The 57,671-nt window shown below is 50.8% G+C and carries 53 protein-coding genes, 1 tRNA gene, 1 other RNA gene, 1 riboswitch and 1 other annotated feature (1 of these 57 running past the window's edge); of the genes, 29 read left to right on the top strand and 26 right to left on the bottom strand.

Annotated features, from left to right (window positions below; all coding sequences use genetic code 11):
* On the bottom strand, positions 1 to 1,611 hold the 5' portion of the coding sequence (topA, locus tag Q3A88_RS10645; RefSeq protein WP_119874231.1) for a type I DNA topoisomerase. Its footprint begins 990 nt before the window's first position; only the first 1,611 of its 2,601 coding nucleotides appear in the window; it begins with the start codon at positions 1,609 to 1,611; its stop codon lies off the left edge, out of view.
* A 369-nt stretch (positions 1,612 to 1,980) separates the two neighbouring features.
* Here topA and Q3A88_RS10640 point away from each other — a divergent pair, with 369 nt between their 5' ends.
* Positions 1,981 to 2,250, top strand: a complete 270-nt coding sequence (locus Q3A88_RS10640) for a YciN family protein (RefSeq protein WP_039286554.1) — start codon at positions 1,981 to 1,983, stop codon at positions 2,248 to 2,250.
* 75 nt (positions 2,251 to 2,325) lie between these two features.
* On the opposite strand, the gene sohB is transcribed toward Q3A88_RS10640, so the two are convergent.
* Positions 2,326 to 3,372, bottom strand: a complete 1,047-nt coding sequence (sohB, locus tag Q3A88_RS10635) for a protease SohB (protein WP_317177868.1) — start codon at positions 3,370 to 3,372, stop codon at positions 2,326 to 2,328.
* A 356-nt stretch (positions 3,373 to 3,728) separates the two neighbouring features.
* Here sohB and Q3A88_RS10630 point away from each other — a divergent pair, with 356 nt between their 5' ends.
* Both Q3A88_RS10630 and cobO read left to right on the top strand, forming a co-directional pair.
* A complete protein-coding gene (locus Q3A88_RS10630; protein ID WP_040038192.1) occupies positions 3,729 to 4,490 on the top strand; it encodes a YciK family oxidoreductase in 762 nt (253 codons plus the stop codon).
* An 18-nt stretch (positions 4,491 to 4,508) separates the two neighbouring features.
* Positions 4,509 to 5,099, top strand: a complete 591-nt coding sequence (gene cobO / locus Q3A88_RS10625) for a cob(I)yrinic acid a,c-diamide adenosyltransferase (protein WP_317177867.1) — start codon at positions 4,509 to 4,511, stop codon at positions 5,097 to 5,099.
* A gap of 81 nt (positions 5,100 to 5,180) precedes the next feature.
* Here cobO and rluB read toward each other — a convergent pair whose 3' ends face one another.
* The 3 genes from rluB to rnm all read right to left on the bottom strand — a co-directional run bounded on the left by rluB (position 5,181) and on the right by rnm (position 7,927).
* Entirely contained in the window at positions 5,181 to 6,065 is an 885-nt protein-coding gene (gene rluB, locus Q3A88_RS10620; protein WP_039280467.1) for a 23S rRNA pseudouridine(2605) synthase RluB, read from the bottom strand.
* A gap of 194 nt (positions 6,066 to 6,259) precedes the next feature.
* The gene (locus Q3A88_RS10615) at positions 6,260 to 6,880 is read right to left on the bottom strand and encodes an L-threonylcarbamoyladenylate synthase (RefSeq protein ID WP_014915351.1); all 621 of its coding nucleotides are present in this window, start codon (positions 6,878 to 6,880) and stop codon (positions 6,260 to 6,262) included.
* Positions 6,881 to 7,030: 150 nt separating this feature from the next.
* Complete coding sequence (gene rnm, locus Q3A88_RS10610) at positions 7,031 to 7,927, bottom strand: RNase RNM (RefSeq protein WP_181393563.1); 897 nt, start codon at positions 7,925 to 7,927, stop codon at positions 7,031 to 7,033.
* 207 nt (positions 7,928 to 8,134) lie between these two features.
* Positions 8,135 to 8,239 (top strand) — a sequence feature (Trp leader region).
* A 31-nt stretch (positions 8,240 to 8,270) separates the two neighbouring features.
* Between rnm and Q3A88_RS10605 the strand changes: the two genes are divergently transcribed.
* The 7 genes from Q3A88_RS10605 (at position 8,271) to Q3A88_RS10575 (ending at position 15,987) form a co-directional block, all read left to right on the top strand.
* On the top strand, positions 8,271 to 9,833 hold the full coding sequence (locus Q3A88_RS10605; protein ID WP_014915349.1) for an anthranilate synthase component 1: 1,563 nt from the start codon (positions 8,271 to 8,273) through the stop codon (positions 9,831 to 9,833).
* A complete protein-coding gene (locus Q3A88_RS10600) occupies positions 9,833 to 10,411 on the top strand; it encodes a glutamine amidotransferase-related protein (RefSeq protein ID WP_010275261.1) in 579 nt (192 codons plus the stop codon). Before Q3A88_RS10605 ends, Q3A88_RS10600 begins: the two co-directional genes overlap by 1 nt.
* 83 nt (positions 10,412 to 10,494) lie before the next feature.
* Positions 10,495 to 11,493, top strand: coding sequence for an anthranilate phosphoribosyltransferase (trpD, locus tag Q3A88_RS10595; protein WP_014915348.1), 999 nt, complete (start codon positions 10,495 to 10,497; stop codon positions 11,491 to 11,493).
* Positions 11,494 to 11,500: 7 nt separating this feature from the next.
* The gene (gene trpCF, locus Q3A88_RS10590) at positions 11,501 to 12,868 is read left to right on the top strand and encodes a bifunctional indole-3-glycerol-phosphate synthase TrpC/phosphoribosylanthranilate isomerase TrpF (RefSeq protein ID WP_317177866.1); all 1,368 of its coding nucleotides are present in this window, start codon (positions 11,501 to 11,503) and stop codon (positions 12,866 to 12,868) included.
* A 13-nt stretch (positions 12,869 to 12,881) separates the two neighbouring features.
* Positions 12,882 to 14,075 (top strand): tryptophan synthase subunit beta, encoded by a 1,194-nt coding sequence (trpB, locus tag Q3A88_RS10585; protein ID WP_174435753.1) that lies wholly within the window; start codon positions 12,882 to 12,884, stop codon positions 14,073 to 14,075.
* Positions 14,075 to 14,881 (top strand): tryptophan synthase subunit alpha, encoded by an 807-nt coding sequence (gene trpA, locus Q3A88_RS10580; RefSeq protein ID WP_317177865.1) that lies wholly within the window; start codon positions 14,075 to 14,077, stop codon positions 14,879 to 14,881. The genes trpB and trpA overlap by 1 nt, the downstream gene beginning before the upstream one ends.
* A gap of 386 nt (positions 14,882 to 15,267) precedes the next feature.
* Positions 15,268 to 15,987 carry an oligogalacturonate-specific porin KdgM family protein gene (locus Q3A88_RS10575; RefSeq protein ID WP_317177864.1) on the top strand — a complete coding sequence of 240 codons (720 nt, stop codon included), beginning with the start codon at positions 15,268 to 15,270 and terminating at the stop codon, positions 15,985 to 15,987.
* A 211-nt stretch (positions 15,988 to 16,198) separates the two neighbouring features.
* Here the strand turns inward: Q3A88_RS10575 and ompW are convergent, their stop codons facing one another.
* On the bottom strand, positions 16,199 to 16,831 hold the full coding sequence (ompW, locus tag Q3A88_RS10570) for an outer membrane protein OmpW (RefSeq protein WP_110162911.1): 633 nt from the start codon (positions 16,829 to 16,831) through the stop codon (positions 16,199 to 16,201).
* A 350-nt stretch (positions 16,832 to 17,181) separates the two neighbouring features.
* On the opposite strand from ompW, the gene Q3A88_RS10565 reads away from it, so the two are divergent.
* From Q3A88_RS10565 to yciA, 3 genes are all read left to right on the top strand, one after another.
* Positions 17,182 to 17,934 carry a YciC family protein gene (locus Q3A88_RS10565; RefSeq protein ID WP_010275282.1) on the top strand — a complete coding sequence of 251 codons (753 nt, stop codon included), beginning with the start codon at positions 17,182 to 17,184 and terminating at the stop codon, positions 17,932 to 17,934.
* A 199-nt stretch (positions 17,935 to 18,133) separates the two neighbouring features.
* Positions 18,134 to 18,703, top strand: coding sequence for a septation protein A (locus Q3A88_RS10560; RefSeq protein WP_010275285.1), 570 nt, complete (start codon positions 18,134 to 18,136; stop codon positions 18,701 to 18,703).
* 19 nt (positions 18,704 to 18,722) lie between these two features.
* Positions 18,723 to 19,145: an acyl-CoA thioester hydrolase YciA gene (yciA, locus tag Q3A88_RS10555; RefSeq protein ID WP_010275288.1), complete on the top strand. Its 423-nt coding sequence runs from the start codon at positions 18,723 to 18,725 to the stop codon at positions 19,143 to 19,145.
* A gap of 102 nt (positions 19,146 to 19,247) precedes the next feature.
* Here the strand turns inward: yciA and tonB are convergent, their stop codons facing one another.
* Positions 19,248 to 20,006 (bottom strand): TonB system transport protein TonB, encoded by a 759-nt coding sequence (tonB, locus tag Q3A88_RS10550; RefSeq protein WP_010275290.1) that lies wholly within the window; start codon positions 20,004 to 20,006, stop codon positions 19,248 to 19,250.
* A gap of 265 nt (positions 20,007 to 20,271) precedes the next feature.
* Here tonB and Q3A88_RS10545 point away from each other — a divergent pair, with 265 nt between their 5' ends.
* Entirely contained in the window at positions 20,272 to 20,568 is a 297-nt protein-coding gene (locus Q3A88_RS10545) for a YciI family protein (RefSeq protein WP_317177863.1), read from the top strand.
* A 131-nt stretch (positions 20,569 to 20,699) separates the two neighbouring features.
* Positions 20,700 to 22,373, top strand: a complete 1,674-nt coding sequence (locus Q3A88_RS10540; protein ID WP_317177862.1) for a Tar ligand binding domain-containing protein — start codon at positions 20,700 to 20,702, stop codon at positions 22,371 to 22,373.
* 86 nt (positions 22,374 to 22,459) lie between these two features.
* Here the strand turns inward: Q3A88_RS10540 and Q3A88_RS10535 are convergent, their stop codons facing one another.
* Positions 22,460 to 22,636 carry a YciY family protein gene (locus Q3A88_RS10535; RefSeq protein WP_085996914.1) on the bottom strand — a complete coding sequence of 59 codons (177 nt, stop codon included), beginning with the start codon at positions 22,634 to 22,636 and terminating at the stop codon, positions 22,460 to 22,462.
* A gap of 250 nt (positions 22,637 to 22,886) precedes the next feature.
* On the opposite strand from Q3A88_RS10535, the gene cls reads away from it, so the two are divergent.
* Complete coding sequence (gene cls, locus Q3A88_RS10530; protein WP_317177861.1) at positions 22,887 to 24,347, top strand: cardiolipin synthase; 1,461 nt, start codon at positions 22,887 to 22,889, stop codon at positions 24,345 to 24,347.
* Positions 24,348 to 24,528: 181 nt separating this feature from the next.
* Positions 24,529 to 24,852 (top strand): HI1450 family dsDNA-mimic protein, encoded by a 324-nt coding sequence (locus Q3A88_RS10525; protein WP_039286579.1) that lies wholly within the window; start codon positions 24,529 to 24,531, stop codon positions 24,850 to 24,852.
* A gap of 71 nt (positions 24,853 to 24,923) precedes the next feature.
* Here the strand turns inward: Q3A88_RS10525 and oppF are convergent, their stop codons facing one another.
* From oppF to oppA (Q3A88_RS10495), 6 genes are all read right to left on the bottom strand, one after another.
* Complete coding sequence (oppF, locus tag Q3A88_RS10520) at positions 24,924 to 25,958, bottom strand: murein tripeptide/oligopeptide ABC transporter ATP binding protein OppF (RefSeq protein WP_317177860.1); 1,035 nt, start codon at positions 25,956 to 25,958, stop codon at positions 24,924 to 24,926.
* Complete coding sequence (locus Q3A88_RS10515) at positions 25,955 to 26,950, bottom strand: ABC transporter ATP-binding protein (RefSeq protein ID WP_205565983.1); 996 nt, start codon at positions 26,948 to 26,950, stop codon at positions 25,955 to 25,957. Before Q3A88_RS10515 ends, oppF begins: the two co-directional genes overlap by 4 nt.
* Positions 26,951 to 26,961: 11 nt before the next feature.
* Positions 26,962 to 27,870, bottom strand: a complete 909-nt coding sequence (oppC, locus tag Q3A88_RS10510) for an oligopeptide ABC transporter permease OppC (RefSeq protein WP_010275308.1) — start codon at positions 27,868 to 27,870, stop codon at positions 26,962 to 26,964.
* An 11-nt stretch (positions 27,871 to 27,881) separates the two neighbouring features.
* A complete protein-coding gene (gene oppB / locus Q3A88_RS10505; protein ID WP_317177859.1) occupies positions 27,882 to 28,802 on the bottom strand; it encodes an oligopeptide ABC transporter permease OppB in 921 nt (306 codons plus the stop codon).
* 53 nt (positions 28,803 to 28,855) lie between these two features.
* Positions 28,856 to 30,493 carry an oligopeptide ABC transporter substrate-binding protein OppA gene (gene oppA / locus Q3A88_RS10500; protein ID WP_317177858.1) on the bottom strand — a complete coding sequence of 546 codons (1,638 nt, stop codon included), beginning with the start codon at positions 30,491 to 30,493 and terminating at the stop codon, positions 28,856 to 28,858.
* Between the two features lie 196 nt (positions 30,494 to 30,689).
* A complete protein-coding gene (gene oppA / locus Q3A88_RS10495; protein ID WP_317177857.1) occupies positions 30,690 to 32,360 on the bottom strand; it encodes an oligopeptide ABC transporter substrate-binding protein OppA in 1,671 nt (556 codons plus the stop codon).
* Between the two features lie 1,009 nt (positions 32,361 to 33,369).
* Between oppA (Q3A88_RS10495) and adhE the strand changes: the two genes are divergently transcribed.
* A complete protein-coding gene (gene adhE, locus Q3A88_RS10490) occupies positions 33,370 to 36,045 on the top strand; it encodes a bifunctional acetaldehyde-CoA/alcohol dehydrogenase (RefSeq protein ID WP_233989293.1) in 2,676 nt (891 codons plus the stop codon).
* A 176-nt stretch (positions 36,046 to 36,221) separates the two neighbouring features.
* On the opposite strand, the gene Q3A88_RS10485 is transcribed toward adhE, so the two are convergent.
* Positions 36,222 to 36,818: a thymidine kinase gene (locus Q3A88_RS10485; protein ID WP_015840216.1), complete on the bottom strand. Its 597-nt coding sequence runs from the start codon at positions 36,816 to 36,818 to the stop codon at positions 36,222 to 36,224.
* Positions 36,819 to 37,480: 662 nt separating this feature from the next.
* Between Q3A88_RS10485 and hns the strand changes: the two genes are divergently transcribed.
* A complete protein-coding gene (gene hns / locus Q3A88_RS10480) occupies positions 37,481 to 37,888 on the top strand; it encodes a histone-like nucleoid-structuring protein H-NS (RefSeq protein WP_010275331.1) in 408 nt (135 codons plus the stop codon).
* Positions 37,889 to 38,034: 146 nt separating this feature from the next.
* On the opposite strand, the gene galU is transcribed toward hns, so the two are convergent.
* The 3 genes from galU to rssA form a co-directional block, all read right to left on the bottom strand.
* Positions 38,035 to 38,946 (bottom strand): UTP--glucose-1-phosphate uridylyltransferase GalU, encoded by a 912-nt coding sequence (galU, locus tag Q3A88_RS10475; RefSeq protein WP_014915333.1) that lies wholly within the window; start codon positions 38,944 to 38,946, stop codon positions 38,035 to 38,037.
* 206 nt (positions 38,947 to 39,152) lie between these two features.
* Positions 39,153 to 40,169: a two-component system response regulator RssB gene (gene rssB, locus Q3A88_RS10470; protein ID WP_110162917.1), complete on the bottom strand. Its 1,017-nt coding sequence runs from the start codon at positions 40,167 to 40,169 to the stop codon at positions 39,153 to 39,155.
* Positions 40,170 to 40,253: 84 nt separating this feature from the next.
* On the bottom strand, positions 40,254 to 41,159 hold the full coding sequence (gene rssA / locus Q3A88_RS10465) for a patatin-like phospholipase RssA (RefSeq protein WP_110162918.1): 906 nt from the start codon (positions 41,157 to 41,159) through the stop codon (positions 40,254 to 40,256).
* Positions 41,160 to 41,291: 132 nt separating this feature from the next.
* Between rssA and Q3A88_RS10460 the strand changes: the two genes are divergently transcribed.
* From Q3A88_RS10460 to Q3A88_RS10445, 4 genes are all read left to right on the top strand, one after another.
* Complete coding sequence (locus tag Q3A88_RS10460; protein ID WP_110162919.1) at positions 41,292 to 41,759, top strand: YchJ family protein; 468 nt, start codon at positions 41,292 to 41,294, stop codon at positions 41,757 to 41,759.
* An 83-nt stretch (positions 41,760 to 41,842) separates the two neighbouring features.
* Positions 41,843 to 42,691, top strand: a complete 849-nt coding sequence (gene purU, locus Q3A88_RS10455) for a formyltetrahydrofolate deformylase (protein WP_010295235.1) — start codon at positions 41,843 to 41,845, stop codon at positions 42,689 to 42,691.
* A 154-nt stretch (positions 42,692 to 42,845) separates the two neighbouring features.
* Positions 42,846 to 42,930: transfer RNA gene (locus tag Q3A88_RS10450), tRNA-Tyr, on the top strand.
* Between the two features lie 43 nt (positions 42,931 to 42,973).
* A non-coding RNA gene (locus Q3A88_RS10445) (RtT sRNA) lies at positions 42,974 to 43,103 on the top strand.
* 183 nt (positions 43,104 to 43,286) lie between these two features.
* Here the strand turns inward: Q3A88_RS10445 and Q3A88_RS10440 are convergent.
* Positions 43,287 to 43,913, bottom strand: a complete 627-nt coding sequence (locus tag Q3A88_RS10440; protein ID WP_317177856.1) for a trimeric intracellular cation channel family protein — start codon at positions 43,911 to 43,913, stop codon at positions 43,287 to 43,289.
* A gap of 21 nt (positions 43,914 to 43,934) precedes the next feature.
* Positions 43,935 to 44,030: riboswitch (glycine riboswitch) on the bottom strand.
* 301 nt (positions 44,031 to 44,331) lie between these two features.
* Here Q3A88_RS10440 and xthA point away from each other — a divergent pair.
* Entirely contained in the window at positions 44,332 to 45,138 is an 807-nt protein-coding gene (gene xthA / locus Q3A88_RS10435; RefSeq protein ID WP_014915329.1) for an exodeoxyribonuclease III, read from the top strand.
* A 118-nt stretch (positions 45,139 to 45,256) separates the two neighbouring features.
* Here xthA and Q3A88_RS10430 read toward each other — a convergent pair whose 3' ends face one another.
* From Q3A88_RS10430 to Q3A88_RS10420, 3 genes are all read right to left on the bottom strand, one after another.
* On the bottom strand, positions 45,257 to 45,547 hold the full coding sequence (locus Q3A88_RS10430; RefSeq protein ID WP_014915328.1) for a YnjH family protein: 291 nt from the start codon (positions 45,545 to 45,547) through the stop codon (positions 45,257 to 45,259).
* Entirely contained in the window at positions 45,544 to 47,469 is a 1,926-nt protein-coding gene (locus Q3A88_RS10425) for a DNA topoisomerase III (RefSeq protein ID WP_039464120.1), read from the bottom strand. The genes Q3A88_RS10430 and Q3A88_RS10425 overlap by 4 nt, the downstream gene beginning before the upstream one ends.
* 96 nt (positions 47,470 to 47,565) lie before the next feature.
* Complete coding sequence (locus tag Q3A88_RS10420; protein ID WP_110162922.1) at positions 47,566 to 48,117, bottom strand: NAD(P)H nitroreductase; 552 nt, start codon at positions 48,115 to 48,117, stop codon at positions 47,566 to 47,568.
* Positions 48,118 to 48,385: 268 nt separating this feature from the next.
* Between Q3A88_RS10420 and sppA the strand changes: the two genes are divergently transcribed.
* The 3 genes from sppA (at position 48,386) to pncA (ending at position 52,155) form a co-directional block, all read left to right on the top strand.
* Positions 48,386 to 50,236: a signal peptide peptidase SppA gene (sppA, locus tag Q3A88_RS10415; RefSeq protein ID WP_039286598.1), complete on the top strand. Its 1,851-nt coding sequence runs from the start codon at positions 48,386 to 48,388 to the stop codon at positions 50,234 to 50,236.
* Between the two features lie 233 nt (positions 50,237 to 50,469).
* Positions 50,470 to 51,489, top strand: coding sequence for an asparaginase (ansA, locus tag Q3A88_RS10410; protein ID WP_039500890.1), 1,020 nt, complete (start codon positions 50,470 to 50,472; stop codon positions 51,487 to 51,489).
* Positions 51,490 to 51,507: 18 nt separating this feature from the next.
* Positions 51,508 to 52,155: a bifunctional nicotinamidase/pyrazinamidase gene (gene pncA / locus Q3A88_RS10405; RefSeq protein ID WP_014915323.1), complete on the top strand. Its 648-nt coding sequence runs from the start codon at positions 51,508 to 51,510 to the stop codon at positions 52,153 to 52,155.
* A gap of 51 nt (positions 52,156 to 52,206) precedes the next feature.
* On the opposite strand, the gene Q3A88_RS10400 is transcribed toward pncA, so the two are convergent.
* Both Q3A88_RS10400 and msrB read right to left on the bottom strand, forming a co-directional pair.
* A complete protein-coding gene (locus Q3A88_RS10400; RefSeq protein WP_010275380.1) occupies positions 52,207 to 52,485 on the bottom strand; it encodes a YeaC family protein in 279 nt (92 codons plus the stop codon).
* A gap of 136 nt (positions 52,486 to 52,621) precedes the next feature.
* Positions 52,622 to 53,041 (bottom strand): peptide-methionine (R)-S-oxide reductase MsrB, encoded by a 420-nt coding sequence (msrB, locus tag Q3A88_RS10395; protein ID WP_029367374.1) that lies wholly within the window; start codon positions 53,039 to 53,041, stop codon positions 52,622 to 52,624.
* 344 nt (positions 53,042 to 53,385) lie between these two features.
* Between msrB and gapA the strand changes: the two genes are divergently transcribed.
* Together gapA and Q3A88_RS10385 are read left to right on the top strand one after the other, a co-directional pair.
* The gene (gene gapA, locus Q3A88_RS10390; RefSeq protein WP_010295247.1) at positions 53,386 to 54,381 is read left to right on the top strand and encodes a glyceraldehyde-3-phosphate dehydrogenase; all 996 of its coding nucleotides are present in this window, start codon (positions 53,386 to 53,388) and stop codon (positions 54,379 to 54,381) included.
* 107 nt (positions 54,382 to 54,488) lie between these two features.
* Positions 54,489 to 55,358, top strand: a complete 870-nt coding sequence (locus Q3A88_RS10385; protein ID WP_317177855.1) for a D-hexose-6-phosphate mutarotase — start codon at positions 54,489 to 54,491, stop codon at positions 55,356 to 55,358.
* 193 nt (positions 55,359 to 55,551) lie between these two features.
* On the opposite strand, the gene Q3A88_RS10380 is transcribed toward Q3A88_RS10385, so the two are convergent.
* Positions 55,552 to 56,403, bottom strand: coding sequence for an aldo/keto reductase (locus Q3A88_RS10380; protein WP_317177854.1), 852 nt, complete (start codon positions 56,401 to 56,403; stop codon positions 55,552 to 55,554).
* Between the two features lie 158 nt (positions 56,404 to 56,561).
* On the bottom strand, positions 56,562 to 57,311 hold the full coding sequence (locus tag Q3A88_RS10375) for a MipA/OmpV family protein (protein WP_039277523.1): 750 nt from the start codon (positions 57,309 to 57,311) through the stop codon (positions 56,562 to 56,564).
* Positions 57,312 to 57,671 lie beyond the last annotated feature (360 nt).

The following is a 57,671-nucleotide window of genomic DNA, read 5'->3' as shown; positions in this document are numbered from 1 at the left end:
TTCGCGGAAGTTTTCTTCCAGTCGATCGGTAACGATTTCACCCATTTTCTCGGCATAGAAACGGCGGTTCTCCACTCGAACATAGCCGCGATCCTGAATGGTGGAAATAATAGACGCATAGGTAGACGGACGGCCAATCCCACGTTTTTCCAGCTCTTTAACCAGAGAAGCATCGCTGTAACGAGCCGGTGGTTTAGTGAAGTGTTGCCCTGGCAGCAGCTTCTGCAGCGCCAGCGATTCGCCTACTGCCACAGTCGGCAACGTGCGATCTTCATCATTTTTACGCAGCGCAGGCATGACTTTCGTCCAGCCATCAAAACGCAGCGTACGGCCTTTGGCACGCAGTTGATAATCGGCAGCTTCGACGATTAACGTGGTGGAGTCGTATTGCGCAGGCGTCATTTGGCAGGCGACGAACTGACGCCAAATCAGCTGATACAACTTCTGCGCATCGGCTTCCATATCTTTCAGGTTGTCAGCCAGCACGCCAACATCAGAAGGACGAATCGCTTCGTGCGCTTCCTGCGAGTTTTCTTTGCTGCTGTAAAGGTTCGCTGACTCCGGCAGATAGCGCTTGCCGAACTCTTCACCAATATAGCCACGCACCATCGTCAAGGCATCCTGACTGAGGTTCGTTGAGTCGGTACGCATGTAGGTAATGTAACCTGCTTCGTACAGACGCTGCGCCATCATCATGGTCTTTTTCACGCCGAAGCCAAGGCGCGTACTGGCAGCCTGTTGCAGCGTGGAGGTGATGAACGGCGCGCCCGGTTTGCTGCTGGTCGGCTTATCTTCACGATCGGCAACCACATAACGCGCGTGCTCAAGCAGACTGACCGCCGCATGCGTTTGTTCTTTATTAACCGGTTTAAACGGCTTGCCGTTGTGGTGTGTCACCTGCATTTGCAGTTGAATATCGCTGCCTGCCAACAAATCAGCGTGCAGTTCCCAATATTCTTCCGGCACGAACGCTTTGATTTCGCGCTCGCGATCGACAATCAGGCGCACGGCAACCGACTGTACGCGCCCAGCGGACAGGCCACGGGCAATTTTTTTCCACAGCAGCGGGGAAACCATATAACCCACCACGCGATCCATAAACCGACGCGCCTGCTGGGCATTCACGCGGTCAATATTCAACGTGTCGGGTTTTTCAAACGCCTGTTTAATGGCATTTTTCGTGATTTCGTTAAACACCACGCGGCTGAAACGCTGATCGTCACCACCAATGATTTCCCGCAGGTGCCAGGCAATGGCTTCCCCTTCGCGGTCAAGGTCGGTTGCGAGATAGATGTGGTCGGCATTTTCCGCCAGCGTTTTTAATTCGGAGACAACCTTCTCCTTACCCGGCAGTATTTCGTAGTTGGCTTTCCAACCATGATAAGGGTCGACGCCCATACGATTAACTAGCGCGGATTTCTCATCCTTTTTGACTTTCTTTTTCGTTTTATCTTTAGTCGTTGAGTCCGCGCTCTTTTTACTGACTGAGCCACTCGTCGGCAGATCGCGCACATGACCGACGCTGGATTTCACCACGTAGTCATTGCCTAAATACTTATTGATCGTTTTGGCTTTTGCCGGGGACTCGACGATAACGAGAGCTTTACCCATATGTACTATTACCTGCTGAATTCTTCTGAAAATCAGATATTTTTCGGGGCATCCAGAGCGGATTCTACTGACTGCGCAAAATCCCACACTCTACCTGATAAATATTGCCACGCAACCTAATTAGCATGGAAACCCTGTTTTATCCGCTTCCCGCCACACTGAATATCGGCAGGTAAGCGCCTAAAATGTAGTCCATTTGTACCATAATCTACACTTTACGCTGAAACCGTATCGCAGTACCCTTCCTCTTGATGCGACTTTTGAAATAACCGCATTGCATGTTGAAATCGCGGTATTGATTTTAGAAATAGCCTTGTTGATATAGTGCAACGCCCCCCTTTTTCAAGGGTGAGTACAGGAGTAACAATCATGTCACCTGAACATCAGGTTAACGAAGAAAAGCGTCCTATTGACCGCCAGAGCTTATTAATTGAAGCCAATGACATCATTAAACATCACGATGATTATTTGCATGGCATGGTCGCTGATAGCGTAGAACAAAAAAACGACGTACTGGTTTTTCGCGGCGAATTTTTTCTCGATGAGAATGGAATACCGACCTTAAAAAGCACCGCGGTATTTAACATGTTCAAACATCTTGCGCATGTTTTATCCGAAAAATATTATTTGATCGATTAAATACCTTGATGGATTAAATGCAAATGCCCGCAAATTCGCGGGCATTTGATTGTGTACGGCTTACTATTTTATTAATTACAGTAGAGGCTTTGAACCACGTTGCCACCAGCGCAACATCAGTCGTTCTGCGGTATCGCCAGCGCTGCCCGTCAGACGATCCAGCAGGCGTTTACGCCGCGTATAGCGAACGCTTAACACTTCATGGTTAGCCATTTCAGCAATCAGCAGATCGTCACTGGTACCGATAGCATCAATCAACCCCAGATCTTTCGCCTGAGTACCAAACCAGTGCTCTCCCGTCGCCACCGAATCAATATCCAGCGAAGGACGCATCTGTTGTACAAAATCCTTAAACAGCGTGTGCGTGACATTCAGATCTTCACGGAATTTCTCACGACCTTGTTCGGTGTTCTCACCAAACAGCGTCAGCGTACGCTTGAATTCACCCGCGGTGTGCAGCTCAACATCAATGTCTTTGTTTTTCAGCAAACGGTGGAAGTTGGGGATTTGTGCCACAACGCCAATAGACCCTACAATCGCAAACGGTGCCGCTACGATGCAGTCAGCCACGCAGGCCATCATATATCCGCCGCTGGCAGCCACTTTATCCACGGAGACCGTCAAACGCACGCCGCCCTGGCGTAAACGCTGCAATTGCGAAGCCGCCAAGCCATAACCGTGCACCACACCACCTGGGCTTTCCAGACGCAGCAAGACCTCATCTTTTGGTTTCGCCACAGCGAGCACGGCGGAGATCTCTTCACGCAGCGAACTGACTTCGCCCGCATCCATACTGCCGTTGAAATCGAGCACGTACAGACACGGTTTAACACTCTTCTCTTCGCCACGTTTGGCACGCTGTTTATCTTGCTTCGCGGTTTCTTTTTCTTTCTTCTTTTCTTGCTTAGATAACAGCTTACGCTCGGTGTCACTCATACAGGCGGTCTGCATTTCACGCTGCATTTCCTGATATTGTTCACCCAGATTCGTGACCTGCAACTCACCTTTATGCGGGCGCTTACGCTGCGTCATCCCGAATGCCAGAACGACTAACGCACCAATCGCCACCACGATGGTGAGTACCTTAGCCAGGAATAAACCGTACAGAGAAAGTAATTCCACAAACACCGTCCTCATTGACTGCGTATTAATTAATGTTGGTTTACTCACCAACCATGGCGTTGACGTCGTGCGCCATTCCCTTCCTATAACCTAACTGATGGCACGCAATATGGCGATGTTATTCCTGCGGTTTTTACGCCTGTTGCTGCTTTTTACAACAGCACAGGGATAAATAGAGGCAGTCTCATTGAAAACAGTCGACATTTGAGGCATAACACCCCCATTCATCCTGCCCGGATGCGCCGTTATCTGACGTTCCGAGCGGCACGACCGACGCATCTCGCCGTGCCGATACGCGATGGCAGGTCTATTATCTGAAGCGTGGCTGTTTTGCGCCACGGCAAGAGGAATTCATTGTGCATTACCAGCCTAAAATCGATTTACTGCAAAACCGCATCATTCTGGTCACCGGTGCTGGCGACGGCATTGGCCGGGAAGCCGCGCTGACCTACGCTCGCTACGGTGCGCACGTCATCTTATTAGGGCGGACAGAAAGTAAACTTCAGTCGGTTAAACAGCAGATCGAGCAAGAACACGGTACGCCAGCGCACGTGGTTGTCTGCGATATGCTGGCCTTATCCTCCGCGCAGTGCTTTCAACTGGCTGACGAACTGGCACAGGTTGTGCCGCACCTGGATGGGGTTCTTCACAACGCCGGATTGCTCGGGGAAATCACCCCTATCACACAGCAAACGCCTGATATCTGGCATCAGGTTATGCAGGTCAACGTCAACGCGACCTTTATGCTGACACAGGCGCTGCTGCCTCTATTATTGAAATCGCCTTGCGCTTCTCTGGTTTTCACCAGTTCCAGCGTGGGCCGCGAAGGTCGTGCCGGCTGGGGAGCCTATTCCGTATCCAAATTTGCGACAGAAGGCCTGATGCAAGTGCTGGCCGAAGAGTATCGTTCGCACAATCTGCGCGTGAACTGCATCAATCCTGGCGGAACGCGAACAGGAATGCGTGCGTCAGCCTTCCCCAACGAAGATCCAATGAGACTGAAAACGCCAGCAGATATTATGCCGCTGTATCTCTACCTGATGGGCGATGACAGCCGACGTAAGACGGGGATGAGTTTTGACGCACAGCCGGGCAGAAAAGCCGGTCCAGCCGAATAATAGAGAAGAGCACGCACGATGAGCGATGAACGCCACCAGCAACGCCAACAGCGCCTGAAAGAAAAGGTCGACGCCCGTATTGCCGCCGCGAATGAAACACGCGGTATCCTGATCGTCTTCACCGGTAACGGGAAAGGAAAAACCACGGCGGCCTTTGGTACTGTCACGCGAGCGATAGGCCACGGGTTACGGGCGGGTGTGATCCAGTTTATTAAAGGTGAATGGCCTAACGGTGAGAAGAATCTGCTGCAACAGCACGGCGTGGAATTTCAGGTCATGGCGACTGGCTTTACCTGGGATACGCAGAATCGCCAGACGGATACCGAAGCGGCACAGCACGTCTGGCAGCATGGCAAACGCATGCTGGCCGATCCACAGCTCGACCTCGTCGTGTTGGACGAACTGACGTATATGCTTAGCTATGATTATTTAGATTTAAGTGACGTTGTCACTGCACTGAAGCAGCGCCCTGCCGGGCAGACGGTCATTATTACCGGCCGCGGTTGCCATCGTGGCTTACTGGAAATGGCTGATACCGTGACGGAAATGCGCCCGGTAAAACATGCGTTCGATAGCGGAATTCAGGCTCAGCAAGGCATTGACTGGTAGCCGTTAGTTTTTATTAGTGATAAGCCGAGCGCAATGAAAACGGGCAGCGAAAGCTGCCCGTGAAGCGTAGGGATAACGATATTACCCGTTGCGCTTAGGTTTTGGCGAGGTACGGCGCGCCGGAGCTGTGTTGATCTGGCTGTGACGTTTTACCGCACGGCGGATCTGGTTCGCCTTCACTCGGCGGCGCTCGCGCTCAACCGGCAGTTTTGATACCGTTTCTGCCGGAAGCTGCACTAATTCACGCAGATAGTTCAGCTGTTCCAGTGGCATTTCTGTCCAGCCACCGCGTGGAATACCTTTCGGCAGCGTAATGTCACCGTAGCGCACGCGAATCAGGCGGCTAACCTGAACGCCAACCGCTTCCCACAGACGGCGAACTTCACGGTTGCGCCCTTCGGTCAGCGTCACGTTATACCACTGGTTCAAACCTTCACCGCCCTGATAGCGGATGGTACGGAATGACGCCGGGCCATCATCCAGCTGTACGCCTTTGCTCAGCTGTTTGATCTTTTCGTCGTCAACCTCACCGAAAACACGCACGGCGTATTCACGCTCAACCTCACGGCTGGGGTGCATCAGGCGGTTGGCTAACTCACCGTCGGTCGTGAACAGCAGCAGGCCGGAGGTGTTAACGTCCAGACGCCCTACTGCAACCCAGCGAGAACCCTGAATTTTTGGCAGACGGTCAAATACTGTCGGGCGGCCATCAGGATCGTTACGGGTGCACAACTCACCTTCCGGTTTGTAGTACATCAGTACGCGGCACACGGACTCTTCGGTTTCCTTAACGGTAACCACATGACCATCGATACGGATTTTGGTGGCTTTTGTCACTTCAACGCGATCGCCCAAAGTGGCAATCTTACCGTCAACGCTGACACGTCCAGCCTGAATGATAACTTCAATTTCGCGGCGTGAGCCATGTCCGGCGCGCGCCAGAACTTTTTGTAACTTTTCGCTCATTGAGCAACCTCTAGTGTCGCCTTCCCAGGCGTCGGGGGGAGTCATAACTGCTGATAAAATTCAGCCGTTACGTAAAAATTGAATGTACGTAAAAATAGTGTGTACGTAAAAATCGTTTGTCATATTAAAAACTGGCGCGATTATACCGATCTTCGCGCCATTTGTATTCCCATTGTTACCGCTCGTCGCCGCGTTTATAGGAACGGCGTGACATCACCGGTGCCCTCACGCGCGACGCGTGGCACGGACTCGGTTAAATCGATAACCGTCGTCGGTTGTTGACCCAGCGAACCGCCATGAATAATTAAATCCACCTGTTTTCCCAATCTGTCCTGAATTTCTTCTGGATCGGATTCGGCGAAATCATTTCCCGGCAGCATCAGCGTCGTCGACATCAGCGGCTCATTCAGCGCAGCCAGCAGCTCCAGTGCGATAGGATTGGACGGCACGCGCAGGCCGATGGTTTTACGCTTTTCATTCATTAAGCGGCGAGGAACCTCTTTCGTCGCTTTCAGAATAAACGTGTAATTACCGGGTGTGTTATTTTTAATCAACCGAAAAGCCGAGTTATCAACATGGGCATACGTCGACAGTTCGGACAGATCGCGACACATCAGCGTGAAGTTATGATCGCTACCCAGATCGCGAATCCGGCAGATGCGTTCCAGCGCGTTCTTTTCGCCCAACATACAGCCCAACGCGTAACCGGAATCCGTTGGATAAACAATCACCCCACCTTTATGCAAAAATTCCACCGACTGATTGATCAATCGCGGCTGCGGATTCTGCGGGTGAATATAGAAAAACTGGCTCATGACCCTACCTCGTACGTCTGACATTTCGCGGCGCTGTTCATTCCAACCCGCTTCATCGTGCAATAAGGATGATTATAGAACGTGTTGGCGGTAAAAGATTGTTATTCCATGATTTGTTATTTCAAAAAGAGAGTCATGGTATCAACGCGGCTATGCGCTGCCCGCCTCCACCAATAGCGGATGGTGCCAAACGGGTTCGACATCGGCAGGTAGCCACAGCTTGCGGCCCAGCTCAATCCAGGCACACGGCAGGTGGAAATCCGATCCTTGCGACGCCATCAGGTTGAAATCCCGCGCATAACGTCCCAACTGCGTCCGTTCATCCGGTGCCTGTTGGCATTGCGCTACTTCCATCGCGATCCCGCCGTTTTCTGCGAAGGTAGCTAACAGACGCTTTAGCCACTTGGCCGTCAAATCGTAGCGCCCCGGATGCGCCAACACCGATACACCGCCGGATTGATGAATCGCCTCGATCGCTTGCGGGATGGTGCACCACTGCGGTGGCACATAACCGATTTTGCCTTTCGCCAGATATTTTTTGAACACCTGATTCATATTCGCTGCGATGCCCAGTTCGATCAGATAACGTGCAAAATGGGCGCGCGTAATCTGTCCGCCCGTCGCCAGACGCTGTGCGCCAGTCAGCGCATCAGGAATGCGGTTTTTTTCCAGACGAGCCGCGATCTGTTCCGCCCGACTCTGCCGGCACTCCGCCTGCTGTTGCAGCAACCTCGTCAACGCTGGGTGTGCACTATCCATCCCCAGTCCGACAATATGGATCTCATGGTTTTCCCACAGCGTGGAGATCTCTACGCCGGGAATCAATCTCAGCGGCAGCCCCTGTTGTGCAATCGCATTCTGCGCTTCGTAAAGCCCAGCCGTCGTGTCGTGATCGGTAATCGCCAGCACGCTCACCCGCATGTCTACCGCGCGACTGACCAGCGCCGTCGGCGTTAAAAGGCCATCAGATGCCGTGGTATGGCTATGCAAATCATAAAGTGGGAACGACGATATCGGTTGAGAATCTTCTGGCACAAGCCTATCCATTAACAAGAATAATGCGAAGACCGCATGATGCCATCAATAGGGCGTAAATGGTAATGCCGCCATTTCCCTGAGTAATAAAATAATCCTATTGAAGGTGTTGACATTTTATCGCCGAACCAGTTAACTAGTACGCAAGCGCAGTACGCAGACAGTAATCAGTATACAAACAGTGAGATGATGATAATGGCAACGCAGAAAATGATGAAGCATGGTTGGTGGCGCTCTTCCCTCTCGCGGGTGGACTAATCACGCATCGCTGTTATCACACATGCAGATATTCCCAGGCCCGCTTAACCAAGCGGGCTTTTTATTTGATGGGCACAACATTAAACGGGTAGCAAGAATGCAAACAACACAACCTAAACTGGAACTGCTGCGTATTGAGGCCGTTTACCGTAACGACCCCAGCGCTATCTTCCATCAGCTTTGCGGTGCCAGACCGGCAACGCTGCTGTTAGAGTCGGCTGAAATCGACAGCAAGGAAAACCTGAAAAGCCTGTTGATCGTAGATAGCGCACTGCGCATCACCGCACTGGGCCAGCACGTTTCCATTCAGGCACTGACGGCAAACGGCGCCAGCCTCCTGCCGCTTCTGGATGCCGCGCTGCCAGTGGAGATTATCAATCAACCGCGTCCGAACGGCCGTGAACTCACGTTCCCACTGGCAGACGCCATGCAGGACGAAGATGCTCGCCTGCGTTCGCTGTCCGTGTTTGATGCCTTACGTCAGATTCTGACGCTGGTTGCCTGCCCGGCAGACGAGCGTGAAGCCATGTTTCTCGGCGGCTTGTTCGCCTACGATCTGGTCGCCGGGTTTGAAGAATTACCCGCGCTGAGCCAGCAGCAGCGTTGCCCGGATTTTTGCTTCTATCTGGCAGAAACGCTGCTGGTGCTTGACCACCAAAAACGTGTAACTGCGCTACAAGCCAGCCTGTTTACACCGCACCATAGCGAAAAGCAGCGTCTGCAACAGCGTCTGGAACAGCTGCAACTTCAGCTCACCCAACCAGCACCTGCGCTGCCACGTCAGTCCATTGAAGACATGACGCTGAGCTGCAACCAGAGCGATGAAGCCTTCGGGGAAGTCGTCAGCCAGATGCAGGAAGCTATCCGCATCGGTGAAATTTTCCAGGTCGTGCCGTCACGTCGTTTCTCTCTGCCGTGTCCTTCGCCGCTGGCCGCCTACCAAACGCTGAAGGATAACAATCCCAGCCCTTACATGTTTTACATGCAGGATCAGGACTTCACGTTGTTCGGTGCCTCGCCGGAAAGCTCGCTGAAATACGATGCCGACAGCCGTCAAATCGAAATCTATCCCATTGCCGGTACTCGCCCACGCGGTCGCCGTGCGGATGGCTCGCTGGATCGCGATCTCGATAGCCGTATTGAGTTAGAAATGCGTACCGACCATAAAGAGCTGGCTGAGCATTTGATGCTGGTAGATTTAGCCCGTAACGATCTGGCGCGCATCTGTCAGCCGGGTAGCCGTTACGTTGCTGATTTGACCAAAGTTGACCGCTATTCCTTTGTCATGCATCTGGTCTCCCGTGTCGTTGGTACGTTGCGTGAAGATCTGGATGTGCTGCACGCCTATCGCGCCTGCATGAATATGGGCACGCTGAGCGGCGCGCCGAAAGTCCGGGCCATGCAGCTGATTGCCGAAAGTGAGAAAACCCGACGCGGCAGCTACGGCGGCGCAGTGGGCTACTTCACCGCTCACGGCGATCTGGACACCTGCATCGTTATCCGCTCCGCCTATGTCGAAGACGGTATTGCCACCGTTCAGGCTGGTGCGGGTGTGGTGCTGGATTCTAACCCTCAGGCCGAAGCCGACGAAACACGCAATAAAGCCCGGGCCGTACTGCGAGCCATTGCCAGCGCGCACCATGCAAAGGAGATTTTCTGATGGCTGACATCTTACTGCTCGATAACATCGATTCATTCACCTATAACCTGGTGGATCAGCTGCGTGCCAGCGGTCATCAGGTCGTGATTTACCGTAACCATCTGCCTGCCGACGTCATCATCGCGCGGTTACAGCAAATGGAAAAACCGATCCTGATGCTCTCCCCCGGCCCCGGCACGCCAGCCGAAGCGGGCTGTATGCCGGAACTGCTGCAGCGTCTGCGCGGTCAGTTGCCGATTATCGGCATTTGCCTCGGCCATCAGGCCATCGTGGAAGCCTATGGCGGCCATGTTGGTCAAGCGGGTGAAATCCTGCACGGCAAAGCGTCGGCCATCGACCACGATGCCAGCGGCATGTTTAGCGGTTTACCGCATCCATTGCCCGTCGCTCGCTACCACTCGCTGGTCGGCAGCAACATTCCGTCGACGCTGACCGTCAACGCACACTTCAACACGATGGTCATGGCCGTGCGGAACGATGCCGATCGCGTCTGCGGTTTTCAATTCCACCCTGAGTCGATCCTGACCACGCACGGCGCTCGACTGCTGGAACAAACGCTGGACTGGGCGCTGGCTTAACGAGGGATACAATTATGCAACTGTCTTCTATACAACAGTCTTCTAAGACCCGGGAACCGTCTACTGCTCAGGATGTCATTACCATGCAACACATACTGGAAAAATTATACGGCGCGACTCCTATCAGCCGTCAGGAAAGTCAGGCGCTGTTTGGTGCCATTATTCGCGGTGAATTGGAAGCCAGCCAATTGGCAGCGGCGTTGATTAGTATGAAAGTGCGCGGCGAACATCCCGATGAGATCGCCGGTGCTGCCACGGCTCTGCTGGCCGATGCACAGCCGTTCCCGCGCCCTGACTATTTATTTGCCGATATTGTCGGCACAGGCGGTGACGGCACCAACAGCATCAACATTTCGACGGCCAGTGCCTTCGTTGCCGCCAGCTGTGGTCTGAAAATCGCCAAGCACGGCAACCGCAGCGTATCCAGCCGTTCCGGCTCCTCTGACTTACTCTCCGCTTTCGGCATTAAGCTGGATATGAGCGCACAGGATTCCCGTCAGGCGCTGGACGACCTGGGCGTGTGTTTCCTGTTTGCTCCGCAATACCATCTGGGCTTCCGTCATGCCATGCCAGTGCGTCAGCAGCTCAAAACCCGCACCGTCTTCAACGTGCTGGGGCCGTTGGTTAACCCCGCTCGTCCACCGCTGGCGCTGATTGGCGTGTATAGCCCCGAATTGGTTCGCCCTATCGCCGAAACGCTGAAAGTACTGGGCTACCAGCGTGCCGCCGTTGTACACGGTGGAGGAATGGATGAAGTCGCGATTCATGCACCGACGCAGGTTGCCGAGTTGAACCATGGCGAGATCGCAACCTACGAACTGACGCACCGCGATTTCGGGCTGGATGCGTATCCGCTATCGGCATTACAAGGCGGTACGCCAGAAGAAAATCGTGACATTCTCGCGTCACTGCTACAAGGTAAAGGTGAACGTGCGCACGCCGCCGCGGTTGCCGCCAACGTTGCGCTGCTCCTGAGATTATTTGGACAAGAAGATCTGCGCCAAAATGCGCAACAGGCGCTTGAAGTCATTCATAGTGGACAGGCTTATCAGCGCGTTATCGCCCTGTCCGCCAGAGGATAATGGAACCATGCAGGAAACCGTATTACATAAAATTGTGCGCGATAAAGCGCTCTGGGTTGCGGAACGCGAAAAAGCACAGCCGCTGGCCTCTTTTCAGCATGAGATCGTTCCCAGCCAGCGTGATTTTTATCAGGCGCTGAAACAAGACAAGCCCGCCTTTATTCTTGAATGCAAAAAGGCGTCCCCGTCGAAGGGATTGATTCGCGATGATTTCGACCCGGTAGCGATAGCTCAGGTCTATAAAGATTACGCGTCTGCTATTTCCGTTTTGACTGACGAAAAGTATTTTCAGGGCGATTTTGCCTTCCTGCCGCAGGTTAGCGCGGCAGTGCATCAACCGGTGTTGTGCAAAGACTTTATTATTTCGCCCTACCAGATCTATCTGGCACGCTACTATCAGGCCGATGCGATTCTGCTGATGCTATCCGTGCTGGACGACGAGCAGTATCAGCAACTGGCCGAAGTCGCGCACAGTCTGAAGCTGGGCGTGTTGACAGAAGTCAGTAATGAAGAAGAGCTGCTGCGGGCCATTCAGCTCGAAGCACGCGTCGTTGGGATCAACAACCGCGACCTGCGCGATCTCTCCATTGACCTCAACCGTACCCGGACGCTCGCACCGCGTCTGCCTGCTGGCGTCACCGTGATCAGTGAATCCGGTATCAACTGCCAGGCACAGATTCGTGAACTCAGCGCCTTTGCTCAGGGCTTCCTGATCGGCAGTTCACTAATGTCTGAGCCGGATCTGAACGGCGCGGTACGTCGCGTTATTCTGGGTGAGAACAAAGTCTGCGGCCTGACGCGCGCAGCTGATGCACAGACCGCCTATCAAGCGGGTGCACTCTACGGCGGTTTAATCTTCGTCGCTAGTTCTCCACGCTATATTGACGCCAAGCAAGCCGCCGACGTAATGACGGGGGCTCCACTGCGCTATGTTGGTATTTTTCGCAATGCGCCCGTTGAACACATCGTTGCGATCACAACGCAGTTGGGATTAGCAGCCGTTCAACTGCACGGTGATGAAGATCAACAGACGATCGACAAGCTACGCCAGCAGTTACCCGCAACCTGCCAGATTTGGAAAGCGCTGAGCATCACGGACACCCTGCCAGAACGTAATCTCACCCACGTCGATCGCTACGTGTTTGATAACAGCCAGGGTGGCAGCGGGAAAACCTTCAACTGGTCGCTGCTAGCGAATCAATCATTGGATAACGTGCTGTTAGCCGGCGGCCTGAATAGCGATAACTGTGCACTGGCGGCACAGCAAGGTTGCGCAGGACTGGATTTCAATTCCGGGGTAGAAAGCGAACCGGGAAAAAAAGACTCACATAAAATTGCTGCGGTTTTTGCGACATTACGTCAACCGCAGCACTAAAACAGACGGGAAAATTATGACATTACTCAACCCTTACTTCGGTGAATTCGGCGGGCAGTTTGTTCCGCAGATCCTCATCCCGGCGTTACGCCAGCTGGAAGAGGCTTTCGTCAGTGCACAAAAAGATCCTGAATTTCAGGCCGAATTTACCGACCTGCTGAAAAACTACGCGGGTCGTCCGACCGCGTTAACCCTGTGTCAAAACCTGACTGCTGGGACAAAAACCAAACTGTACCTGAAACGCGAAGATCTGCTGCATGGCGGTGCGCACAAAACCAATCAGGTACTCGGACAGGCTCTGCTGGCTAAGCGCATGGGTAAAAGTGAAATCATCGCTGAAACCGGTGCAGGCCAACACGGTGTCGCGACGGCGCTGGCTTGCGCCCTGCTCGGCCTGAAATGCCGCGTTTATATGGGAGCAAAAGACGTTGAGCGCCAGTCGCCGAACGTGTTCCGTATGCGTTTGATGGGGGCAGAAGTGATTCCGGTTCACAGCGGTTCTTCCACGCTGAAAGATGCCTGCAACGAAGCGCTACGTGACTGGTCTGGCAGCTATGAAACGGCACACTATCTGCTGGGAACAGCTGCTGGCCCGCATCCTTATCCGACTATCGTGCGCGAGTTCCAACGCATGATTGGTGAGGAAACCAAAGCGCAGATTCTGGAAAAAGAAGGTCGCTTGCCGGATGCGGTACTGGCCTGTGTCGGCGGTGGCTCTAACGCGATTGGGATGTTCGCTGATTTCATCGATGATACTACCGTCCGTCTGATCGGCGTTGAACCTGGTGGCTTGGGCATTGAATCCGGGCAGCACGGCGCACCGTTAAAACACGGCCGCGTGGGTATTTATTTCGGCATGAAGTCCCCGATGATGCAAACGTCCGACGGGCAAATTGAAGAGTCTTACTCTATTTCCGCCGGGCTGGATTTCCCGTCCGTAGGGCCGCAGCACGCCTATCTGAACAGCATTGGCCGTGCCGACTATGTCTCGATTACCGATGATGAAGCGTTGGATGCTTTCAAAGCACTCTGCCGCGGTGAAGGGATTATTCCCGCGCTGGAATCCTCCCACGCGCTGGCACATGCCTTGAAGATGATCAAAGCGGAGCCAGAGAAGGAGCAACTGCTGGTGGTCAACCTGTCCGGCCGTGGTGATAAAGACATCTTTACCGTGCACGATATTTTGAAAGATCGGGGAGAAATCTAATGGAACGCTATCAACAGTTATTTAACCGCCTGTCAGAGAAAAAGGAAGGCGCGTTCGTTCCGTTTGTTACGCTGGGCGATCCCTCTCCCGAGCAGTCCCTGAAAATTATCGACACGCTGATTGCAGCCGGTGCCGATGCGTTGGAGCTGGGCGTACCCTTCTCTGACCCGTTGGCGGATGGCCCGACCATTCAGGATGCCAACCTGCGTGCGTTTGCCGCAGGCGTCACGCCGGACCAATGCTTCGAAATGCTGGCAACCATACGCCAGAAATACCCGGAAATCCCGATTGGCCTGCTGATGTATGCCAATCTGGTTTTCAGCAACGGCATTGATGAATTCTATCAGCGTTGCGCGCAGGTTGGCGTCGATTCGGTGTTAGTGGCGGATGTCCCGGTAGTAGAATCTGCGCCTTTCCGTGCAGCTGCGCTGCGACACGGCATCGCCCCCATTTTTATCTGTCCGCCTAATGCTGACGATGAACTGCTGCGCGAGATCGCCTCTTATGGTCGCGGCTATACCTATTTAGTGTCGCGTGCGGGCGTGACTGGGGCAGAAAAGCGCGCGCAACTGCCGCTGAATCATCTGGTTGCCAAACTGAACGCGTATCATGCTGCCCCGCCGTTACAAGGGTTTGGCATTTCCGATCCCGCTCAAGTGCGGGAAACGTTAGCCTCAGGCGCAGCGGGTGCTATTTCTGGCTCTGCGATCGTACGGATTATCGAAAAAAATCTGAACCAGCCTGACGTTATGCTGTCCGAGTTACACGCCTTTGTGAGTGAAATGAAAGCCGCTACGCATTCATAACACGTTTCAGGCGCGCGATTTGTGCTTCACACAAGTCCTATCGTGCGCCGAATAATGTTTCAAATTATTTCTTATTCAATTAACCCGAAACATCTCCAATTAGTATTTAGTTTCCACCTTGCTATAATTGTAAGAAATGTTTTCAAATTGAAATAATTATTTAATTCCATGCCAAAAAAATAAGTTAACTACCTCTTAATTTTGAAACCGCATAAATCCCACGAATAAAATACGAAGAAAATCACAGAATTGAGATCATTTAAAATTATCTCTTTTTAACGATCTTGTTCACATTACTGTAAGAAATAATAAATAGAATGGAACTGCTGAACAAAAGTGGCAGCGCGTTTTTTAAATAATAATTCTCTTCAACATGGGATAATAAAATGAAAGTTAAAATATTGACGATGGTGGTAACCTCCTTAATCAGCTTAAGCTCTATGGCCGTCACGATTGACTATCGCCATGAGATGAAAGATACGGCAAAGAACGATCATAAAGATCGCCTGCTGATGTCCCACCGTTTTGACAACGGCTTTGGTCTGTCCATGGAAGCCAAATGGGGCCAATCTGATAGTGACAAAACCCCTAATAAACCGTATAACGAAACCGTCAGCACCGGTACCGAAGTGACCGCCAGCTACCTGTACAAGTTTGATAAAACCTTTGGCCTTGAAGCAGGGCTAAACATGGTTTCCTCTTCAAAAGACAACAACTATCGTCCTTATATCAAAGGTACAGCCAACATCACCGATTCTCTGTACTATGGCCTGCGCTACCGTGCATCCTACCTGCGTAAAAGTGACAGCATTGGTACTACAGCCCCTTCAGATATGAAAGGCTACACCATCACCAGTACACTGGGTTACAAACTGCCAGCGAATTTTGTCATTGAATACGAATTTGAATACGACAAGAAAACTAAAGCTGGTTCTGTTGGCTACCTCGCTGACAACGAAAACTATGACATGACCCACGATGTTAAATTAGCTTATAAATTCGACAAAAACTGGACACCTTACGTTCAAGTCGGTAACGTTTCTGGTAGCAAAACCACTGACGAGCGTCAAACTCGCTACCGTGTTGGTGTACAGTACAATTTCTAATGGCTAACGCCATCTAGATAATTGCTGTAATAAAAATAGCGTTCTCTTTATTGGTTTGTTATTTCCTGTCTATAAAAACGGCGACGTTATTTACGTCGCCGTTTTTTATGGCGTGCCATCCTTGGCCGCCACCCTTCCGGGCCGTTGCTGACGCAACGTTAAAAATTTCTCCCGGAAGTTTTTTATTCTTCACATCAAACTACATTAACAATCAGAAGCGATAGCCTACGCCAAACATAAAGGCCCAGGGATCAAGTTTGGTATGGATGCTTTGCTGATTGTTACCGGCTTTAAATTTCACGTCGGTATCAATATCCATCCACCATACAGACATATTAAGCAGCCAGTTTTTATCCAGGTTGTAATCCAATCCAGCCTGCGCAGCAAGGCCCCAGGAATTCTTCAGACTCAGATCGCTCAGACCCGCACCGGTTCCCTTGTCATTAAACTTCTCATCGAAGAACATCGTGTAATTCAGACCAACGCCCAAATAAGGACGTAATTTATCTTGAGTATCACCAAAATAGTACTGCGCGACCAGTGAAGGCGGCAGGTGTTTAACTTCCGCAATAGTCCCCGTTCCCGGTGTGCCGACTTTATGTTTAAACGGCGTGGCGGCGAGCAATTCAATCCCAATGTTGTCCGTCACCATGTAGCTAAAAGTCAAACCCAGTTGCGTATTGTTACTAACCTGAAACTCGCCTAAACCCAGTACGTTGTCCGAACTTTCAGCAGGTCGCACGGTTGCTGAACCTGCCCGAACAATGAAATCACCCGCTTGATGAGCCTGTGCCAATGCAGGCATGAGCGCCGCTGCCAACAATAATAAAGATGTCTTTTTCATTACCCACTCCATTTATAGGGTTTAAATTTCGAGCGAAATATACCCCTAAGTAGGTATTCTTGTTTTAAGCCAGATCACATCTCTTAAAGATTTTACGCCCGAATTGAACTGAATCATTTATCGCTAACTCATTAGAATTCATGAAATTGATCCAGATCAATAGTGGTGTAAAGATATCGAATACGCCGCAGGTGGCGATAAGCGCCACGATGAGTAGCCATACCACACCGACCTCATAGTGAGGCGAAAAGCAGCATTGCATCGTTGACGGGGTGCCACAGCGCGAATTAACAGGTTACAATTGGGAGTTAAGTTCTCTCTGTCGATTTATCTTTTTTCAAGGAGCCTGCATGCCTATCACGGCTAACACGTTGTACCGTGACACGATGAATTTCACCCGCAACCAGTTCATCAGCATCTTAATGATGTCACTGTTGACGGCATTCATTACTGTCATACTGAATCATGCGCTATCGCCTTCTGGAGACGAGTTACAGATTCTGAGCAGTTCCAGCAGCGATCTGTCATCTTCTGTCGAAGCTGGCTTGATGGATATGATTCAGCAAATGACGCCGGAACAACAAACCGTGTTGCTGAAAATGTCGGCAGCAGGCACCTTTGCTGCGTTAGTGGGCAATGCGCTGCTGACGGGCGGGGTTCTGATGCTGATCCAGCTGGTTTCTGACGGACAGCGCACCAGTGCACTGCGCGCAATTGGCGCCTCTGCACCTTTTTTACTGCGTCTGCTTATCCTGATCCTGCTGTGCACCCTGCTCATTCAACTTGGCATGATGCTTCTGGTCATTCCTGGCGTGCTGCTCGCTATTGCACTGAGTTTGTCACCCGTGATTGTCGTCACGGAAAAAAGCGGGATTTTCAACGCCATTAAAGTGAGTACCAAACTGGCTTACGGTAACCTGCGTGCAACCGCGCCTGCCATCGTGATGTGGCTACTGGCTAAAATCGCTATTTTACTGATCGTGTCGAAGTTACCGATTTCCTCACCGACCGTGCTCGGCGTGGTTCTGAATGGCTTGGGCAACCTGATCTCCGCGATCCTGCTCATTTATCTGTTCCGCCTTTATATGCTGCTGCGCGCTTAACTGCCGCTCTCTGCCTATGCCATCGCTCTGGTGGCATAGGTTCTGCCAAATCTCCGTTCGCTATCTACCCAATCGTAATTTTCTGCAAATTATTACAATATCTCGGGAATGGTGTTCCACAATAAAGGATAATGGCATGAGCTATCGGATAACTCTCGCGGGTTATGATTACGACACTGTTGAGTGATGGATTGACATAATGAAGCAACTTCTTGATTTTATACCGTTGGTCGTTTTTTTTGCGGCCTATAAACTTTATGACATCTATATCGCATCGGGTGCACTGATTGCCGCAACGGCGCTGTCACTCGTGGTCACCTGGGTGATGTATCGTAAAATAGAGAAAATGACGCTGGTCACTTTTGCCATGGTCGTCGTTTTCGGTTCGCTAACGCTGGTGTTCCATAACGATCTGTTTATCAAGTGGAAAGTCACCATTATCTATGCGTTATTTGCCGCAGCCCTGCTGGTTAGCCAGTTTGTGATGAAACAGACCCTGATTCAGAAAATGTTGGGTAAAGAGTTAACCCTTCCGCAGCCAGTCTGGGGGAAACTGAATTTCGCCTGGGCCATGTTCTTTCTGGTGTGTGGGCTGGTTAACATCTATATTGCTTTCTGGTTACCGCAAAACGTTTGGGTTAATTTCAAAGTCTTTGGTCTGACCGGTGTGACGCTGCTGTTTACGCTGATTTGTGGCGTTTATATCTATCGTCACTTGCCTAACGATCAGGAAAAGTCAGAAGAAGAAAAAAGCGAGCAACAGCAATAGCCAAAGCGAGATAGACACAATGAGCACACAAAACGTGTTACCACAGGGCGAACTGGTTCTCCGCACGCTGGCAATGCCAGCCGATACCAATGCGAACGGAGATATTTTTGGCGGTTGGTTGATGTCGCAAATGGACATCGGCGGCGCGATTCTGGCGAAAGAAATTGCCGAAGGACGTGTCGTTACCGTACGGGTTGATGGGATGTCATTCTTAAAACCTGTCGCCGTCGGCGATGTGGTTTGCTGCTATGCGCGTTGTTTACGTACTGGCCGTAGCTCTATCAACGTCAACGTTGAAGTGTGGGTGAAGAAAGTCTCCTCTGAGCCGATTGGTCAGCGCTATCGGGCTACCGAAGCGTTATTCACCTACGTCGCAGTCGATGAAGAAGGCCATCCGCGCGAACTGCCTGCGGGTAAAAGCAACTTCACGCCAAGCGAGTAACGTTTAGCGTTCATCGGCGTAAGCTGCTTTGAATAGCGATCGATACGAACACGGGACGTCATCTGCTAAAGATGACGTCCCGTTTCTTTGTACTGGCATGAATTATTCGACTGCCGCCCCGCCGTCAATTTTAAAGACGATGGTCACAACCAAATCTTTGCCCGGTTTACCCGCTTCATAACGCCATTTACGCATGGCTTGTTTGATATCACGTTCGAACATATTGCGCGGTTCAGCAGAAAGCACGCGCACGTTGTCAACACGTCCGGACTCGTCCACATCAAACTGCATCTTCACCCGCCCTTCAACGCGCAGAGAAAACGCGCGAGCCGGATACTGAGGCTGTGCGCGGCTCAACGGACGTGGCCCGCTTGACTGCGTGCTTGCTGCGGGTGCCGGTGCCTGCTTCACTGGCGCATTAGTTACATTGCGCGTTGGCTCTGTACTGGTAAACGGCGAAGGCGGCTGTTTTTCAACCGTCGGTTCACGTTTAACCGGCTTCGGTTGCTCAACCTTCTTCACCGGCTTAGGCTCCGGTTTAGGTTTCGGCGGCTTGGGCTTTGGTTCAGGTAATGGCATAGGAACCGGCTGCGGCAATGGCTCCGGTTCAGGAATGGGTTCCGGCTCTGGTTCAGGCTGCTTAACCGGCTCTGGCTCTGGGGCCGATTTCGCAGCAGGTGCCGCTTCATAAGCCGCAGGGTTCACCATCACCACGCTGATGGGCTTAGATTCCTGCGGTAATTCGATTGAATTATTAAATGATGCGTACAGCAAACCTGCAATCAGTGAACCGTGAAAACCGACTGAAAGTATGAATGGCCATGAGTAACGGCGGGTCAAAAAAAACTTTTTTTGCGGCATAGTCTGTCTTTATCCTCTTATGCCGCCCAAGTTTAAATGCAAATAGCAATCATATTCAATAACAACCCGTGGAATTGTTAAAAAAACCGAAATCGCGGGGGGATTACTCTGGCAAATCAACCTATTGTCCTCACACTATTGTCTTCAAACAACATCACGTATGATGATAGAAACTCGTTTCTCTTACCCGATAGCGTTTGACCGCAGGGGTCTCAAACCCGGCCCCCCAAACGATGAAGGGTACCTTCCCACCTATGAGGTCGCTATGCTCTACGTCATTTATGCTGAAGATAATGTTGATTCATTAGCAAAACGCCTGTCGGTCAGACCAGACCATCTTGCCCGTTTACAGGCATTGCGCGATCAAGGGCGACTGATTACCGCTGGCCCTTTGCCTGCAATCGACAGCGAGGATCCCAGTCAGGCTGGCTTTAGCGGCTCCGTGATTATCGCCGAATTCACATCGCTGGATGAGGCAACAGCATGGGCCAATGCCGACCCTTACCTCGCGGCAGGCGTTTATAAACACGTCAGCGTGAAGCCATTCAAAAAAGTGTTTTAAACATCCAATTGATGCAGGTCATGGTTGCATGAAAAAGCCATGGCCCTTTTCGCCCCCGTCAAAAGCTGAAATATTTTAGTCATTTAACAGTGATAGTTTGACCGCTATTCATCTATAGAGGGTCAACAATCATGTTAATGCCTGCGATTTTGCGAAACGGAGTTGCATCTATCCGCCGCCGTCATCGCCTCAGTATTCTCTCCGGATTGTTATTGATCATTGGGTTATTTTCTTTACTGCAATTGGTGTCCGTCGGCGTCATTTCTCAAACGATGACTCAGGTTCGGCAGGATATTTCCGCTAACGAGAGCCTTCGTCAGCAACAAGCGTTAATGGACAAAGCACGGATGGAAGTGATGAATGCCAGCGACAAGCTCAACCGCGCGGGCATTTATTTGTTGGTAGACAAAGAAACGGGGTCTGAAGGTAGCTGGCACAGCCTGATGGATGAAGCGGAAGTGTCTCTCAAACAGGCGCAGGCGCACTACCAATTACTGGGGACGGTCACGACGGCTGAAGCGGACACCGCGGCGTTTATCGATTTGAAAAAGAGCTATAGCCAGCTTTATTCCGGGCTTGTCGAACTGGCCGAAGGAATAAAGACCACTAATCAGATCGATATTTTCTTTGCCGTTCCGGTACAGGCTTACCAAAGCGATTTTACCCAGAAATATTCACACTATCTGCAAGATACCGATGCGCTGCAAAAGCAGCATGGCCAACAATTTTTATCCTCTCTCGATAACGCCAAAACGATTTTCATTACGGTTCTTGGCCTCTTGCTGGCAATCGCCATCGCCGTGTGGATTGGCGTGAGTCGGATCATTATTCGTCCGCTGACGCACATTATTGCCCATTTAAAACTGATCGCAGCGGGCGACCTTTCGCATGCGGTCAATACAAAGACGCGCGGTACACGCGAAGTTGAACAGCTTAATACCAGCGTCATTCAAATGCAGGAAGGTCTGGTGAATCTGGTCAATCAGGTTCGTCAGGGTGTCGACCATATGGTGACGCAGGTCGATCGGGTCGCGGCAGATAACCATCGGCTTTCCGAACAGGCAAACCGCCAATCCCACGAGCTCAAAGTCACCACAGAACATATTATTCAGCTTAGCCAGCATCTGGAACAAAATACCCAGCATACCCAACAGGCTAATTTGCACGCGGAAGATACCAGCAAGATCGCCGCACAGGGTGAGACGATGATGAATGACGTCAAGGTGGCGATGTCAGACATTGCAGGCAGAACGCGTGAGATGACGGAAGCCATTGGGATGATAGAGAACGTGGCGTTTCAGACGCATATTTTGTCGTTGAACGCCGCCATTGAAGCCGCACGAGCTGGAACGATGGGACGAGGTTTTGCCGTTGTCGCGCGGGAAGTCGGCACGCTGGCTTCGCAAAGCAGCCATTCTGCACAAAATATTAATGTGCTGATTCGTGATTCAGATAACAGCGTAACCACAGGAACACGCCTGGTGAACAAACTGAATGACAGCCTGCAACACATCATTCAGACCGCGAAAGACACGGGCACGTTTCTGAGCGAGATTTCGGAGATATCGCACCAGCAGAACGAGAGCATCCATGAAGTCACCGCCCGTCTCAGCACGCTGAACGACACCGTCAGGGAAAATGCGGGACAGGTTGAAGCCTCCGCACACACTTTCGCCTCACTGCTGGAGCAAACGGAACGCTTAAATACGTCGGTATCGCTGTTTATCCTGCCCTCAACAGAGGATGACATTAACCCGATGATCGATCAGAGGGCAATGGCGCAGCGCATTCCAGTCATGGGATGAGCCGATGAGGGAATAAACCCCGCGAGTAGTAAACCGTGTGATAAAAAATAGCGACCAGACCTCGGGTCGCTATTTTCCTCACTGGCTTACCAGTCGTAGGTTACCGCATAGAGCAATGCTCGTCGTTGCTGCTTTTGTTGCAGATAACGGGCAGAGCGAATATGACGATACGTACGTGATTGAGCCTCCAACCAGCGACTTCTTCTGCGCTGGACCTGACGTAACATCCGCCAGCGACCCACTTCATTCCGACTGCGTTTCATTATGCGACTCTTGTTAATACACTCGCGCTGGGCATTATACCCCCCTCATTCACGGCGACAATCAGTGAATGCCCCTCTCCACCATTCTCTTCTTACCCATAGCTTCCGTTCCCTAAATAATTCGAGTCGCGCAGCCAACGCACATGCACTTGAAGTATGACGGGGATATTCAGAGGAAAGGCATTTCCCCTTTTATAAATCTATGCGTACACTTTGTTAATTCTTTGCAGAAGGGAACTGTGCTGCTTTTATGTCGACATTTTATACCGTAATAAGTTGGTTACTGGTTTTTAGCTACTGGTTGCTGATTGCAGGTGTGACCCTGCGTATTCTGATGAAACGTCGGGCGGTGCCTTCTGCGATGGCTTGGCTGCTGGTAATTTATATTCTGCCACTTGTCGGTATTGTCGCTTATCTTTCGTTCGGCGAGCTCCATCTCGGCAAACGCCGAGCCGAACGTGCCAGCAAAATGTGGCCATCAACGGCAAAATGGCTACGCGAATTAAAAGAATATCGCCGTATTTTCGCGACGGAAAACAGTGAGGTCGCCAGCGCGTTATTTCAACTGTGTGAGAGACGGCAAGGGGTTGGCGGCGTAAAAGGCAACCAGTTGCAGTTGATGACCACGTTTGATGACACCATTAAAGCGCTATTGCGTGATATTGAACTCGCACGCAACAACATCGAAATGGTGTTCTACATCTGGCAACCCGGCGGCCTGGTTGAGCAAGTTTCCTCTTCTCTTATCGCCGCAGCACGACGCGGGGTACACTGCCGCATTCTGCTGGACTCTGCCGGCAGCGTACAATTTTTCCGCCAGCATCACCCCGAGTTGATGCGCACCGCCGGGATCGAAGTGGTCGAAGCCCTGAAAGTTAATCTATTCCGAGCTTTCCTTCGCCGTATGGATTTGCGACAGCACCGTAAAATCATCCTGATCGACAACCGTATCGCCTATACCGGCAGCATGAATATGGTCGATCCCCGTTTATTCAAACAAGATGCCGGCGTTGGGCAATGGATCGACCTGATGGCGCGTATTGAAGGCCCTGTGGCAACCACGCTGGGGATTATTTACTGCTGCGACTGGGAAATGGAGACAGGCAAGCGTCTGCTTCCGCCGCCGCCGGATGTTAATGTTATGCCGTTCGAACAGGAGAGCGGCCATACCATTCAGGTTATTGCCTCCGGCCCTGGTTACCCGGAAGAAATGATCCATCAGGCGCTGCTGACGTCCGTCTATTCGGCACGTAAGCAATTGATCATGACGACCCCCTACTTCGTACCCAGTGACGATTTACTACACGCCATCTGTACCGCCGCTCAGCGCGGGGTCGATGTCAGCATTATTGTTCCACACAAAAATGACTCCGTGCTGGTCGGCTGGGCCAGTCGCGCGTTCTTCACGGAACTGCTGGACGCTGGCGTAAAAATTTATCAGTTCAAGGACGGATTGCTGCACACCAAAAGCGTACTGGTTGATGGACAGCTCAGTCTGGTTGGCACGGTGAATCTGGATATGCGCAGTCTGTGGCTGAATTTTGAAATTACGCTGGTGATTGACGATGCCGGATTCGGCAGCGATTTAGCCTGCGTACAGGAAGATTATATCGCCCGCTCACGCCTGTTAAACGCGACACAGTGGCAAAACCGCCCTTACTGGCAACGTATTGTCGAGCGGCTGTTCTACTTTTTCAGCCCCCTGCTATAAATATCCCCGTCATACTTCAAGCTGCATGTGCGTTGGCTTTCCTCGCTCACCCCAGTCACTTACTGATGTAAGCTCCTGGGGACTCACTGTGTCGCCGCCTGCCTGCAACTCGAATTATTTAGGGCATACTCCGTTTTCCCGTGTTCTAATAAGGCTATTGGGAATTAACAGGAATGACGTTATGGATTTGAATAATCGCCTGACCGAAGACGAAGCATTGGAACAGGCCTACGACATCTTTTTGGAACTTGCGGCTGATAACCTCGATCCAGCAGATATTCTGCTGTTCAACCTACAATTCGAAGAGCGTGGTGGCGCAGAGTTATTCGACCCTGCTGAAGACTGGGCCGATCACGTAGATTTCGACCTGAATCCTGACTTTTTTGCCGAAGTCGTCATTGGGCTGGCCGAAGAAGATGGTGAAGAGATCACCGATATTTTTGCCCGCGTGCTAATTTGCCGGGAAAAAGACCACAAACTTTGCCACATTTTGTGGAAAGAGTAATTCCTCTTCCTTAAACGTAAGGCGTCTCCCGCAGGAGACGCCTTTTTTACATCAGTAGCCGATAAAACGGATTACTGTGATTCAGCTTCTACCACCGGTAACAGCGCCTGCGGATCGACCTTCAAACACGAAACCGCGTGCGTAAAGCTCCCTTCCAGCAATGGTCGGGTTTTCGAACACTCAGGGCCGACAACCGGACAGCGCGTGCAGAACACGCAGCCCGATGGTGGATTGATCGGTGAAGGCAAATCCCCTTCCAGCAACTGTATCTTCTTGTTCCGTTCCTGATCGGGATCGGGAATCGGCACGGCAGACATCAGCGCACGCGTATACGGGTGCTGCGGGTTTTGGTAGACCTGATCGTACGTTCCCAGCTCTACAGCATGACCCAGATACATCACCAGCACACGATCGGAAATGTGCTTCACGACCGACAGGTCATGGGCGATAAAAATCAGCGACAGGCGCATTTCGCGCTGCAACTGACGCAGCAGGTTAACCACCTGTGCCTGAATTGACACGTCCAGCGCGGAAACCGGTTCGTCACAGATAATCAGCTTCGGCTCCAGAATCAGCGCACGCGCGATGCCGATACGCTGACACTGCCCGCCTGAGAACTCATGCGGATAGCGGTTGATCAGGTTCGGCAGCAGCCCAACCTTCAGCATCATCGCTTTCACACGATCTTTCACCGTCTGTCGATCCAGCTCTGGATGATAAACCTTTAACGGCTCGGCAATAATCTCACCGATGGTCATACGCGGGTTCAGCGATGCCAGTGGATCCTGGAATATCATCTGAATGTCACTCCGCGCGGCGCGCCATTCATCGGCGCTCATACCCAGCAGATCTTTTCCCAGCCAGGTAACGCGTCCGTCCGTCGCTTTTACCAGCCCGATAATGGCACGCGCCAGCGTAGACTTGCCGCAGCCGGATTCCCCCACCACGCCCAGCGTTTCGCCTTCATATAAACGCAGCGTCACACCATCGACCGCTTTCAATTTTTTCGGTGGCTGCCAGAACCACTGCTTATCATCTCTGACATCAAAGTGGACTTTCAGATCGTCCACTTCTAACAACACCTTCTTCTCGTCCGCGTTGTTCATACCACCTCCTCAATCGCTCTAAAGCAGGCACGCAAGCGGCCATCACCAAAAGATTCCAGCGCGGGTGCGCTATGGCAGACATCCATCGCATACGGGCAGCGTGGTTGGAACGGACACCCTTTCGGCAAACGTAATAAGTTAGGCGGGTTACCCGGAATCGTCGCCAGCACGTCATCTTCCGCATCCAGACGCGGCACGGCATTGAGCAGACCGACGGAGTACGGGTGGCTCGGATGATAAAAGACATCGCGTGCAACGCCGTATTCCATCGTGCGCCCGGCGTACATCACCAGCACTTTGTCACAAATACCGGCAACAACCCCCAGGTCATGGGTAATCATGATGATGGCGGTATTAAACTCGCGCTTCAGCTCGTTCAGCAACGTCATAATCTGCGCCTGAACCGTCACATCCAGTGCCGTTGTCGGTTCATCGGCAATCAGCAGCTTCGGACGACACAGTAGCGCCATTGCGATCATCACGCGCTGACGCATTCCGCCGGAAAACTCATGCGGATACATCTTCATACGCTTGCGCGCTTCAGGCATTTTAACCGCATCCAGCATTTTGACGGATTCTTCAAACGCTTCACTTTTGCTCAGGCGTTTGTGCAACATCAGCACTTCCATCAGTTGTTCGCCGACGCGCATGTAAGGGTTCAGCGACGTCATCGGGTCCTGGAAGATCATACTGATTTCTTCAGCACGCAGCTTATTCAGCTGGTTTTCAGGCAAATTGAGAATTTCTTTGCCACGAAAACGTGCCGAGCCGCCGATACGCCCATTGCGCGCCAGCAGCCCCATCAACGCAAACGCGGTTTGTGATTTACCGGAGCCGGATTCACCAACAATCCCCAGCGTTTCACCGGCGTTAAGCGTGAAGTTCAGGTCGTTAACCGCCGTCACGTCGCCATCCTGCGTGTTGAACGTTACCCGGAGATCCTGAACATGTAGCAGCGCGTCGTGCGCGCCAGTTAACTCAATCTTGCTCATGTTGATGCTCCTCAGCGATCTTTCGGGTCGAGGGCATCACGCAGGCCATCGCCGATAAAGTTAAAACAAAACAGCGTGACAACCAGAAACGCCGCCGGATAGAACAGTAACCACGGCGACACTTCCATTGAGTTCGCACCATCATTCAGCAAGGCACCCCAACTGCTTAACGGTTCCTGCGTTCCCAGCCCCAGGAAGCTCAGGAAGGATTCGAACAGGATCATACTTGGCACCAGCAGAGAGGCGTAAACGACCACCACGCCCAGCACGTTAGGCACAACGTGGCGTAATACGATACCGCGCGTGGATACACCGGAAACCATCGCTGCTTCAATGAACTCTTTACGTTTCAGGCTAAGCGTCTGGCCGCGCACGATACGCGCCATATCCAGCCAGGACACCATGCCAATAGCCACGAAGATCAGCAGCATGTTCTGCCCGAAGAACGTCACCAGCAGAATAACGAAGAACATGAACGGGAATGAGTTGAGGATTTCCAGCAGGCGCATCATCACCGAATCCACTTTCCCGCCCAGATAGCCGGACATCGCGCCATACAGCGTTCCGACGATCACCGCAACCAGCGCCGCCGCAACGCCAACCATCAGCGAGACGCGGCCCCCGATAGCAACACGGACCAGCAGATCACGACCGGAGGAATCCGTACCAAAATAGTGTCCAGACGTCATATCCGGTGCCGCTGACATCATTCCCCAGTCCGTATCCGCGTAGTCAAATGCAGACAGCATCGGGGCGAAGATCACGAACAGGGTAATCACGGCCAAAACAAGCAGACTGGCCAGTGCAGCACGGTTGTGGATAAAGCGCAGACGCGCATCCTGCCACAAACTACGCCCTTCAATCTCAGCCTGCTCGGTGAAGTTCTCTAACGCTTCAACGTTTTTTCGATTCCAAAACATAACGCCCCCAATTAATAGCGAATTTTCGGATCGATAACAGCGTAGAGCACGTCAATGATCGCATTAAATAAAATGGTTAAGCCGCCGACCAGAATCGTCAGGCTCAGTACGAGTGAGTAGTCGCGGTTCAGTGCACCGTTTACGAACAGTTGTCCAATACCCGGTAAACCAAAAATGGTTTCAATGACCATCGAACCGGTAATAATCCCCACAAACGCCGGCCCCATATAAGAGAGCACAGGCAGCAGCGCAGGCTTTAACGCATGGCGCAGGACGATGCGGCGCATCGGCAGCCCTTTGGCGCGCGCGGTGCGAATAAAGTTAGAGTGTAAAACCTCGATCATCGATCCTCGGGTAATACGCGCGATGCTGGCGATATAAGACAAAGACAGTGCCACCATCGGTAAAATCATGTATTTGGGTGTCCCACCATTCCACCCACCGCCGGGCAGCCACCGCAGCGTAATGGCGAAAATCAGCACCAGCAACGGCGCAACGACAAAGCTGGGTATCACCACCCCCGTCATGGCAAAGCCCATCACGGTATAGTCCCATTTCGTATTCTGATTCAGCGCGGCGATCACGCCGGCACTCACACCAAAAACGACGGCCAGAACGAATGCCGCAGCCCCCAATTTTGCAGAAACAGGGAAAGACGTCGCGACCAGATCGTTCACGGAATAGTCTTTGTATTTAAACGAAGGACCGAAATCACCCTGCACCAATTGCAGCAAGTAGTTGCCGTACTGCGTCATAATGGGGTCGTTCAGATGGTATTTGGCTTCAATATTCGCCATCACTTCCGGCGGTAAATTACGTTCACCGGTAAAAGGGCTGCCAGGTGCCAATCGCATCATGAAAAACGAGATGGTGATCAGGATGAATAGTGTCGGAATCGCCTCTAAACAGCGGCGAAGAATAAATTTTAACATTGCTCGTACCTATAAAAGGCTGGCAGCACAGTTACATGCGCCAGCCATTATTATTAGTGCTTGATGATATAAAGATCTTTCACGTAAACATTATCCTGCGGATCTTTGCCTGTTAATCCACCAACATAAGGTTTCACCAATCGGGTATTCGCATAGTAATAAACCGGGGCAATTACCGCGTCTTTATTCAGTAATGCTTCGGCCTGCTGATAAACGTCTGCACGTTCCTCATCGGTTTTCACCTGTAAGGACTTCGCCACCAGCGCATCAAACTCTTTGCTCTTATAATGTGCAGTGTTACTGCTGCTGTCTGACAGCATGCTGTTTAGGAAGGTGGACGGTTCATTATAGTCCGCACACCATCCGCCACGCGCGATGTCATAACTGCCCTGATGGCGGGAACTGAGGAACGTTTTCCATTCCTGATTTTCCAGCTTAACATCCACACCGATATTCTGTTTCCAGATAGAAGCCGCTGCGATCGCCATTTTCTTGTGCAGATCGGAGGTGTTGTACAGCAGGTTTAGCGTCAGCGGTTTGTCTGCGGTATAGCCCGCTTCCGCCAGCAGTTTCTTCGCTTCTGCGTTACGTTTTTCTTGTGACCAGGTGAACCACTCTGGCGTCTGAGCCTTGAAGCCATCGATATACGGCGGCACAAAACCATAGGCAGGAATATCGCCCTGATTCTTCACCTTGTTGGTCAGAATATCCTGGCTCAGGCCCAGACGCAGCGCCGTACGCACTCGGACATCGTTAAACGGTGGTTTCTGATTATTGATTTCGTAATAGTAGGTGCACAGGTACGGATAGACCTTCACTTCATTCGGAATTTCTTTCTTCAGCTTTTGAAACAATTCAATCGGCAGGTAATTGTATGTCATATCAATTTCACCGCTGCGATAGCGGTTCACGTCCGTCACTTCAGATGCGATCGGCAAATATGTCACCTGATTAATCACGGTGTGGGCGTTATCCCAATATTGCGGGTGGCGCTCCAGCACTATTTTTTCGTTCACCACCCAGTCTTTCAGTTTGTAGGCACCGTTGCCCACCCAATTTTGCGGCTGCGTCCATTTTTCACCGAATTTTTCGATTGCCGCTTTATTCACCGGTGACATGGCGACGTAAACAGGCAGCTTATAGAAGTAAGGTACTGCTTCAGAAAGCGTCACCTCAAAAGTATGATCGTCGATCGCTTTCACACCCAGCGTATCCGGGGATTTCTTGCCAGCGATGATGTCATCGATATTCAGCAGATGACCATATTGCAGATAGCTGGCGTAAGGCGAGGCTGTCTTTGGATCGGCCAGACGCTGCCAGCTATAGACGAAATCTTGTGCGGTAACCGGCTCACCGTTGGACCATTTGGCATCTTTACGCAGGTGGAATGTCCACACTTTAAAATCTTTGTTATCCCAGCTTTCTGCTACGCCGGGGCTGGTTTTGCCGTTAACGTCGGAAATAACCAATCCTTCCAACAGATCGCGTGATACGTTGGATTCCGGCACACCTTCGATTTTATGCGGGTCAAGGGAGGAAACTTCAGCACCATTGTTACGGACCAACTCCTGTTTTTCTGCTAACTGAACGCCTGCGGGAACGGTCGCGGCGAAGGCAGAAACAGCCATCGTGCTACTTAATGCCGCGATAATAGCGGCAGCTACTCTTTTTTTAGTTGTGATGTGTGTCATTATTTTCTCCTGTAATGTTGTCGTGCTAGTTATCTCAGCACGATTCCTGAATTAGAGCCCGGTGAGAAAACGATTAATCGATTCGACTCACGACCCATTCCCACATGGCAGGAATGGGTAACCGGAGATTAAACACCAAATTAATCACTGCTTGCTCACTTCATTTGCATCAAACCGTAAATGGCATCGCTACGGATTAATGCTTAATAATATAGAGATCCTTAACACGTAGATTATCCAACGGATCCTTACCGGTAATGCCACCAACATAAGATTTTACCAGTCGCGTGTTAACGTAGTAATAGACTGGCACAATCGTCGCATCTTTATCCAACTGGGACTCTGCCTGTTGATAAATTTGTGCGCGTTCATCGTCCGTTTTCGCTTGAATAGCCTTCGCCATCAGCGTGTCGAACGCCGCGCTCTTATAATGTGAGGTGTTGTTGCTGCTGTCTGACAGCATGCTATTCAGGAACGAGGTAGGTTCGTTATAGTCCGCACACCATCCGGCACGTGCGACATCGTAGTTCCCCTGATGACGCGTACTGAGATAGGTTTTCCACTCCTGGTTTTCCAGCTTCACGTCAACGCCCAGATTCTGTTTCCAGACTGATGCCGCGGCAATCGCCAGCTTTTTGTGCAGATCGGACGAGTTATAGAGCAAATTAAATGTCAGCGGTTTCTCTGCGGTATAGCCCGCTTCTGCCAACAGTTTTTTTGCTTCTTCATTACGTTTCGCCTGTGGCCAGGTAAACCACTCTGGCGTATGCGCTTTCAGGCCGTCCGTAAACGGAGGAATATAACCATAGGCAGGAATGTCGCCCTGGTTTTTCACTTTGTTGGTCAAGATGTTCTGATCAAGCCCCATACGCAACGCCGTACGTACCCGTACATCGCTAAACGGCGGTTTCTGGTTGTTGATTTCGTAATAATACGTACAGAGGAAGGGATTGACGTTAACTTCTTGTGGAATTTCTTTTTTCAGTTTCTGAAATAGTTCGATGGGTAATTTATTATTGGTAACATCAACTTCACCCGCACGGTAGCGGTTAACATCCGTCACTTCAGACGCAATCGGCAGATAAGTGACCTGATTAATCACAGTCTTGGCGTTATCCCAATATTGGGTATTGCGCTCCAGCACAAGCCGCTCATTCACGACCCAGGATTTAAGACGGTAAGCACCATTTCCTACCCAGTTTTCAGGCTGAGTCCATTTATCACCAAATTTCTCCACCGCTGCTTTATTGACCGGAGACATCGATGAGTGATTCAGTAATTTATAAAAGTACGGGATTGGCTCGCTTAATGTCACTTCCAGCGTATGGTCGTCGAGCGCTTTTACGCCTAACGTATCAGGAGATTTCTTGCTGGCGATAATGTCATCGATATTCAGCAGATGACCATACTGTAAATAGCTGGCGTAAGGAGAAACGGTTTTCGGATCGGCCAGACGCTGCCAGCTATAAACGAAATCTTGCGCAGTAACCGGTTCGCCATTTGACCACTTGGCGTCTTTGCGTAAATGGAATGTCCAGACTTTAAAATCGCTGCTTTCCCACCGCTCAGCGACGCCAGGAATCGGGTGTCCATCAGGATCGGAAATCACCAACCCTTCATATAAATCGCGCGCGACGTTGGATTCCGGCACACCTTCTATTTTATGCGGATCCAGTGATGACACCTCAGCACCATTGTTTCTCACCAGAACCTGCTCTTTCGCCAGCTCAACACCGGAAGGTACAGTCGCAGCCTGAACATTCACGCATGACGCCATCACTGCTGCGGCAATCATACTGGTAACAAAGCATCGTTTTGTTTTGCGAGTTTTCACTTTATAAACGCCCCTGTCTTGATACAACGCCATACCGGACTCCATGCGTAAAAATCGCCGTCACATAGAGCAGAAAAGATCGCCCATTATCCAAATAAATCATAAAATTAATTTATGGGTGAATAACGAATAGCAGGTCGACACTCGAAGCTATCAAAAGCAGACACATTCGCCAATATTTTTACATTGATGTTGCTTAATTTTCTTTACTACAGCTCGGTAAACGTTTTATTTCAATCATCTGATTCAATCATTAACCCCATGATAAACAATGTTTTTTCTGTAAAATTGAAAATATTTTTTAAATATTCAGCAATTTATATATTTTGAACAAAAAAACATCGTAGTGGGTTTTATCATTTTCACAGCACAAAAATGATGATGTATGCTTACCTGTCCGCGTCATTACCTGACTAGAATGTTATTATTTTAACAATTTCGTTACCCATTTTGTACGACAATAGCACACGATTCCCTTACGGTAGGCTGCGCGTAGAATAACCCTCTCGATTAAGATATAAGCGTCGTTTATACGAGCACGTTGTATACGAACAGGTCATTCCCACTATAGTGCACATAGTCGTGCCTGAAATGTGCCCCTAACAATGTCCCACGCTGATGCCGCCCCCTTCCTTACAATCCCTTTTAGGTAGAAAAACCGCTAATTTCGTCTGGTTAATGATAGTCGTTATCAATATTAATCTGCTGAATGGTGTCAGCTTAAAGAAAATTCGATATGGATCACAAAAAAAGCACCCATAAATGGGTATGCTCATTTCATACCGTAACGGACGCGCAGATATTCTTAATTTTTACGTAATTTCAAAACAATATTTTAAAAATTTACGATATCGGCGGTTACAGTATTTTAAAAAGCAACAATCGCGCCACAACGGCGGATGACAAGCTCTTTGAGTCAATTAATGCAAAATTGGCAGAAAAGAATAGCAAGGTAACGAAAACGCCCCCCGCTCGTTTATCTATACTGTTCTATCCGGCGAACAATTGACTGAAAGAGTTTAACATTTATCAGGAGAGCATTATGGCCGTAACCAACGTTGCTGAACTTAACGCATTGGTCGAAAGAGTGAAAAAGGCACAGCAGGAATTTGCCACTTACACTCAGGAACAAGTGGACAAAATTTTCCGCGCTGCCGCACTCGCTGCATCAGATGCCCGTATCCCGCTGGCAAAAATGGCGGTTGCCGAATCTGGCATGGGGATCGTGGAAGATAAAGTCATCAAAAACCACTTCGCATCCGAGTACATTTATAACGCCTACCAGGATGAAAAAACCTGCGGCATCCTCTCTACTGATGACACTTTTGGTACCATTACGATTGCCGAGCCGATTGGCCTGATTTGCGGTATTGTTCCCACCACCAACCCCACTTCTACCGCCATTTTTAAAGCGTTGATCAGCCTGAAGACCCGTAACGGGATTATCTTCTCTCCCCATCCACGTGCAAAAAATGCGACCAATAAAGCCGCTGACATTGTGCTACAAGCGGCAATTGCGGCAGGCGCACCGAAAGACATCATCGGCTGGATCGACCAACCGTCTGTCGACCTGTCCAACCAGCTTATGCACCACCCCGATATCAACCTGATTCTGGCGACTGGCGGCCCGGGCATGGTGAAAGCCGCATACAGCTCCGGTAAACCAGCGATCGGCGTAGGTGCCGGTAACACGCCTGTTGTCGTTGACGAAACCGCGGATATCAAGCGTGCCGTGGCGTCTATTCTGATGTCGAAAACCTTCGATAACGGCGTAATTTGTGCATCAGAACAGTCCGTCATCGTGGTAGACAGCGTTTATGATGCCGTGCGTGAACGTTTTGCCACCCACGGCGGCTACATGCTGAAAGGCAAAGAACTGCATGCCGTACAGGGTATCTTGCTGAAAAACGGTTCACTGAACGCCGACATCGTGGGCCAGCCTGCACCGAAGATCGCAGAAATGGCGGGTATCACTGTCCCTGCGAATACCAAAGTGCTGATTGGTGAAGTGACGGCCGTCGATGAATCCGAACCGTTTGCCCATGAAAAACTGTCTCCAACGCTGGCGATGTATCGTGCGAAAGACTTCAACGATGCCGTCATTAAAGCGGAAAAACTGGTCGCCATGGGTGGCATCGGTCACACATCCTGCCTATATACCGATCAGGACAATCAGCCAGAGCGCGTAAATCATTTCGGTAATATGATGAAAACGGCGCGTATCCTGATTAACACTCCAGCGTCTCAGGGGGGTATCGGCGATCTCTACAACTTCAAACTCGCTCCGTCTCTGACGCTGGGCTGTGGCTCTTGGGGCGGAAACTCCATCTCCGAAAACGTCGGTCCGAAGCACTTGATCAACAAGAAAACGGTAGCCAAGCGAGCAGAGAATATGTTGTGGCATAAACTTCCTAAATCCATTTATTTCCGTCGCGGCTCACTGCCGATTGCTCTTGAAGAAGTCGCTTCCGATGGTGCAAAACGTGCATTTATCGTGACCGACCGCTTCTTGTTCAACAATGGCTATGTCGATCAGGTGACGTCCGTATTGAAACAGCACGGGCTGGAAACCGAAGTATTCTTCGAAGTTGAAGCAGACCCTACGCTGAGCATCGTGCGTAAAGGCGCGGAACAAATGCACTCCTTCAAACCGGATGTGATTATTGCGCTGGGTGGCGGTTCTCCAATGGATGCCGCGAAGATCATGTGGGTGATGTATGAGCATCCTACGACGCACTTCGAAGAGCTGGCGCTGCGCTTTATGGATATCCGTAAACGTATCTACAAGTTCCCGAAAATGGGCGTCAAAGCCAAGATGGTGGCGATCACCACCACATCCGGTACCGGTTCTGAAGTGACGCCGTTTGCCGTGGTGACCGACGATGCAACCGGGCAGAAATACCCGCTGGCGGACTATGCGCTGACGCCAGATATGGCAATTGTTGATGCCAATTTGGTCATGAATATGCCGAAATCGCTGTGTGCGTTTGGTGGACTCGATGCGGTAACCCACTCGCTGGAAGCCTATGTTTCTGTGCTGGCAAACGAATATTCAGATGGACAGGCGTTACAAGCGCTGAAACTGCTGAAGGAAAACCTGCCAGACAGCTACCGCGACGGGGCAAAAAACCCGGTTGCCCGTGAGCGTGTGCACAATGCCGCGACGATTGCAGGGATTGCGTTTGCCAACGCCTTCCTCGGCGTTTGTCACTCCATGGCGCATAAGCTGGGCTCAGAGTTCCATATTCCGCATGGTCTGGCTAACGCCCTGCTGATCTCAAACGTGATTCGCTATAACGCGAACGACAACCCGACCAAGCAAACGACGTTCAGCCAATATGACCGTCCGCAGGCTCGCCGTCGTTACGCTGAAATAGCCGACCACCTGCGTTTGACGGCACCAAGCGATCGTACCGCGCAGAAAATCGAGAAATTGCTGAACTGGCTGGAAGAAATGAAGACCGAGCTGGGGATCCCAACGTCCATTCGTGAAGCGGGCGTACAGGAAGCCGATTTCCTGGCTAAGGTCGATAAGCTGTCAGAAGATGCGTTCGACGACCAATGTACTGGCGCTAACCCGCGTTACCCGCTGATTTCCGAACTGAAACAGATTCTGCTGGATACTTACTACGGTCGTAAGTTCTCTGAAGAAGAAAAAACGGGAACGGCTGAGCCTGCAGTAAAAGCGGCTAAAACCGGCAAAAAAGCCGCACAGTAACGTTCTGACTGTTCCCGCCTTAACGTAAAGTCGGTTTATTTCTTAACTATGCCCAACCCTTTTAAGGTTGGGCATTTTTATTACTCGTTCTCAGCATTTTTATTACTCGTTCTCAGCATAGACACGCATCACTACGCCGTTTATTCATCGCCCTGCCCGTCGGATATTTAACCGCCTTACTCGCTTTCTTTACGGGTTAATCCCAGCGCAATTTTATAATGCTTACGGCACACGGAAACATAGCTCTCATTGCCGCCAATAACGACCTGCTCACCTTCGTGAACGGCATTACCTTGTGCATCTAACCGCAATACACAGTTGGCTTTACGACCGCAATGACAGACTGTTTTTAACTCAATCAGCTTATCGGCCCACGCTAATAAATAGTGACTCCCGGAAAACAAATCGCCACGAAAATCAGTACGCAACCCGTAGCACAATACCGGAATATCTAATTGGTCCACGACATCGGAAAGCTCACTCACCTGCTCACGGGTTAAAAATTGACATTCATCAATTAATACACAATCTACGGGCTGAGCGCGGTGCTCTTTCTCCAGCAATCCAAATAACGATGTCTGCGGATTAAACAATAATGCCGGAGAAGAAAGACCGATCCGTGAACTGACTATCCCCACGCCATGCCGATTATCTATTTCTGCAGTGAACACCAGCGTGCGCATCCCTCGTTCCTGGTAGTTATATGACGACTGCAATAGCGCCGTCGATTTCCCTGCATTCATTGCAGAATAATAAAAATAAAGTTGGGCCACTAGGTTACTCCAAAAGGCAGGCTATATACTCGTAATACTTCAAGTTGTATGTGCGTTGGCGACGTTTAAATACTCGGCTCGTCGTGGGCCTCGCCCTAAAGGGCCGCTGCTAGCAGCGTTCAACTCTGCTCCCGGCAGATTTGTCACCCGAATCACTTACCGGTGTAAGCGCATCGGGATTAAATGAGAGAAATCCTGTCTCTCACCGAAGGCCAGCCGTTGGCTGGTAAATTCGTTCCCGCCGAATTTGTCCTTCTCTTGTCGCCTGTCTGAAACTCGAATTATTTGGAGTATATGATATTCGTGTCGTAAACACTTATTGTAACAACTCGTCTTCACGCTGCGCAATGGGCTATTCCTCGACCACATTTTGTCCATACGTCCGCCAGCGACGGTCTGTTATGATAAAAGATATAAACGTTCCTTATAACAACGGCGCGGCATCAATAAGTCATTCTCTGCCGTTTGAGGTAGAAAAGCGGCATACCAAATGTATTTTTTTGATAACGGGAAAGTATTTATATTTATGTAACATACGATGTGAGATCTGTTTTAAAAATGATGTTTTTTAACAAACTTACAAATTTGACTATTGCAGAAAGGAAAATAGCACTCTATTATCACACTACACGCCACCAATAATATTATTTGAGATTATCACAATGAGCGAAGCACTAAAGATTCTTAACAACATCCGTACTCTGCGTGCCCAGGCAAGAGAATGCACCCTGGATACTTTGGAAGAAATGCTGGAAAAACTGGAAGTCGTGGTTAATGAACGCCGCGAAGAAGATAGCCAGGTTCAGGCTGAAGTTGAAGAACGTGCGCGTAAATTGCAGCAATATCGCGATATGCTGATTGCAGACGGTATTGACCCTAATGAATTATTGCAGTCTTTAGGTTCAGTTAAGGTTGCAGGTAAAAGCAAGCGCGCTGCCCGCCCGGCAAAATATCAATACACTGACGAAAACGGCGAACTTAAAACCTGGACTGGCCAGGGTCGTACACCGGCAGTAATCAAGAAAGCAATCGAAGAGCAAGGTAAATCTTTAGACGATTTCCTGCTGTAATCGTTTATAAGTACTGAATACGAAAAAACCCCCGATAACTATCGGGGGTTTTTCTTTGGTAACGCATATTGCAAAGAGAAAACAGATATGTCGCCATTTTGACTGCTCTCTGTTTTTTGTAAACAGAGAGCAATCATTACATTCTGTTATTTTTCTTCTGCTTCAATCGTTTCCTGCAGCCACTGCGCAAATTCCTGGCCTAAACCATCATGGCGTAAACCATATTCCACGAATGCCTGCATATAACCCAATTTATTACCACAGTCATGGCTCACACCTTTCAGGTGGTACGCTTCTACTGTTTCTTTTTCCATCAACATCGCGATAGCATCGGTTAACTGAATTTCATTACCTGCGCCTGGCGGTGTTTTTTCCAGCAAAGACCAAATATCCGCAGAAAGGACATAACGGCCAACGACGGCTAAATTAGACGGTGCTTCGGAAGCTTTCGGTTTTTCAACCACACCAACCATAGGTGCGCTATCCCCTGCTTTTAATTCCACGCCTTTGCAATCAACAACGCCATAGCTACTTACATTTTCAACGGGCTCAACCATAATCTGGCTACGACCTGTCGTAGAAAAACGTTGCAGCATTTCGCTCAGGTTATCTTTCGTCAGATCGGATTCATATTCATCAATAATCACATCCGGCAGAATAACTGCGACAGGCTCATCCCCAACTAACGGATGCGCGCACAATACGGCATGGCCCAGCCCTTTGGCTAACCCCTGACGCACTTGCATAATGGTGACGTGCTTAGGACAGATAGATTGAATCTCTTCCAACAACTGACGTTTAACGCGTTTTTCCAGTATGGCTTCCAGTTCAAAACTGGTATCGAAATGGTTTTCGATAGAATTCTTAGAAGAGTGCGTAACGAGAATAATTTCATTAATCCCTGCTGCGATACACTCATTAACAACATATTGGATCAGCGGTTTATCTACCAACGGCAGCATTTCTTTAGGAATGGCTTTGGTGGCAGGCAGCATACGCGTCCCTAATCCAGCAACCGGTATGACCGCTTTTTTTACTTTTTTATTCACAATAGACATAAACAGCCTCTTATATACCGTTCAAATAATGAACTTTATTTATCTAATCAAGATAACCGCAAGAGTATAACGACTTTAACAAGAGCACGCTTGTCCCAACGTTACCGTTCAATAAAAAATAAGATAACTCCCTACATAGTAGGAAATAAAAAATAATACCGAAAGATAGGTATTACCTGAAACCAGTACCATCTCATGCTATCAGACTATTCTGCCGTCAACATCAGTCGTAAACGGCCGCCGCCGCCCCATATCTGGCATTGCCATGCTTCGCACTGATAATTCAGCTGGTTGAGATAAGCGCCTTCAAGCGTGCCTAAAGGGACACCGCTATTCAACGCTATCTGCTGTTCGTTAACATTCAGCGTCGCGTTTAGCCCGGCGGAAATCAGTATCAGCTGTTTTAACTGCTGATGGTAATACCCCACGAGCAAAGGAAAACGACCATCCAGGCTCGCCTGCCGCAACAACTGGTTTACCTGCTTTAACAGCGTCGGCAGATACGGCAAACGGTGTTGTTGATCGGCCAAATGCTCCTGAAGCACCCCATTGAACAAGGTTCGAAGCAGTAAGGCTGCAAGCGTCCCACTATTATTGACGCCCTGAGTGACATCAAGGCAATAGAACGCTAACTCAGTCTCCGAAAGCGCGGCAATATCCAGCACCAGCCCCGGTTGTTCCGCTGCCGTTAGCTGACGATAGTTAACACGGCAGCGAGCAAGCGTTTGCTGAACGGGCGGCTGTAGCTGAGCAAGCAGTTTGGTGACCGCTTCAGGAGATTGATTCAGGGAGTCCATGTCCTGCATGAGTTGATCCATCTCATTCAACTGTGAGGTGAACATATCAGGATACAGACAGGACATCACGGCTTCACGCAAACGAGCATAATCACGAATCGGTTTCAGCAGCACATCCTGAACACCAAGCCGTAAGACTTTGGCAATGTCCGCCATCTGACTGGTTGCAGAAATGATCAGTATTGGCGTGTCGTTGTCTTTCAGGCGCAGACGTTCAAGGAACTCGATTCCTCCCATCGTCGGCATATTCAGATCGCAAATCATTAAATCGGGTTGGTAATGTTCAAGAGTACTCAGCGCATCTAATCCATTAATGGCCTCCTGAACTGAAGCCCCAAGAGAAGTCAGATAACCAGCGAGCACAGATCGAAAAACGGCCTCGTCATCAATGACTAAAATATGCTTACCCGCTAGTGGTTGTTCCATCAGTACCCCTTACTTCAAACACCGAATAATCACACCTGCTTTAGCGCCAGTATGCCGGATAGACGGCACCCCCTGTCTTCTTCACTATGCCTCTTTCACTAGCGGCAACAATTCATCACGCATCTTTTCCACCGCCTTATAACCCGCCTCAATCGCCTCCTGCGCCCGATGAAAATCTAAGGTAGCAATCTGGGGACAATGCGGTTGCAGCAATACATCAGGCGGATCGCCTGCCATTCGCGTCATTTTCAACCGATTTTCCAGAATCTGGATCGACGTACTCATTATCTCCATCGCCGTTGGCGAACTTTCCGCTGGCTGACGGCGTCCCCGCAGTAAGCGTTCCCGAATTCTGCTACGCCAATCTTGCGGAACATTCTCCACATCGATGTCTGACGCCGTCGGTTTGATCGACAGCAAATCCTGATGATTAAGGCTCGCGTCGTGCTGGAGATCAACCGCGATCACGATATCGGCCCCCATTGCCCTCGCCAGAGAAACGGGAACAGGGTTAACCACCGCGCCATCCACCAGCCAGTAATCGTTAAATCGAACGGGGGATAGCAGGCCAGGCATACTGCAAGACGCACGCATAGCCCGGTGCAAGTCGCCTTCCGTCAGCCAGAGTTCACGCCCTGTACTGAGGTTTGTCGTCACTACGCCGTATTTGATATCACAGTCTTCAATCTGTGTTGTATGTAACAAATGCTTCACACTATTAAAAACACGATCGCCACGCAACAAACTACCGCGCTGCCAGGAGAGATCCATCAGCCGAATCACGTCCCAGTAACCAAACGCCCTCACCCAGCGATCCATCGAAGATAGATTGTTTGTAGCATACGCCGCGCCAACCAGCGCACCGATAGAACAACCCGCCACAACATCAACCTTTACTCCCATTTCGGTTAACGCATTAAACACACCAATATGCGCCCATCCTTTCGCTGCCCCTGATCCCAAGGCTATTCCAATTTTTTTCCGCTGCATGATCGATCCACCTGTCTTCATTTTAGCGCACATTGCTACACGTAGAGTTTCTTAGGTAACATATCGGCATCCTGCATAGTGATCTGTTTATTATCTATCAGTTTTTATCTTAAATTTTCTTCAGGAGACGTCGTGTCAGAATCTTGCCCCTGTTGCAGTGGATTGCAGTATAACGCATGCTGTCAACCCTACCTCACGCATGCCACAACAGCGGCTGAGCCCGCCATATTAATGCGATCGCGCTATACCGCCTATGTCAAACACGATGTCGATTACCTTATCGCCACCTGGCATCCCGATCTTCAGCCCGAGAAATGGCGCGGGTCTCTCGCGGAAAGTTGCCAGAATTCGCAATGGCTCGGCCTTACTATACTGGCAACGTCTCCCGGAAAAACACCCGATGAGGGCTATGTGGAATTCGCCGCACGTTATATATCTGAAAGCGACAGCCAGCGAACAGAAGTGATGCGAGAGCGCTCACGCTTCCTTCGCCAGCATAATCGCTGGTACTATATAGACGGCGTTCATTTGCAGACGGGCAGAAATGAACCTTGCCCGTGTGGTTCCGGCAAAAAATACAAAAAGTGTTGCGGACAATAGAACACAGGCAGTCGCCCACGCGGCTTTATTGCTGCGTTACCATAAGATCGTTATTTTAGTTTTTGGACAGGATCCACACGCTCATGCAATCCCAAAATATACAAAGAAAAGTATTACGAACCATTTGCCCCGACGCAAAAGGACTCATCGCGAAAATTACGAATATTTGTTATAAGCACGAACTGAACATCGTGCAAAACAACGAGTTTGTCGATCATCGCACCGGTCGCTTTTTCATGCGGACCGAGTTGGAAGGGATTTTCAACGACACCACGCTGTTAGCCGATCTGGATAGCGCGCTTCCCGAAGGTTCTTCTCGCGAATTAACCGCAGCAGGACGTCGTCGCATCGTCGTTCTGGTGACGAAAGAAGCCCACTGTCTGGGCGATCTGTTGATGAAAAGTGCCTACGGTGGTTTGGACGTAGAAATCTCCGCCGTCATCGGCAACCACGATACCTTGCAGACGCTGGTCGAGCGGTTTGATATTCCTTTCCATCTGGTCAGCCATGAAGGACTGACTCGCGAAGAGCACGATCAAAAGATGATCGCGCAGATCGATCAATACAAACCCGATTACGTCGTGCTGGCGAAATATATGCGAGTTCTGACACCGGCGTTTGTTCAGCACTACCCGAATCAGGTGATCAACATTCACCATTCATTCTTACCCGCCTTTATCGGGGCTCGCCCCTATCATCAGGCTTATGAGCGCGGAGTAAAAATCATTGGCGCGACGGCACACTACGTCAACGATAATCTGGATGAAGGCCCGATCATCATGCAGGACGTTATTCACGTCGACCATACTTATTCGGGCGACGATATGATGCGTGCAGGCCGTGACGTTGAGAAAAATGTCCTGAGTCGTGCGCTGTATCGCGTGCTCGGACAGCGTGTTTTTGTCTACGGTAACCGCACCATTATTCTGTAATTGGTTGATCGGGCATCTTTTTGTATAAGGATGCGCCGAACGGAATAAAAAAACGGCAACCGCATTTATTTTTGATATATACCGCTTTACAGGGGCGCGTCATTTGATATGATGCGCCCCGCTTGAAGCGAAAGCGTCTTGCAGTAAGGCCAGTGGTGGGGTTCCCGAGCGGCCAAAGGGAGCAGACTGTAAATCTGCCGTCACAGACTTCGAAGGTTCGAATCCTTCCCCCACCACCATTTCAAAGTAACACTCCTGAATTACATCCCAACGCCAAAACATCAAATTCCCATCAGGGGAAGGTGAGAACCTTCGACCAAGGTTCGACAAAACCGGTACGGTTTTGAGCAACGCGCAGCGTTGACCCGCAGGGTGAGGTGCGAAGCACCGAGTTATCCTTCCCCCACCACCATTTCACAGCAGTACTTCTGAATTACATCCCAACGCCAATACATCAAATTCCCGTCAGGGGAAGGTGTGAACCTTCGACCAAGGTTCGACAAAACCGGCACGATTTTGAGCAACGCGCAGCGTTATTTCCCCACCGTCACTCGCACCAATATCAGCGCGCTATATAGAATGGGGAAAAATAGCCTTATGCCTTCCCTTTCCAGTGCCCAGGAACATAAGAGAACACGGGAAGCTGCCACGACCAGCGGATTGCTGCAAGACGCACAGCCAAACCAATGCTGAATGACGCCAGGAGGTTAATATCGTGATTAACGTTAAGCGACTTTAGCCCAAGATAAAGAAGTGCGACTAAAAGTGAGACGCTGGCGTACAGCTCTTTTTTCAGCACCATGGGCGTACGATTACAGAAAATATCACGCAATATTCCACCGAAAATTCCGGTTACGATACCCGCCATAACCACCACCGTCGTTGAATAATTCAGTTGCAGTGCGACGTTGCAGCCAATAACCGTAAAGGCTATCAGCCCCATCGCATCCAGCACCAGAAAGAGCCGGTGCAGATGATGCATGAAGCGCGCAATGATAATCGTGAAAAGACCTGCACCAATGGTGAGATAGATATAGCCGGGATGCTGCGTCCAGCCGATGGGATAATTACCAAGAAGAATATCGCGAACGGTGCCACCGCCAAGCGCGGTGATGAAGGCAATCATGCCTACGCCAAAAATATCCATATTACGACGTCCGGCGGCCAGCGCCCCGGACATCCCCTCTGCCGTAATCGCGATCAGATAGATGTAAGTCAGCACACAAGTTATCCTGTGAAATGTGCCACTCCCTCTGTCCGCTTTACCTGAGAGTTTACGCAGCAGTGCTGCTTGCCCCTTCGGTGGGTTGCGTTGCAACCTCTCTCCAGTTGGCTTCAATGGAATTCGCAGTTAGGGTAGCCTGAGCGATTATGGGAGTTTGCGCCTTCGGCGGAGCGCCATAGTATTATTGATACTATACGCCCTCTCTCCTGCGAGGTGCGGAGTATAACGGTCGACAAGCCTCGTGTTCAACTGAATATAAGTGAATCTTATTTTTAACGATTCTCATCTGCGCCAACCGTCTCTGAAACCACAGCAATAAGCCCAGCAACGCCGTTAGAAAGCGCAGCCTCACCGTGACGGCATCCCTCATTTTCTGCTACCATCTGGTCACATTTTTTAGCGAATGGCAGCGAACATGAAAGTTGTATCTTTTAATATCAATGGCCTGCGGGCGCGCCCTCATCAGTTGGCCGCCATTATCGAACAGCACCAGCCGGATGTGATCGGGTTGCAGGAAACCAAAGTCCACGATGACATGTTTCCGTTAGAGGATGTCAGCCAATACGGCTACCACGTTTATTACCACGGACAAAAAGGTCACTACGGCGTCGCGCTGCTGTGTAAAACGCAGCCCATTGCGGTTCGTCGCGGTTTCCCAACGGATGAAGACGATGCACAGCGCCGGATCATCATGGCGGATTTTGCCACCGAGCACGGCACGCTTACGGTCGTTAACGGGTATTTCCCACAGGGAGAAAGCCGCGATCATCCGGTGAAATTCCCCGCGAAGACGCGCTTTTATCAGGATCTACAAACCTATCTGGAACAGCACCACAGCGCGACACAACCGCTGATTGTGATGGGTGATGTCAATATTAGCCCTACCGATCTGGATATCGGCATCGGCGAAGAGAACCGTAAGCGCTGGTTGCGTACGGGTAAATGTTCTTTCCTGCCGGAAGAGCGTGAATGGATGGCGCGTTTGCAAGGCTGGGGGCTTATCGACACCTTCCGTGCCGCGAATCCAGACAGCAACGATCGTTTTTCGTGGTTTGACTACCGTTCTGCCGGGTTCGATGACAACCGCGGCCTGCGTATTGACCTGATTCTCGCTAGTAAAGTTCTGGCTGAACGCTGCATTGCCACTGGTATTGATTACGATATTCGAGGGATGGAAAAACCGTCCGACCATGCACCGATCTGGGCACAGTTCTCGTTGTAGAAGCTTTCGCTGTAAAAGAGATCGTACGAAGTAAAAATAACATCACCGCTGTGCATCAAAGCCACAGCGGTGATTAAAATTAGCAGAAATAGTAGTCGTAGTGCTTTTTAACGCACGGTTATTGCTTAACCAACTGCCATATCAGGTTATTCGTTCCCAGCGTTTGCTTGTCCCGCACGCATTGCAGAATCACCCCTTCGACCTTTAGCACCGCGCCTTCAGAATAGTTCCGGTTTTCATACACGCAGCAGCGCAGACAGCTATTATTTTGCTCCCGCACCGTCGTCCCTGCCCCCCACACTTCCGGTGGCACGGGAACCACAATGTCCGTTCCGCCACGATTAGCCTGCGCCAGCGTGGGCAGCACCAGCATCACACTCGCGAAACACAAAGACACTAACGATTTCATTGCTCCTGCTCCTTCGTTTTTTTAGTCTGAGGCTTACGCCGTTTTGAAGCACCTGACGGCGGTGCAGAAAGCCCTTTAAACGCTCTCACCGCACCGTTCTGTTTCGCTTGCTGAATCAGCTCCTGTAAGGAGTGGGTCAACGGCTGCATAAAATCCTGATAGCGACATTTCTTCTCACTGATTTGCGTCAACGTGGCTTCCCAATGTGCTGTCATGTCAGGATGCGCCGCGCTGGCAGGCAGTGAGTGAATCAACGCCCGCCCCGCTTCACTCGCGTGAATATAGCGGGCTTTCTTAAACAGAAATGTCCGTTTAAACAATAACTCGATAATACCCGCGCGCGTCGCTTCAGTTCCTAACCCATCGGTCGCCCGCAGGATTTTCTTCAGTTCTTTATCCTGCACAAAACGCGCGATGCCCGTCATCGCCGATAACAGCGTGGCATCGGTAAACGGCCGCGGCGGCTGTGTTTGGCGCTCAACGACCTCGCCGCGTTCACACAGTAACTCATCACCTTTTGCCACCACGGGCAACGGCATGCCTTCGTTTTCTTCGTCTCGCTCTTTACCGCCTAACAGCGTGCGCCACCCGGCTTCAGCCAGGAACCGCGCTTTGGCAATAAACTTACCCCCCGCGATATCCAGTTCAATGACGCACTTGCGAAACACGGCGTCCGGGCAGAACTGCATAATGTACTGCCGCGCGACCAGACCATACACCTTGCGCTCATTCTCCGTCAGCGAGGCACTTGCACTGCGGGCGGTGGGAATAATCGCGTGGTGAGCATCGACCTTACCATCGTCCCAGCAACGGTTACGTCGATCCACATCCATTACCGGCTGTGGCAACAGATCGGGCTGGTGTACGGATATCGCATTCAAGACGGCATGACGCCCGGCAAAATGCTCCTCTGGCAGGTAGCGGCAGTCAGAACGCGGGTACGTAATCAGCTTATGGGTTTCATAGAGCTTCTGGCACACGTCCAGCACCTGCTGCGCGCTAAGCCCGAAACGCTTCGCGGCTTCGATCTGTAACGTCGATAGCGAGTAAGGCAACGGCGCGGTTTCTGATTCCCGTTTATCATTATAGCTGGTAACAATCGCAGGCTGGCCTTCGATACGCTTGACGACATGTTCCGCCAACGAGCGATGCAGCAATCGCCCTTCTTCATCCTGATAAGGTTCACAGGACTCGCTGGGCTGCCATAGCGCGACAAAACGCTCATCGGCAGGCGTCACGATATGGGCTTTCACTTCAAAGTAATCTTTGGAAACGAAGTTTTCTATCTCTTCATCTCGTCGCACCACCAGCCCCAGCACCGGCGTCTGTACGCGGCCAACCGACAGCACGCCGTCATAGCCCGCATTGCGCCCTAATATCGTATAGGCACGGGTCATGTTAATGCCGTAGAGCCAATCTGCACGGGAACGCGCCAGCGCCGATACGCACAAAGGGATGAACTCTCGGTTCTCACGAAGACGAGAAACGGCACGTTCTACCGCCTGTGGATTGAGATCGTTAACCAGGCAACGGCGTACCTGCTGGCGTTTTTCTTCCGGCAGAGAAAGATATTCCAGCACCTCATCCACCAGCAGTTGTCCTTCACGATCGGGGTCTCCCGCGTGAATCACTTCGGTGGCATCATTCAGGAGCTTTTTTATGGTGTTGAGCTGCTTACTGACCGAGGGCCGCGGCTGCAACAGCCATTTCTGAGGAATGATAGGGAGATCGGCAAGCGACCAGCGGGCATAGCGCGCATCATAAACATCCGGCTGCGCCTGCTCCAGCAGGTGCCCCACGCACCACGTCACAACATCATTCTGGCCGCAGGCAATAAAGCCATCGCCGCGTCGATGCGGTTTGGGTAACACGTCTGCAATCGCCCGCGCGAGGCTGGGCTTTTCGGCAATAAAAAGTCGCATTATTCACCATCAAGCAGACTGGGCATTTCCCGCGTAACTCGCGGGAAAGCACGCTGTAAAACGGGGTGGAAATCGATATTATTCAAGAGATGACGATCAGAAGTAATGAACAAACGCGTCGGTATCAAGCGGCGTGACCGTCGTCGATGCTTTAAGCACCGGCGTCCCCAGATAGAGGAAACCGACAATTTCATCCTGTTCACGGCAGTCGAACGCTTCACGCACCAGCGAATTGTGCGTCCAGGCACCGCTACGCCAGATACCGTTAAAACCCTGCGCCAATGCCGCCATCTGCATGGCCTGAACCGCACAGCCTGCGGAGACAATTTGCTCCCAAAGCGGGACTTTCGGGTTCTCTTCGCAATGCGCAACAACGGTGATAATCAGCGGTGCACGATAAGGCGCCTGACGCGCTTTATCGATACCGGCTTCGTCCAACCCTTCCTGCTGCGCCGCACGGGTCAGTAGCGAACTAAAACGATCCAGACCGTCATTTTCGATCATAAAAAAGCGCCACGGCTGCATGGCACCATGATCCGGCGCACGCATACCGGCGTGGATAATGTTATTCAATGCGTCACCCGTCGGTGCTGGCGCGGTCAGGCGCGAGGCCGAACGACGATTCAATAGCAATTCAAGAGCATCCATCGCACATCTCCTGTCTGGCAATATAATTTCTGCGGTACAACCCACTTCTACGGTAGAAACGACTGTACGGCAACGTTGCGCGCCACGTTAGCACAAGTAGAAGTTTTGTTACAAGATAACCCCGACAGGGTGCGCTTCTGCGGCGATTTAATGCTGACTTTTTACTGTCCGCTCATTAGGATACTATCACTCCTTGTGCTTCATCACTTGCCAGAGGGCGAGTTGAAGGACGTAGGGCACACGCTGTTTACCCGTTCATGGAGATATCATGCGCACATTGTGGCGAATTTTTAGCGGATTTTTTAAGTGGACATGGCGTCTGCTTAATTTTATCAGAGAATTTATTCTCAATATTTTCCTTATTGCTCTGATTTTAGTTGGTGTTGGGATCTACTCACAGGTAAAAACGACGCCGGAAGAGGCCACGAAGGGTGCGCTGCTGGTCGATCTGACGGGCGTGGTTGTTGATCAACCCACCGTTAACAATAAACTGCGTCAATTAGGACGTGAATTCTTCGGCGCATCGAATAACCGTCGCCAGGAGAACTCACTGTTCGATATTGTCGACAGTATTCGTCAGGCAAAGAGTGACGACAACATCACAGGAATGGTGCTGGATCTCAGCGACTTTACCGGTGCCGACCAACCGTCTCTGCAGTACATCGGCAAGGCACTGCGCGAATTTCGCGATAGCGGTAAGCCTATTTATGCGGTCGGCGACAGCTACAACCAGTCTCAATACTATTTGGCCAGTTTTGCCAATACGGTGTCATTGACGCCACAAGGCAGCGTTGATCTACACGGTTTCGCGACCAACAATCTCTACTTCAAGTCCATGTTGGACAAGCTGAAAGTGACCACCAATATCTTCCGCGTGGGAACCTATAAGTCAGCCGTTGAACCATATCTGCGTGACGATATGTCGCCTGCTGCGCGCGATGCCGATGGCCGTTGGATCAATGCGCTGTGGCAGCAGTATTTAAATACCGTTTCCGCTAACCGCCAGATTACGCCTCAGCAGCTCTTCCCGGGTGCGACCAACATCATTGCAGGCTTGCAGGCCGTTCAGGGCGATACCGCACGCTATGCGCTGGATAACAAGCTGGTCGATGAAGTGGCATCACGTTCCGTGACCGAGCAATCGCTGGTTAAAGCGTTCGGCTGGAATAGCCAGAAGAACAACTTTAATTTCATCAGCATTTATGACTACACCATCAAACCGCCGGTACAAAATAACAACCAGATCGCGGTTGTATTTGCCAATGGCGCCATCATTGATGGCCCGGAAACACCGGGAATGGTCGGTGGTGATACCACGGCGGCACAAATCCGCGCCGCTCGCCTCGATCCTAAAGTCAAAGCGCTGGTACTGCGCGTCAATAGCCCTGGCGGTAGCGTCACCGCGTCGGAGCTTATTCGCTCAGAACTGATGGCGCTACGTTTGGCAGGTAAACCGATCGTGGTCTCCATGGGCGGCATGGCGGCATCGGGCGGCTACTGGATCTCAACGCCAGCAAACGCAATCATCTCCAGCGCCAGTACGCTGACAGGTTCTATCGGTATTTTTGGCGTGATTACCACGTTCGAAGATTCGCTGGAAAACCTTGGCGTCCACACGGATGGCGTAGCTACCTCGCCACTGGCCGATCTGTCGATCACGAAATCACTGCCACCTGAATTCTCGCAGATGATGCAGTTAAGTATCGAACGCGGTTATAAGAACTTCATTGATATCGTGGCGCAGGCGCGTAAGAAAACGCCTGAGCAAATCGATCAGATCGCGCAAGGTCACGTCTGGATCGGTAGCGACGCGAAAGAAAATGGTTTGGTCGATCAGATCGGTGATTTTGATGATGCCGTGAAGAAAGCGGCTGAGCTGGCAAAACTGGGACAGTATCAGTTGAACTGGTATGCCGAGCAGCCGGGTCTGCTGGACACGATGCTGAATCAGGTGAACGCCTCCGTGTACGCCCTGCTGCCCGTTGCTGTCCAGTCTATGCTGCCAGCACCGGTCGCACAGCTTGCGGAAGCCATGCGGTCACAGCCGTCCATCATGAATAACCTGAACGACCCGCAGAACCGGTACGCATTTTGCCTCACCTGCGGAGAAGTCCGGTAGCGTTTACAGTAGCCGCCAATATGTACCCTAAATAATTCGAGTTGCGTGAAGGCGGCAAGAGAAGGCATCCCGATGAGCTTACTCAGGTAAGTGATTCGGGTGACTGAACGCTGCCAACGCACAAGCAGCTTGAAGTATGACGGGTATAGCCCAGTAATAGTCATTGCTTATGATAGTATTATCGGGCTGTTTTTCCCTCTATAATTCTCGGTTTAATCCTGACTCACACCACCATGCGAAAGAAATCCATTTATGTCGCCTATACGGGCGGCACCATCGGCATGCAGCGCTCTGCTAATGGCTATGTTCCGGTATCCGGTCATTTACAACAGCAGTTGGCAAAAATGCCGGAATTCCATCGCGAAGAGATGCCGTCGTTCACGATTCATGAATATGATCCGCTGATCGACTCGTCTGATATGACGCCAGCGGATTGGCAATCCATCGCGGACGATATTCAAAACCATTACGATGACTACGACGGTTTCGTGATTTTGCATGGTACTGACACGATGGCGTTCACCGCCTCCGCGCTCTCGTTTATGCTGGAAAATCTTGCCAAGCCGGTTATCGTGACAGGGTCACAAATTCCGTTAGCGGAATTGCGTTCGGACGGTCAGACCAACCTGCTGAACGCGCTGTACGTTGCGGCTAATCATCCGATTAATGAAGTTGCCCTCTTCTTCAATAACAAACTGCTGCGCGGCAACCGCACCACCAAAGCTCACGCGGATGGCTTTGATGCCTTCGCCTCCCCCAACTATCCGCCGCTGCTGGAAGCCGGTATCCATATTCGTCGGCTGGCACCGACCGTGGAATGTAACAACTGTCCGCCACTGAAAGTGCATCACATTACGCCACAGCCTATCGGGGTGATTACGATTTACCCCGGCATTTCTGCCGATGTCATCAGCAATTTCCTCCGTCAGCCGGTGAAAGCGCTTATCCTGCGTTCCTACGGCGTTGGCAACGCGCCGCAAAGCCCCGGGCTGCTGCACGAATTACGTGAAGCCTCCGCACGCGGTATTGTGGTCGTCAACCTGACGCAGTGCATTTCTGGACGCGTCAACATGGGCGGCTATGCGACGGGCAATGCGCTGGCGCATGCGGGCGTTATCAGTGGCTTTGATATGACCGTCGAAGCCGCATTGACCAAACTGCATTACTTACTGAGCCAGCAGGACCTAAGCGCCGATGACATTCGCCAATTAATGCAGCAGAACCTGCATGGGGAATTGAGCGATAAAGACTGAGTTAATCACGGAGTCGTAATGAAGAAAGCATTGCTATTAGTTGATCTGCAAAATGATTTTTGTCCCGACGGTGCATTGGCTGTTAACGAAGGCGACCGCGTCATTGAGGTGGCTAACCGCGCTATTGAAGCCTGCGTAGCCGCTGGCGTTCCAGTGATTGCCAGTCAGGATTGGCACCCCGCGAATCACGGCAGTTTTGCTGTTAATGCGCATACCAAGGTCGGAGAACTCGGTGAGTTAAACGGATGGCCGCAGATCTGGTGGCCCATTCACTGCGTACAGGGAACAACTGGCGCTGATTTTCATCCAGCACTGAATCAGTCAGCGATTCAGTGGATCGTACAAAAAGGGACTCAGCCGGAGATCGATAGCTATAGCGCTTTTTTCGATAACGGACATCGGGTGAAAACCGAATTGGATGCGTGGCTACACGCCAACCAGATCACCCATTTGATTATCCTGGGGCTGGCGACCGATTATTGCGTCAAGTTCAGCGTGCTGGATGCGATTGCGCTGGGCTATCACACCGAAGTCTTGGTGGATGGCTGTCGTGGCGTGAATCTTTCGCCTGATGACAGCGAATCTGCGTTACGGGAAATGGCACAGCGTGGGGCGATACTGACAGATATGACGCAGTTTCTTGCTGCGTTGTCTGCCGCGCACTAGCGCTACTGACAACCGGAATAGCGGCAGCCGTTGCGGCTGCCTGCTTCTGTTTTACGCGTCGGGTTTTAGCGTAATAATAGCGTCAGCGATGTTAAACTCGCGCTTCAGCTCCTGCTTGCTCTTCATCACGATTTCGCCATCAGTGCCAATCGTCATGTGCTCAGCCTGTTCGTTATGGCGAGCCTGCCACATCATCACCATTTGCAGGCAGTTTTCTTTCTGTTCAGCCGTCAACGCGACACCGTCTGGCCATTTGCCCAACTCCACCGCCGTGACTAACCGTTGGTAAATTTCTGGCGTCATGGCGTCGATCAGATCATTGAGTTCCATATCCGGTTTCTGCTCCGAGAAAGATCAGGTTTATTCTTATTAGGTTTCTGTGCTGTACTAACAGCGTTTTTAGTAGCTGAATCGTTTAAAGCAAGCTATCATCTCGCTTATCGCGGTCGCACCTATCGCAAACAGATTACCCGTCAACGCGTTCGCCATCAACGTCGTCGATGAAACTCAGTGAAGCCGAATTCACGCAGTAACGCTCGCCCGTGGTTTTCGGGCCATCAGGGAAAACGTGCCCCAGGTGCGCATCACACTGCCCACAGCGGATTTCGATACGGCGCATATTGTGTGAATCATCTTCCAGATAGCGAATCGCCTCTGAAGATACGGGCTGATCGAAGCTCGGCCAGCCACAGCCGGAGTCGTATTTGCTGTCGGAATAAAACAGCGGAGCCTGGCAGCACAGGCAGTGATAAGCGCCAGTACGCTTGTTATGCAGCAATTTGCCTGAAAACGCAGGTTCCGTACCACGTTGCTGGGTGACATAGCGCTGCATCTCTGTCAATTCAGTATTGTCGGATGGGGTACGCGAAGCAGAGTCGTTAGTCATAGGAAGTCTCACGGCGGGTGTTATCAATTCAATTAATCATTGATTATAACAAAAAATTAACAACCTAACAGGCTGTTCTGACCTAATATTAGGAATGTTATTAGCATCAATATTTAATTGTGACACACATCACATATTGAGATCACACAGGCTTTATATGATGCATTTCACCCTCATATCAGGCTTAGATGTTACTTAGTTACAGGGTCGAGCGGTTTTCGCACAAAGTTTGGTCATAGGTTTGACTTACAGCAACTATTGACACGATTCCGCTTGACGCTCAGCAAGGTTTTTGTAATTTTACAACCAACCTTTTATTCACAAACCAATAGCTGGTGGAATATATGACTATCAAAGTAGGTATCAACGGTTTTGGCCGTATCGGCCGTATTGTTTTCCGCGCTGCGCAAGAACGTTCTGACATCGAGATCGTTGCAATCAACGACCTGTTAGATGCTGATTACATGGCGTACATGCTGAAGTACGACTCAACTCATGGTCGTTTCAACGGCACCGTTGAAGTTAAAGATGGCCACCTGGTTGTTAACGGCAAAACCATTCGTGTTACCGCAGAGCGCGATCCTGCAAACCTGAAGTGGAACGAAGTCAACGTAGACGTTGTTGCTGAAGCAACTGGCCTGTTCCTGACTGACGACACTGCACGTAAACACATCGCTGCTGGTGCGAAGAAAGTCGTTCTGACTGGTCCATCTAAAGATGATACCCCAATGTTCGTTATGGGCGTAAACCACAAAACTTACGCTGGTCAGGAAATCGTTTCTAACGCATCTTGCACCACCAACTGCCTGGCTCCACTGGCAAAAGTTATCAACGACAACTTCGGTATCGTTGAAGCACTGATGACCACCGTTCACGCAACCACTGCAACGCAGAAAACGGTTGATGGCCCGTCTCACAAAGACTGGCGCGGCGGCCGCGGCGCAGCACAGAACATCATCCCATCTTCTACCGGTGCTGCTAAAGCAGTAGGTAAAGTGATTCCTGAGCTGAACGGCAAACTGACTGGTATGGCGTTCCGCGTTCCTACCCCGAACGTTTCTGTTGTTGACCTGACTGCACGTCTGGAAAAACCTGCTTCTTACAAAGAAATTTGTGCAGCAATCAAAGCCGCTTCTGAAGGCGAGCTGAAAGGCGTTCTGGGCTACACCGAAGACGAAGTAGTTTCTACCGATTTCAACGGTGAAAAACTGACTTCCGTATTCGATGCTAAAGCGGGTATCGCTCTGAGCGACAACTTTGTGAAACTGGTTTCCTGGTACGATAACGAAACTGGTTACTCAAACAAAGTTCTGGATCTGATCGCTCACATCTCTAAATAAGCGTCAGCGATGATTCTGTGAAAAAAGGGCGACGTGATGTCGCCCTTTTTTATTGTTTATTGCAGATTTCTTTTTACCACGAAAAACAATCAAAAAAAGGCACTATCATGCATAACACAATGTTCTCACTCCCCGTCACGAAGCAAATTAGCGCCACCCTCACCCAACGTCAGTTGGACCAATTACCCATCATTGTCGTTGATCACCCTGAAGTGCGCGCGGCAGTCGCATTACAAGGTGCGCACCTGCTCAGCTGGCAGCCAACAAACGAAGAGCCGGTGCTCTGGCTAAGCGACAATACGCCTTTTACTCATCACGTTGCTATTCGCGGCGGTGTTCCAATCTGTTTCCCTTGGTTTGGCCCTTTCGCCGATCCTAATCACGGTTTTGCCCGTCTGCTGCCGTGGGAATTTACCGCCCACAGCGAAGATGAACACGGCGTACAGCTCACGTTCACGCTGCAGGATAATGAAGAAACGCGCAAGAGCTGGCCGCATGCGTTCACGCTCATCGCCCGCTTCAAGCTGGGCAAGGAATGTGGCATTGAACTGGAAGCGCATGGTGATTACAGCATTACCAGCGCGCTGCATACCTATTTCAATATCGGCGATATCAGCAATATCCGCATTGCTGGCCTGGGTGAGTCTTTCATTGATAAAGTGGATCAGGGCAAGCTGGCAACGCAGCAAGGCGATCTGGTCTTTACCGACCGTACAGACCGCATTTATACCCAGCCGCAGGACACCAGTGTGGTACATGACGCAGTGCTGAAACGTACTATCGAAGTGCACCATACGCACCATAGCGATGTCGTGTCATGGAACCCCGGAGCTGAGCTCTCTCGTACGATTAGCGATATGACCGATGAGGGATATAAAACGTTCGTGTGTGTGGAAACTGCGCGCATTAATCAACCGTTTGTCGCCTCCGTCAACGCGCCAGCGCGTCTGGCAACGGTTATCCGCATCAAGAAATAACCACCGCCACTACATATACCCTAAATAATTCGAGTTGCAGGAAGGCGGCAACCGCACGAATCCCCAGGAGCTTACACAAGTAAGTGACTGGGGTGAGTAAGAGAAGCCAACGCACATGCGGCTTGAAGTATGACGGGTATATCGCCATACACCCGATTCTGCAAATACTTTTCCGCAAATCCTTTCGCTTCTGCTACACCACATCCAGATGCTGTTTGCGCGTCGGCGGTGGAAAGGCCTGATCGAGCTGTGCGATATCTTCCTTCGATAGCACCACGTCCAGCGCTTTCGCATTTTCCTGAACATGCTTCACAGAGCTGGCTTTAGGAATCGCGATCACGCCCGGTTGACGAATTGCCCACGCCAGCAGTAGTTGAGCAGGCGTGATGCTCTGTTCGCGTGCAATGTGGTTCACTACCGGATGCGAGAATAACCCATCACGCAAGCGCCCTGCCTGCGCCAGCGGACAATACGCCATTACCGGAAGCTGCTGTTGCTGACACCACGGTAACAAATCAAACTCAATACCGCGCGATGCCAGATGGTAAAGCACCTGATTGGTCATGCAGCGCTGTCCGCCGTTTAGCGACCAGAGCTCCTGCATATCCTCAAGATCGAGATTGGAGACGCCCCACTGGCCGATTTTTCCCGCCTGCTGTAATCGCTCCATCGCCGCAATCGTATCCACTAACGGGATGCCACCGCGCCAATGTAGCAGATACAGGTCAATGCGCTCGGTTTGCAGTCGCTTCAGGCTGCGTTCACACGCCTGTATCGCCTTTTCGCCTCCCGCATTGTGCGGATAGACTTTCGACACCAGATAAACGCTATCACGGCGGCCACGTATCGCTTCACCGACGACGACCTCCGCCCTGCCTTCTGCATACATTTCGGCCGTATCAATCAGCGTTAACCCAAGGTCGATACCCGTTTGCAGCGCCGTCACTTCCTGCGCTTTCATTCGGGCATCTTCGCCCATGTACCACGTTCCCTGACCGATCGCCGGTACGCGGGTGTCATCTGGAAAACGAATCGCTTTTGTCACGCGTTTCTCCCTTGCCTGCCGTCAACGTAACGGGTTTGCCGTCAACCTAACATGGCGTTTGGCGCACCATAAATGTGCAAATGGGGTGATATCACCCCATTATTGTACGGCAGATGCACTATGCTTACGAAGAGCATTAAAAGCGCTCACGAAAAGCATCAGAAGCGATAGCTGACGCCTGCACTCATTAAGATGCTGTGGTTACTATCAACAATCGGGCTGTCTTTCATTTCGTCAGACAGGCGCGTGTAACGGCCCACGGCCCAGGCGCTCCAGCTTTCGTTAATCTGATAACCCGCACTCAGTTCAAGATACGGAGCCCAGCCATCACCAGGGCTGTATTGGTTAAAGCCAGAACGGGCGGACTCCTGTGCGCTAACGCCGTAGTAATACTGGTTCATGTTTTCACTAAACCAGGTCGCACCAATACCTGGGGTGATGCTCAGATCGCCCATTGAGAAACGGTAAAGGTAAGCGGTATCCCACGCGAAGCCGTTGCTGTAATCCAGCGTATCCCCTGCCAGCACGGTACGAATTTCACCCCAGTCGGCAGTATGACGATAAGCCGCACCCGCCATCAGCGTACCGCGGCGTTTGTCCAACTGCTTCATACGCAGATCGTCGCTATCTCCCGGCTTAAACCCTAAAGGCAGGTAATAGGCCGTTAAAGAGAAACGATTTGCGCCGTCATTCCACAGGTAATATCCACCACCCAGCCCGCGGAAATAAAAATTTTCACTTTCATAATTCAGTACAGGAAGCGGATAAACGTCATTATCAACACCACGGTACACGGACGTTGAACCCGCAGCGCCAAGGCCCAGAGAGACATCTGCGGCATAGGCTGAAGGCAGGAGCACAGCACCAGAAACCAGTGCGGCCAGCATACATAGTTGAGGTTTTTTCACAGTTTTCTATTTCCTATTACAGATAAATATCATGAAACATGATAAGCCAATTACACACGTTCGCGTTCAGGTTATATAAAAATAACATTAACGAATAACCTATATATTCGATAGGTTTTACGTGCGCTAACGTCGGTAATAGGCCGTGTCCTTAAGGCTCAACGCCCATTCTCTATAATGTTACACGGATTTTCCTGAAAGTGAGTCCTTGAAATATCTTAAAAATACGTCTGTGGACTAAATAGCTTCGCCAAATAGTAGATCACTCGAAGGGAACTCAGTCCGAGTTATGCGATCTGATCAATCGCCAAACCAAACAAATCACCAACCGGACTGAGCGATGCCGATCATAGCAGCAAT

The sequence above is a fragment of the Pectobacterium sp. HCp5_1 genome, from assembly GCF_032905925.1.
GTDB lineage: Bacteria > Pseudomonadota > Gammaproteobacteria > Enterobacterales > Enterobacteriaceae > Pectobacterium > Pectobacterium brasiliense_A.
Note: the sequence above shows the minus strand (reverse complement) of the source record. Positions and strands in the feature narration are given on the sequence as shown.

Coding starts and splice junctions, on each gene's coding strand:
- oppA (WP_317177857.1), bottom strand. CDS start 32,360: ATGGCGTTGTATCAAGACAGGGGCGTTTATAAAGTGAAAACTCGCAAA.
- Q3A88_RS10560 (WP_010275285.1), top strand. CDS start 18,134: ATGAAGCAACTTCTTGATTTTATACCGTTGGTCGTTTTTTTTGCGGCC.
- pncA (WP_014915323.1), top strand. CDS start 51,508: ATGAAGAAAGCATTGCTATTAGTTGATCTGCAAAATGATTTTTGTCCC.
- oppC (WP_010275308.1), bottom strand. CDS start 27,870: ATGTTTTGGAATCGAAAAAACGTTGAAGCGTTAGAGAACTTCACCGAG.
- Q3A88_RS10425 (WP_039464120.1), bottom strand. CDS start 47,469: ATGCGACTTTTTATTGCCGAAAAGCCCAGCCTCGCGCGGGCGATTGCA.
- oppF (WP_317177860.1), bottom strand. CDS start 25,958: ATGAACAACGCGGACGAGAAGAAGGTGTTGTTAGAAGTGGACGATCTG.
- Q3A88_RS10515 (WP_205565983.1), bottom strand. CDS start 26,950: ATGAGCAAGATTGAGTTAACTGGCGCGCACGACGCGCTGCTACATGTT.
- msrB (WP_029367374.1), bottom strand. CDS start 53,041: ATGACTAACGACTCTGCTTCGCGTACCCCATCCGACAATACTGAATTG.
- galU (WP_014915333.1), bottom strand. CDS start 38,946: ATGTCTATTGTGAATAAAAAAGTAAAAAAAGCGGTCATACCGGTTGCT.
- Q3A88_RS10605 (WP_014915349.1), top strand. CDS start 8,271: ATGCAAACAACACAACCTAAACTGGAACTGCTGCGTATTGAGGCCGTT.
- gapA (WP_010295247.1), top strand. CDS start 53,386: ATGACTATCAAAGTAGGTATCAACGGTTTTGGCCGTATCGGCCGTATT.
- yciA (WP_010275288.1), top strand. CDS start 18,723: ATGAGCACACAAAACGTGTTACCACAGGGCGAACTGGTTCTCCGCACG.
- adhE (WP_233989293.1), top strand. CDS start 33,370: ATGGCCGTAACCAACGTTGCTGAACTTAACGCATTGGTCGAAAGAGTG.
- Q3A88_RS10615 (WP_014915351.1), bottom strand. CDS start 6,880: ATGAGCCAGTTTTTCTATATTCACCCGCAGAATCCGCAGCCGCGATTG.
- cobO (WP_317177867.1), top strand. CDS start 4,509: ATGAGCGATGAACGCCACCAGCAACGCCAACAGCGCCTGAAAGAAAAG.
- Q3A88_RS10640 (WP_039286554.1), top strand. CDS start 1,981: ATGTCACCTGAACATCAGGTTAACGAAGAAAAGCGTCCTATTGACCGC.
- rluB (WP_039280467.1), bottom strand. CDS start 6,065: ATGAGCGAAAAGTTACAAAAAGTTCTGGCGCGCGCCGGACATGGCTCA.
- rssB (WP_110162917.1), bottom strand. CDS start 40,169: ATGGAACAACCACTAGCGGGTAAGCATATTTTAGTCATTGATGACGAG.
- Q3A88_RS10600 (WP_010275261.1), top strand. CDS start 9,833: ATGGCTGACATCTTACTGCTCGATAACATCGATTCATTCACCTATAAC.
- rnm (WP_181393563.1), bottom strand. CDS start 7,927: ATGGATAGGCTTGTGCCAGAAGATTCTCAACCGATATCGTCGTTCCCA.
- Q3A88_RS10400 (WP_010275380.1), bottom strand. CDS start 52,485: ATGGAACTCAATGATCTGATCGACGCCATGACGCCAGAAATTTACCAA.
- ansA (WP_039500890.1), top strand. CDS start 50,470: ATGCGAAAGAAATCCATTTATGTCGCCTATACGGGCGGCACCATCGGC.
- Q3A88_RS10575 (WP_317177864.1), top strand. CDS start 15,268: ATGAAAGTTAAAATATTGACGATGGTGGTAACCTCCTTAATCAGCTTA.
- trpCF (WP_317177866.1), top strand. CDS start 11,501: ATGCAGGAAACCGTATTACATAAAATTGTGCGCGATAAAGCGCTCTGG.
- Q3A88_RS10545 (WP_317177863.1), top strand. CDS start 20,272: ATGCTCTACGTCATTTATGCTGAAGATAATGTTGATTCATTAGCAAAA.
- tonB (WP_010275290.1), bottom strand. CDS start 20,006: ATGCCGCAAAAAAAGTTTTTTTTGACCCGCCGTTACTCATGGCCATTC.
- ompW (WP_110162911.1), bottom strand. CDS start 16,831: ATGAAAAAGACATCTTTATTATTGTTGGCAGCGGCGCTCATGCCTGCA.
- Q3A88_RS10430 (WP_014915328.1), bottom strand. CDS start 45,547: ATGAAATCGTTAGTGTCTTTGTGTTTCGCGAGTGTGATGCTGGTGCTG.
- rssA (WP_110162918.1), bottom strand. CDS start 41,159: ATGCAGCGGAAAAAAATTGGAATAGCCTTGGGATCAGGGGCAGCGAAA.
- Q3A88_RS10525 (WP_039286579.1), top strand. CDS start 24,529: ATGGATTTGAATAATCGCCTGACCGAAGACGAAGCATTGGAACAGGCC.
- Q3A88_RS10420 (WP_110162922.1), bottom strand. CDS start 48,117: ATGGATGCTCTTGAATTGCTATTGAATCGTCGTTCGGCCTCGCGCCTG.
- oppB (WP_317177859.1), bottom strand. CDS start 28,802: ATGTTAAAATTTATTCTTCGCCGCTGTTTAGAGGCGATTCCGACACTA.
- Q3A88_RS10385 (WP_317177855.1), top strand. CDS start 54,489: ATGCATAACACAATGTTCTCACTCCCCGTCACGAAGCAAATTAGCGCC.
- sppA (WP_039286598.1), top strand. CDS start 48,386: ATGCGCACATTGTGGCGAATTTTTAGCGGATTTTTTAAGTGGACATGG.
- xthA (WP_014915329.1), top strand. CDS start 44,332: ATGAAAGTTGTATCTTTTAATATCAATGGCCTGCGGGCGCGCCCTCAT.
- oppA (WP_317177858.1), bottom strand. CDS start 30,493: ATGACACACATCACAACTAAAAAAAGAGTAGCTGCCGCTATTATCGCG.
- purU (WP_010295235.1), top strand. CDS start 41,843: ATGCAATCCCAAAATATACAAAGAAAAGTATTACGAACCATTTGCCCC.
- Q3A88_RS10535 (WP_085996914.1), bottom strand. CDS start 22,636: ATGAAACGCAGTCGGAATGAAGTGGGTCGCTGGCGGATGTTACGTCAG.
- cls (WP_317177861.1), top strand. CDS start 22,887: ATGTCGACATTTTATACCGTAATAAGTTGGTTACTGGTTTTTAGCTAC.
- trpA (WP_317177865.1), top strand. CDS start 14,075: ATGGAACGCTATCAACAGTTATTTAACCGCCTGTCAGAGAAAAAGGAA.
- trpD (WP_014915348.1), top strand. CDS start 10,495: ATGCAACACATACTGGAAAAATTATACGGCGCGACTCCTATCAGCCGT.
- Q3A88_RS10540 (WP_317177862.1), top strand. CDS start 20,700: ATGTTAATGCCTGCGATTTTGCGAAACGGAGTTGCATCTATCCGCCGC.
- Q3A88_RS10565 (WP_010275282.1), top strand. CDS start 17,182: ATGCCTATCACGGCTAACACGTTGTACCGTGACACGATGAATTTCACC.
- hns (WP_010275331.1), top strand. CDS start 37,481: ATGAGCGAAGCACTAAAGATTCTTAACAACATCCGTACTCTGCGTGCC.